Annotated in this window: 50 protein-coding genes, 1 tRNA gene and 1 other RNA gene (1 of these 52 running past the window's edge); 29 read left to right on the top strand and 23 right to left on the bottom strand. The window is 69.6% G+C overall.

The genetic code is table 11. From position 1 onward, the window contains the following. Window positions 1–230, top strand: partial view of a VOC family protein gene (locus J2Y42_RS08180; protein WP_309856748.1) — the 3' portion only. 190 nt of this gene lie to the left of the window's left edge; the window shows 230 of its 420 coding nt (coding positions 191–420); the start codon falls outside the window, past its left edge; its stop codon occupies window positions 228–230. On the opposite strand, the gene J2Y42_RS08185 is transcribed toward J2Y42_RS08180, so the two are convergent. Both J2Y42_RS08185 and J2Y42_RS08190 read right to left on the bottom strand, forming a co-directional pair. Further along, window positions 217–1,047 (bottom strand): hypothetical protein, encoded by an 831-nt coding sequence (locus J2Y42_RS08185; RefSeq protein ID WP_309856750.1) that lies wholly within the window; start codon window positions 1,045–1,047, stop codon window positions 217–219. The two genes, J2Y42_RS08180 and J2Y42_RS08185, sit on opposite strands and share 14 nt — an antisense overlap. A gap of 24 nt (window positions 1,048–1,071) precedes the next feature. Further along, window positions 1,072–1,353 carry a hypothetical protein gene (locus J2Y42_RS08190; protein ID WP_309856752.1) on the bottom strand — a complete coding sequence of 94 codons (282 nt, stop codon included), beginning with the start codon at window positions 1,351–1,353 and terminating at the stop codon, window positions 1,072–1,074. A 244-nt stretch (window positions 1,354–1,597) separates the two neighbouring features. Here J2Y42_RS08190 and J2Y42_RS08195 point away from each other — a divergent pair, with 244 nt between their 5' ends. Both J2Y42_RS08195 and J2Y42_RS08200 read left to right on the top strand, forming a co-directional pair. Beyond that, entirely contained in the window at window positions 1,598–2,710 is a 1,113-nt protein-coding gene (locus J2Y42_RS08195; RefSeq protein ID WP_309856754.1) for a glutamate--cysteine ligase, read from the top strand. A gap of 97 nt (window positions 2,711–2,807) precedes the next feature. Continuing rightward, window positions 2,808–3,077 (top strand): hypothetical protein, encoded by a 270-nt coding sequence (locus J2Y42_RS08200; protein ID WP_018189821.1) that lies wholly within the window; start codon window positions 2,808–2,810, stop codon window positions 3,075–3,077. Window positions 3,078–3,108: 31 nt separating this feature from the next. On the opposite strand, the gene J2Y42_RS08205 is transcribed toward J2Y42_RS08200, so the two are convergent. From J2Y42_RS08205 to J2Y42_RS08215, 3 genes are all read right to left on the bottom strand, one after another. Beyond that, window positions 3,109–3,315: a hypothetical protein gene (locus J2Y42_RS08205; RefSeq protein WP_018189822.1), complete on the bottom strand. Its 207-nt coding sequence runs from the start codon at window positions 3,313–3,315 to the stop codon at window positions 3,109–3,111. 81 nt (window positions 3,316–3,396) lie between these two features. Further along, a complete protein-coding gene (locus J2Y42_RS08210; protein WP_018189823.1) occupies window positions 3,397–3,558 on the bottom strand; it encodes a hypothetical protein in 162 nt (53 codons plus the stop codon). 94 nt (window positions 3,559–3,652) lie between these two features. Continuing rightward, window positions 3,653–5,239 carry a Na+/H+ antiporter gene (locus tag J2Y42_RS08215; protein WP_309856757.1) on the bottom strand — a complete coding sequence of 529 codons (1,587 nt, stop codon included), beginning with the start codon at window positions 5,237–5,239 and terminating at the stop codon, window positions 3,653–3,655. A gap of 155 nt (window positions 5,240–5,394) precedes the next feature. Between J2Y42_RS08215 and J2Y42_RS08220 the strand changes: the two genes are divergently transcribed. The 6 genes from J2Y42_RS08220 (at window position 5,395) to J2Y42_RS08245 (ending at window position 13,869) form a co-directional block, all read left to right on the top strand. Continuing rightward, a complete protein-coding gene (locus J2Y42_RS08220; protein WP_309856759.1) occupies window positions 5,395–6,660 on the top strand; it encodes a bifunctional glycosyltransferase family 2/GtrA family protein in 1,266 nt (421 codons plus the stop codon). Then, a complete protein-coding gene (locus J2Y42_RS08225) occupies window positions 6,657–8,765 on the top strand; it encodes a glycosyltransferase family 39 protein (protein ID WP_396427141.1) in 2,109 nt (702 codons plus the stop codon). The genes J2Y42_RS08220 and J2Y42_RS08225 overlap by 4 nt, the downstream gene beginning before the upstream one ends. Window positions 8,766–8,807: 42 nt before the next feature. Continuing rightward, window positions 8,808–10,175, top strand: a complete 1,368-nt coding sequence (locus J2Y42_RS08230) for an amino acid permease (RefSeq protein ID WP_309856763.1) — start codon at window positions 8,808–8,810, stop codon at window positions 10,173–10,175. A 52-nt stretch (window positions 10,176–10,227) separates the two neighbouring features. Then, on the top strand, window positions 10,228–11,247 hold the full coding sequence (locus tag J2Y42_RS08235; RefSeq protein WP_309856765.1) for a LacI family DNA-binding transcriptional regulator: 1,020 nt from the start codon (window positions 10,228–10,230) through the stop codon (window positions 11,245–11,247). 71 nt (window positions 11,248–11,318) lie between these two features. Then, a complete protein-coding gene (locus J2Y42_RS08240; RefSeq protein WP_309856768.1) occupies window positions 11,319–12,710 on the top strand; it encodes an MFS transporter in 1,392 nt (463 codons plus the stop codon). Between the two features lie 55 nt (window positions 12,711–12,765). Continuing rightward, complete coding sequence (locus J2Y42_RS08245) at window positions 12,766–13,869, top strand: glycerate kinase (protein WP_309856771.1); 1,104 nt, start codon at window positions 12,766–12,768, stop codon at window positions 13,867–13,869. A gap of 115 nt (window positions 13,870–13,984) precedes the next feature. Here the strand turns inward: J2Y42_RS08245 and J2Y42_RS08250 are convergent, their stop codons facing one another. Next, a complete protein-coding gene (locus J2Y42_RS08250) occupies window positions 13,985–14,668 on the bottom strand; it encodes an FCD domain-containing protein (RefSeq protein WP_309856774.1) in 684 nt (227 codons plus the stop codon). Window positions 14,669–14,812: 144 nt separating this feature from the next. Between J2Y42_RS08250 and J2Y42_RS08255 the strand changes: the two genes are divergently transcribed. After that, a complete protein-coding gene (locus J2Y42_RS08255) occupies window positions 14,813–16,243 on the top strand; it encodes a gluconate:H+ symporter (protein ID WP_309856776.1) in 1,431 nt (476 codons plus the stop codon). Then, window positions 16,240–16,749, top strand: a complete 510-nt coding sequence (locus tag J2Y42_RS08260; RefSeq protein WP_309856779.1) for a gluconokinase — start codon at window positions 16,240–16,242, stop codon at window positions 16,747–16,749. The genes J2Y42_RS08255 and J2Y42_RS08260 overlap by 4 nt, the downstream gene beginning before the upstream one ends. Window positions 16,750–16,865: 116 nt before the next feature. On the opposite strand, the gene xylB is transcribed toward J2Y42_RS08260, so the two are convergent. From xylB to J2Y42_RS08290, 6 genes are all read right to left on the bottom strand, one after another. Next, window positions 16,866–18,305: a xylulokinase gene (xylB, locus tag J2Y42_RS08265; RefSeq protein WP_309856782.1), complete on the bottom strand. Its 1,440-nt coding sequence runs from the start codon at window positions 18,303–18,305 to the stop codon at window positions 16,866–16,868. Window positions 18,306–18,434: 129 nt separating this feature from the next. Then, window positions 18,435–19,625, bottom strand: a complete 1,191-nt coding sequence (gene xylA / locus J2Y42_RS08270; RefSeq protein ID WP_018189877.1) for a xylose isomerase — start codon at window positions 19,623–19,625, stop codon at window positions 18,435–18,437. A 98-nt stretch (window positions 19,626–19,723) separates the two neighbouring features. Further along, window positions 19,724–22,048, bottom strand: a complete 2,325-nt coding sequence (locus J2Y42_RS08275) for a glycoside hydrolase family 3 N-terminal domain-containing protein (RefSeq protein ID WP_309856787.1) — start codon at window positions 22,046–22,048, stop codon at window positions 19,724–19,726. A gap of 30 nt (window positions 22,049–22,078) precedes the next feature. Beyond that, entirely contained in the window at window positions 22,079–22,975 is an 897-nt protein-coding gene (locus J2Y42_RS08280) for a carbohydrate ABC transporter permease (protein ID WP_018189879.1), read from the bottom strand. Beyond that, the gene (locus J2Y42_RS08285; RefSeq protein WP_309856790.1) at window positions 22,972–24,009 is read right to left on the bottom strand and encodes a sugar ABC transporter permease; all 1,038 of its coding nucleotides are present in this window, start codon (window positions 24,007–24,009) and stop codon (window positions 22,972–22,974) included. The genes J2Y42_RS08280 and J2Y42_RS08285 overlap by 4 nt, the downstream gene beginning before the upstream one ends. 11 nt (window positions 24,010–24,020) lie before the next feature. After that, entirely contained in the window at window positions 24,021–25,307 is a 1,287-nt protein-coding gene (locus J2Y42_RS08290) for an extracellular solute-binding protein (RefSeq protein ID WP_309856792.1), read from the bottom strand. Between the two features lie 110 nt (window positions 25,308–25,417). Here J2Y42_RS08290 and J2Y42_RS08295 point away from each other — a divergent pair, with 110 nt between their 5' ends. Further along, entirely contained in the window at window positions 25,418–26,416 is a 999-nt protein-coding gene (locus tag J2Y42_RS08295; protein ID WP_309856795.1) for a LacI family DNA-binding transcriptional regulator, read from the top strand. A gap of 192 nt (window positions 26,417–26,608) precedes the next feature. On the opposite strand, the gene J2Y42_RS08300 is transcribed toward J2Y42_RS08295, so the two are convergent. Beyond that, the gene (locus J2Y42_RS08300) at window positions 26,609–27,580 is read right to left on the bottom strand and encodes an acetylxylan esterase (protein ID WP_309856797.1); all 972 of its coding nucleotides are present in this window, start codon (window positions 27,578–27,580) and stop codon (window positions 26,609–26,611) included. Between the two features lie 120 nt (window positions 27,581–27,700). On the opposite strand from J2Y42_RS08300, the gene J2Y42_RS08305 reads away from it, so the two are divergent. From J2Y42_RS08305 to J2Y42_RS08365, 13 genes are all read left to right on the top strand, one after another. Further along, entirely contained in the window at window positions 27,701–28,705 is a 1,005-nt protein-coding gene (locus tag J2Y42_RS08305; RefSeq protein ID WP_309856799.1) for a LacI family DNA-binding transcriptional regulator, read from the top strand. Between the two features lie 89 nt (window positions 28,706–28,794). After that, window positions 28,795–29,982 (top strand): Gfo/Idh/MocA family oxidoreductase, encoded by a 1,188-nt coding sequence (locus J2Y42_RS08310; RefSeq protein ID WP_309856801.1) that lies wholly within the window; start codon window positions 28,795–28,797, stop codon window positions 29,980–29,982. Between the two features lie 89 nt (window positions 29,983–30,071). After that, window positions 30,072–30,764 carry a ThuA domain-containing protein gene (locus J2Y42_RS08315; protein WP_309856804.1) on the top strand — a complete coding sequence of 231 codons (693 nt, stop codon included), beginning with the start codon at window positions 30,072–30,074 and terminating at the stop codon, window positions 30,762–30,764. Continuing rightward, window positions 30,749–31,846, top strand: coding sequence for a Gfo/Idh/MocA family oxidoreductase (locus tag J2Y42_RS08320; RefSeq protein WP_309856806.1), 1,098 nt, complete (start codon window positions 30,749–30,751; stop codon window positions 31,844–31,846). The genes J2Y42_RS08315 and J2Y42_RS08320 overlap by 16 nt, the downstream gene beginning before the upstream one ends. A 52-nt stretch (window positions 31,847–31,898) precedes the next feature. After that, on the top strand, window positions 31,899–33,101 hold the full coding sequence (locus J2Y42_RS08325; protein WP_309856808.1) for an ROK family transcriptional regulator: 1,203 nt from the start codon (window positions 31,899–31,901) through the stop codon (window positions 33,099–33,101). A gap of 214 nt (window positions 33,102–33,315) precedes the next feature. Next, window positions 33,316–34,626, top strand: a complete 1,311-nt coding sequence (locus J2Y42_RS08330; protein ID WP_309856811.1) for an extracellular solute-binding protein — start codon at window positions 33,316–33,318, stop codon at window positions 34,624–34,626. 104 nt (window positions 34,627–34,730) lie between these two features. Beyond that, window positions 34,731–35,696 (top strand): carbohydrate ABC transporter permease, encoded by a 966-nt coding sequence (locus J2Y42_RS08335; protein ID WP_018189890.1) that lies wholly within the window; start codon window positions 34,731–34,733, stop codon window positions 35,694–35,696. Beyond that, a complete protein-coding gene (locus J2Y42_RS08340) occupies window positions 35,696–36,592 on the top strand; it encodes a carbohydrate ABC transporter permease (protein ID WP_309856814.1) in 897 nt (298 codons plus the stop codon). The genes J2Y42_RS08335 and J2Y42_RS08340 overlap by 1 nt, the downstream gene beginning before the upstream one ends. A gap of 16 nt (window positions 36,593–36,608) precedes the next feature. Further along, the gene (gene yicI, locus J2Y42_RS08345) at window positions 36,609–38,855 is read left to right on the top strand and encodes an alpha-xylosidase (RefSeq protein WP_309856818.1); all 2,247 of its coding nucleotides are present in this window, start codon (window positions 36,609–36,611) and stop codon (window positions 38,853–38,855) included. A 94-nt stretch (window positions 38,856–38,949) separates the two neighbouring features. After that, window positions 38,950–40,128 carry an ROK family transcriptional regulator gene (locus J2Y42_RS08350; protein ID WP_309856821.1) on the top strand — a complete coding sequence of 393 codons (1,179 nt, stop codon included), beginning with the start codon at window positions 38,950–38,952 and terminating at the stop codon, window positions 40,126–40,128. A 403-nt stretch (window positions 40,129–40,531) separates the two neighbouring features. Next, window positions 40,532–41,761, top strand: a complete 1,230-nt coding sequence (locus J2Y42_RS08355) for a multidrug effflux MFS transporter (RefSeq protein ID WP_309856824.1) — start codon at window positions 40,532–40,534, stop codon at window positions 41,759–41,761. A gap of 124 nt (window positions 41,762–41,885) precedes the next feature. Then, window positions 41,886–42,608 (top strand): phosphatase PAP2 family protein, encoded by a 723-nt coding sequence (locus J2Y42_RS08360; RefSeq protein ID WP_309856827.1) that lies wholly within the window; start codon window positions 41,886–41,888, stop codon window positions 42,606–42,608. Between the two features lie 5 nt (window positions 42,609–42,613). Further along, window positions 42,614–44,500, top strand: coding sequence for a helicase HerA-like domain-containing protein (locus tag J2Y42_RS08365; RefSeq protein ID WP_309856830.1), 1,887 nt, complete (start codon window positions 42,614–42,616; stop codon window positions 44,498–44,500). Window positions 44,501–44,526: 26 nt separating this feature from the next. Here the strand turns inward: J2Y42_RS08365 and J2Y42_RS08370 are convergent, their stop codons facing one another. The 5 genes from J2Y42_RS08370 to J2Y42_RS08390 form a co-directional block, all read right to left on the bottom strand. After that, complete coding sequence (locus J2Y42_RS08370; RefSeq protein WP_309856832.1) at window positions 44,527–45,351, bottom strand: aminoglycoside phosphotransferase family protein; 825 nt, start codon at window positions 45,349–45,351, stop codon at window positions 44,527–44,529. Further along, window positions 45,348–46,175: a helix-turn-helix domain-containing protein gene (locus tag J2Y42_RS08375; protein WP_309856835.1), complete on the bottom strand. Its 828-nt coding sequence runs from the start codon at window positions 46,173–46,175 to the stop codon at window positions 45,348–45,350. Before J2Y42_RS08375 ends, J2Y42_RS08370 begins: the two co-directional genes overlap by 4 nt. A gap of 64 nt (window positions 46,176–46,239) precedes the next feature. After that, a complete protein-coding gene (locus J2Y42_RS08380) occupies window positions 46,240–46,806 on the bottom strand; it encodes a hypothetical protein (RefSeq protein WP_309856839.1) in 567 nt (188 codons plus the stop codon). A 90-nt stretch (window positions 46,807–46,896) separates the two neighbouring features. Further along, window positions 46,897–47,346 carry a DUF1801 domain-containing protein gene (locus tag J2Y42_RS08385; RefSeq protein WP_309856841.1) on the bottom strand — a complete coding sequence of 150 codons (450 nt, stop codon included), beginning with the start codon at window positions 47,344–47,346 and terminating at the stop codon, window positions 46,897–46,899. 59 nt (window positions 47,347–47,405) lie between these two features. Then, window positions 47,406–47,750 carry a metalloregulator ArsR/SmtB family transcription factor gene (locus tag J2Y42_RS08390; protein WP_309856844.1) on the bottom strand — a complete coding sequence of 115 codons (345 nt, stop codon included), beginning with the start codon at window positions 47,748–47,750 and terminating at the stop codon, window positions 47,406–47,408. A gap of 66 nt (window positions 47,751–47,816) precedes the next feature. Between J2Y42_RS08390 and J2Y42_RS08395 the strand changes: the two genes are divergently transcribed. Continuing rightward, window positions 47,817–48,743 (top strand): NAD-dependent epimerase/dehydratase family protein, encoded by a 927-nt coding sequence (locus J2Y42_RS08395; protein WP_309856847.1) that lies wholly within the window; start codon window positions 47,817–47,819, stop codon window positions 48,741–48,743. Here J2Y42_RS08395 and J2Y42_RS08400 read toward each other — a convergent pair whose 3' ends face one another. Further along, window positions 48,744–49,124: a DUF2255 family protein gene (locus J2Y42_RS08400; RefSeq protein WP_309856850.1), complete on the bottom strand. Its 381-nt coding sequence runs from the start codon at window positions 49,122–49,124 to the stop codon at window positions 48,744–48,746. A 102-nt stretch (window positions 49,125–49,226) separates the two neighbouring features. On the opposite strand from J2Y42_RS08400, the gene J2Y42_RS08405 reads away from it, so the two are divergent. After that, on the top strand, window positions 49,227–50,447 hold the full coding sequence (locus J2Y42_RS08405; protein ID WP_309856853.1) for a multidrug effflux MFS transporter: 1,221 nt from the start codon (window positions 49,227–49,229) through the stop codon (window positions 50,445–50,447). 205 nt (window positions 50,448–50,652) lie between these two features. Here J2Y42_RS08405 and J2Y42_RS08410 read toward each other — a convergent pair whose 3' ends face one another. After that, window positions 50,653–51,105 (bottom strand): hypothetical protein, encoded by a 453-nt coding sequence (locus J2Y42_RS08410; RefSeq protein WP_309856856.1) that lies wholly within the window; start codon window positions 51,103–51,105, stop codon window positions 50,653–50,655. A 124-nt stretch (window positions 51,106–51,229) separates the two neighbouring features. Between J2Y42_RS08410 and J2Y42_RS08415 the strand changes: the two genes are divergently transcribed. Next, on the top strand, window positions 51,230–52,492 hold the full coding sequence (locus J2Y42_RS08415; protein WP_309856858.1) for a DUF445 domain-containing protein: 1,263 nt from the start codon (window positions 51,230–51,232) through the stop codon (window positions 52,490–52,492). A gap of 237 nt (window positions 52,493–52,729) precedes the next feature. Here the strand turns inward: J2Y42_RS08415 and drt3b are convergent, their stop codons facing one another. The 3 genes from drt3b to J2Y42_RS08430 all read right to left on the bottom strand — a co-directional run bounded on the left by drt3b (window position 52,730) and on the right by J2Y42_RS08430 (window position 56,758). Then, window positions 52,730–54,784, bottom strand: coding sequence for an antiviral reverse transcriptase Drt3b (gene drt3b, locus J2Y42_RS08420; protein WP_309856860.1), 2,055 nt, complete (start codon window positions 54,782–54,784; stop codon window positions 52,730–52,732). Next, window positions 54,777–56,102: an antiviral reverse transcriptase Drt3a gene (drt3a, locus tag J2Y42_RS08425; protein ID WP_309858074.1), complete on the bottom strand. Its 1,326-nt coding sequence runs from the start codon at window positions 56,100–56,102 to the stop codon at window positions 54,777–54,779. The genes drt3b and drt3a overlap by 8 nt, the downstream gene beginning before the upstream one ends. Before the next feature lie 568 nt (window positions 56,103–56,670). Next, window positions 56,671–56,758, bottom strand: a tRNA-Ser gene (locus tag J2Y42_RS08430). 103 nt (window positions 56,759–56,861) lie between these two features. Between J2Y42_RS08430 and ffs the strand changes: the two genes are divergently transcribed. Next, window positions 56,862–56,958: signal recognition particle sRNA small type (ffs, locus tag J2Y42_RS08435), an RNA gene on the top strand. The last annotated feature ends 52 nt before the right edge of the window (window positions 56,959–57,010 follow it).

Below are 57,010 nucleotides of genomic sequence, written 5' to 3' on the forward strand. Positions count from 1 at the left end.
ACGGGACGTTCAGCGGCATCACGCTCGCCTGCAACCAGCGGTCGGAGGAGGAGGTGGATCGCGTCTTCGCGCAGGCCGAGGCGGCCGGTGCCCGCATCCTGAAGCCTGCCGAACGTGTGTTCTGGGGCGGCTACTCGGGGTACTTCGCCGATCCGGACGGCCATGTCTGGGAAGTCGCATACAACCCGGGATGGACGTTGGCGGAGGACGGAACGCTCACGGTCGGCTGAGGGCGTCCCGCGCCACGGTCAGCCGGTCGGAGAGCGGCGCCAGCCGCGCCTTCGTGAGGTTCTCGCGGGCGATCCAGCGGGCGTCGCCATCGGTGGAGGCGGCGAGGCGTTCCAGGAGCGGGATTCCGGCATCCGGGTCCGCCGCCGCGACCACGCTGACCGCATAGCCGAGGGCCTTGCGGAGCACCCGGACGTCCGGGTCGCGCCGCGCGGAGGCCGGGACGGCGAGCAGCACGTCGACAGCGCGCGCGACGACGGAGGCAGCGTCCACGGCGTGGCGTGGGTCGCGCAGCAGCGGCGGCTCGGCGACCGCGGCGACGGCCGCTCGCGCGGGGAGCGGACCGACTGGCAGCCACGCGCGCGCTGCCGCGAGGCCCCGATCCCAGTCCGCGGCGAGCACGCGTTGCAGGCCCGTTGCGGCGAGTTCGCGCACGCGCCAGCGGGGATCGGCGGTCGCGGCGTCGAGGAGCGCCGTCGCATCCGGATCCGGGCCGGCGGCGAGAATCGCGCCGGTGCAGAGGGCGGCCACCGCCGCGAGGTACTCGCGGTGCGCTTCCGAGAGGTCGGGCCCCGCGCCGGGGTCGTCGCTCAGCCACCGGCGGAGCACGCGGAGGGCGTCCGCCCGGCGCTCGGCCGGCGTCGTGTGCGCCAGGTCCGCGACGCGGTGGGCGAGCTCGAGGTTGGCACGCGGTCCGGGCAGGCGGCTGTCCGCCGCGAGCCGCCCCTCCAATGCATCCGCGTCGCCGTCGAGCGCGCGCTGCCAGGAGGCGGCCGGTTCGGAGTCGGTCGACGCTGACGCGTCAGGGGTCCGGGCCATGCCCCGCAGTCTAGAGGGACGATGTCAGGCGGGGGCGGTCCCGTCGCCGGTCCCGTCGCACACCGGGTACACGCGGGTCTCGCGCTCGAAGAAGCGCGGCGGTGTCGTCGAGACACGGATGAGGCCGGCCCGGTGGAAGGACCGCAGGTCGGCGAAGAGGCCGGGCAGGCGCATCCGGTGCAGCTCGTCCACGCTGATGCCCGGTCGTTCGAGCAGGAGGGCCATCAGCCGGATTCGCGCGGCGGGATCGCTCCGCTCCGTCAGCAGCTCCGGATCGAAGGGGATCCGTTTCGCCGTGTCCCACATGGAGGCTCCTCGATCTCGCGTCATTGGGGATCGGCGATTCGTTGCGCCGCAGGCTCAGTTATAGGGCATGAGCGGCGTCATCGCAATCCGCTGACGCCACGATTCGCCGAATCTGGCCCATAAACCGCAAAAGGTGTGCAAACGAGCTGGTGGACGCCGCATCCCCACGACACAAACCGACGCACGGGACATTCACGGCGGATCGGGTATTGTCCGGCCGCCCGCACTCACCGATAGTGGTCTCGTGAGGACTTTCGGGGTGGAGGAGGAACTCCTCCTGGTCGACGCGCGCGGGATGGCCACGCCGGTGGCTCCGTCCGTCCTTGCGGACGCTCCGCCGGTCGTCGACGGGCCGTCGGTGAGCGCGGAGTTCCAGCAGGAGATGATCGAGACGCAGACGCGTCCGCAACTCCAGACCAGCGAACTGCTGCTCGACATCATCGGCGGCCGCGAACTCGCCGACGGGCTCGCCCAACGTCACGGCGCCCGCGCCATCGCCGTCGCCATGTCGCCGATGCGGCTCCGCCCGCACGTCACAGACGATCCGCGCTACGCGAAGATGATCGAGCGGTACGGGCTCACGGCCCGGGGCACCCTGGTCTGCGGCTTCCACGTGCACGTGGGAATCGACTCGCGCGAGGAGGGTGTGGCGGTGCTCGACCGCATCCGCACCTGGCTTCCGACCCTGCTCGCCCTGAGCGCGAACTCGCCGTTCTTCGGCGGAGCGGACACCGGGCACGCCAGCTATCGTTTCGCCGCATGGCACCAGTGGCAGAGCGCGGGACCGACCGACGTGTTCGGCTCGGTGGAGGCCTACGACCGGTTCGAGCGTTTCCTGGTCGACACCGGCGTCATCCTCGACACCGGGATGCTGTACCTCGACGCGCGCGTCTCGCACAAGCAGCCGACGGTCGAGGTCCGCGTCGCCGATGTCTGCCTCGACGCCCGTGACGCCGCCGTCATCGCGGCTCTCGTCCGCGCCCTGGTCGACACGGCGGCGGCGGACTGGCAGGCCGGGGTGCCCCCGGCAGCCGTCCCCTCGGCGGCACTGCGCCTCGCCGAGTGGCAGGCGGCGCTCACCGGCGTTCGCGGCTCTCTGCCGCATCCCGTCACCTGGCGCGAGGTGCCGGCGGTCGAAGCCATCGACGCCCTGCTGTCGCACACCTCGGCCGCGCTCGAGGCGAACGGCGATCTGGTGCTCGTACGACGCGGACTCGCGCGCATCCTCACCACTGGCGGAGGCGCCGGTCGTCAGCGAACGGCCTTCGAGCGGCGAGGGCGGATGCGGGATGTCGTCGCGCTCGCCGTCTCGGCGACCCACGAGCAGTCGGAGGACGACGACCAGGTCGTCGCCTGACCTTTCCGAGCCCCGCACCGCCCACGAAGGCGGCGCGGTCGTTCACGCGCTGTCACGCGCCCTTCCGCCCGTGGGGGATCGCGCCTATTCTGCGGTCATGACGGAGAAGGAGCTCGCCCACCAGCACGCCGTCTACACCTACGGCTCGCTGCCGCTGACGCTCATGTACAGCCCCACCGCGACCGCGGCGTGGGAGGTGTACTACGGCGGCGAGTACCTCGGCCTGATCGAGGAGGTCCACGACACCGGCGAGCTGTGGCCGGCGTTCGTCGCCCGCCTCCCCGGCGAGGAGGAGGACGGCGAGGGCATCCCCGCCCGCGACTGGCGGGTCGCCGTCGAGGTGCTGGCGGGGCAGGCGGGGCTCTAGCGCCCGGTGCCGTGCGCTCCGGTTCGCCGCGTCAGAACGCGAACTGCGACCACTCGTCGCGCGCGAGCGAGACTTGCTCACCACGCGAGTCGACGATCCAGGAGTCGGACGTGCATCCCAGGTATGTGCAGAGCAGGGTCTCGCTGGACCACCCGTCCGCCGAGCGCACCCACCGCACCAGATGCACATCCTGACCGGGCTTCGGAACGTTCCCGATCGGTGATTCGAATGTCGTCACGCTGCACCCCTCCCCTCGGGCGGCCTGTCTGACCACGACCCTAGCGGGGTACACGACCGGGGGACAAGAGGTGCGGGTGGATCAGTTGCCGCTGTCGTCCTCGAGCGGATCGAACTCGTCGTGCTCCGGCTCGACGAAGCCGTCGGCGTCGTACGGTCCTTCGCCGCCGCCTTCGGCGATGGCGTCCGTGTCGACCGGTTCGCCCGACGGCGTCTCCGGCCAATTCTCCTTGGCGTCGCTCATGGCGTCCCTCCCGGATCGCTGTCGCGTGGATGCTCTGAGCGCGATGGTAGACGGCTCTCGGGCTCCCGGGTAGGGCCGCAGGGACGGCCGTCGGTCACTCGCCGGGTTCGCGGCCGGTGAGCCGGACCTCCTCGACATCCAGCCGCCGCTGGATGTCGCGCAAGACGATGTCGTCGATCTCGCCCTCGTCCCGCAACCGGACCACCTCCTCCCGCTTGCAGTGGAGCAGGGCCAGCCGGAGCTCGGTGTCCTGCCGGCTCCTCTCGGCAGCTTCCTCGCCGTCGCGCGACTCGTCCTCCACCTCCAGCAGTTCGAGGTGCTCTTCGAATTCGCCCTGGATGCGTTCGCTGATCTCCGGGTCGACGCCGAGCCTCTGAGCGAGATGCGGGAGCTCGTCGAGGGCCGCGCGGGTCGCGCTCGTCTCGGCGAGCCGCAACTCGTGCCCGACCGACTCGTCGGAGGGGAGGCGGGCCCAGCGGACGACGGCCGGGAGCACGAGCCCCTGCCCGACGAGCGTCACGACGATCACGCCGGTGGTGACGAACACGATGAAGTCGCGGCCGGGGAAGGGGGAGCCGTTCTCGAGTGTCGTCGGCACCGCGAGGGCGGCGGCGAGGGAGACGGCGCCGCGGAAGCCGGAGAGCCCGCTCACGACGCGGGCGCGGTCGCTCATCCGGCGCTTCTTCTGCTGCGGGCGCCGATCGAGGAGCCGGATCAGGTACACCGTGCCGAACAGGTAGGCGAACCGGACGGCCACGATGACGGCGGTCACGGCGGCGATCGCGACCAGACCCATCCCGACGTCGACCACCGCCAGTTCCATGGTCGAGCGCGGCAACTCGATGCCGACGAGGACGAACAGGCTCGCGTTGAGCAGAAAGGTCGTGAAGGTCCAGAAGGCGTCCGACTGCCTCCGCCCCTCGGCCACGCCGATGCGCGGACCGGCCTGGCTGATGATCAGCCCTGCGACCACCACGGCGAGCACACCGGAGGCATGCACCAGCTCGGCCAGCAGGTATGCCACGAACGGGGTCAGCAGCATGGCGATGTTCTGGGTGATCGCATCCCGGAGCCGGCGGCGGGCGAGGATGGCGATCCAGGCGACCAGGGCGCCGATGACGGCTGCGCCGACGTACGCGATGAGGAGGGTCAGCGTGACGGCGCCGACGCTGACATCGGTGTCGCCGACGGTGAAGCCGACCGCGAGGGACCACAGCACGAGGGCTGTCCCGTCGTTGACGAGGCTCTCCGCGCGCAGGATCGTGACGTTGCGGCGGGGGAGGGAGCGCGTGAACGAGGTCATCGCCGTCGCGTCGGTCGGGGCGATCGCGGCGCCGAGCGTCCACGCCGCACCCCAGGGCAGGCCCATCGCGTGCGCGAGCACGGCGACCGCGGCGGCGGTGACGACGACGAGGCCCGTGCTCATGAGGATGATGCCGCGCAGGTTGGAGCGGATCTCCCGGAGCGAGGTGGTGAGGCTCTCCCAGTAGAGGATCGCGGGGAGGAACAGGAACAGCACCACCTCCGGCGCGAGCTCGATGTCGCGGAACAGGGGGATGAACCCGATCAGCACGCCGATGCCGACAAGGAGGAGCGGCTGGGCGATCCCCGTCTTCCGCGCGATCACCTTGGTCAGCAGGGTGGTGACGCCGATGACGACGACCAGTTCGAGTCCGAGCACTGGACCTCCTTCTGCCGCACATCCTCCCGCGGCGGGCGTCGCGCCGTAACCCTCGGCGGGCGGATGTGCAGGGCATAGCATCTCCGCAGAGAAGGCATTCACGGCTCATAGGACTGCGAAAGGTCACAGGAATGTAACGACGCGAGGGTGCTGGAATGACGCACGAATCCTCTCCTCACCCGGCGCCCCTCCTGGCGCTCGACGTCGTCGTGCCGGTCTACAACGAGCAGGCGACGCTCGACACGTCCATCCGTCGGCTGCATGCCTACCTGAGCGCTGACGTGCGCTACAGCTGGCGCATCACCATCGCGGACAACGCGAGCACGGACGCGACGCCGGCGCTCGCCGATGCGCTGGCGGCCGAGCTCCCGCACGTCGTCGCCGTGCATCTGCCGCTGAAGGGACGGGGTCGCGCCCTCAAAGCGGTGTGGGGAACGTCGCCCGCCGAGGTGCTCGTGTACCTCGACGAGGACCTCTCCACCGACCTCGCCGCGCTGCCGCCGCTCGTCGCGCCGCTGCTGTCCGGTCATTCGGATCTCGCGATCGGCACCCGGCTCGGGCGTTCCTCCCGGGTGGCGAGAGGCGGGAAGCGGGAGTTCATCTCGCGGAGCTACAACCTGCTGCTGAGGCGGGCCATGTCGGTCGGTTTCAGCGACGCCCAGTGCGGGTTCAAGGCGATCCGGCGGGATGTGGCCCAGCGGCTGCTGCCCCTCGTGGAGGACGACGGCTGGTTCTTCGACACCGAGCTGCTCATCCTCGCCGAGCGCGCCGGGCTGCGCATCCACGAGATCCCGGTCGACTGGGTCGACGACCCGGACAGCTCGGTCGACATCGTCCGGACGGCGACGGACGACCTGAAGGGGATGCTGCGGGTGGGCACGAACCTTGCCCGCGGTCGCATCCCGCTCGAGTCGGTGTACGCCGAGCTCGGCCGACGCCCGTTCGCGCCCCCGCATCCGCCCGGCTTCTTCGGGCAGGTGTTGCGCTTCGGGATCGTCGGGGTCCTGTCGACCGCGGCCTACGCCCTGCTGTACCTCGTGCTGCAGAGTGCGTTGTCTGCGCAGGTCGCCAATCTGGCTGCGCTGCTCCTCACCGCGATCGCGAACACCTGGGCCAACCGGCGTTTCACGTTCGGCGTCGACGGGCCCGGGATGGTGAAGCACCAGTTCCAAGGTCTCGTGGTGTTCGGCATCGCGTGGGCGCTCACCAGCGGTTCGCTCGCCGTGCTCCACGCCGCGGTCCCGCACTCCTCTGCGCAGCTCCAGCTCGTCGTGCTGACGGCGGCGAACCTCGTGGCCACGCTGCTGCGCTTCGTCCTGCTGCGGCTGTGGGTGTTCCGGCGGCCGCGGGTGGGTGCGGCCCCCGTGCCGTCCACTGCTTCCTCTCCCACGCTCTCCCTCACCTCCACCGAAAGCGAGTGAACGCCATGTCCACCACTGCCACCACCGGCACCACTACCACCACTGCCACGCCATCCGTCGTCCCGGGTTCCGGAGCATCGCCGTCGGGGGCCGCCCAGGGGCATTCCCCGGGGCGCGTCCGCGCTGCCCTCCGCCGGATCGTCCGCGGTCGGGAGGACGCCGCCCACTGGGAGCGGCCCGCACTGCTCGGCCTCCTTGCGGTGACCGCGCTGCTCTACCTCTGGGATCTCGCGGCGAGCGGTTACGCGAACTCCTTCTACTCCGCGGCCGTGCAGGCGGGGAGCGTGAACTGGGAGGCCTTCTTCTACGGGTCGAGTGATGCGGCCAACTCGATCACGGTCGACAAACCGCCCGCGAGCCTCTGGATCATGGCGCTGTCGGTCCGTCTGTTCGGGCTCAGCTCCTGGAGCATCCTCGTTCCGGAAGCACTGATGGGCGTCGCCACGGTCTGTCTCGTCTATGCGACCGTGCGCCGGCGGTTCAGTGCGCAGACCGCCCTCCTGGCGGGCGGCGTGCTGGCCATCACTCCGGTCGCCGCGCTCATGTTCCGGTTCAACAACCCGGACGCACTGCTGGTGCTCCTGCTGACGTTCTCGGCGTACCTCACGTTGCGCGGCATCGAGAGCGGACGGGTGCGCTGGGTGGTGTGGGCCGGCGTCGCGGTCGGGTTCGCGTTCCTGACGAAGCAGCTGCAGGCGTTCCTCATCCTCCCGGTCCTCGCCGGGGTCTATCTGGCCGCAGCGCCGCTGTCGTGGCGCAAGCGGTTCGGGCACCTCGTCGCCGCGCTCGGCGCCGTGGTCGTCTCCGCCGGCTGGTGGGTCGCCATCGTCGAGCTCGTACCCGCCTCGCTGCGGCCCTACATCGGCGGATCGCAGACCAACAGCTTCCTGGAGCTCACGTTCGGTTACAACGGCCTCGGGCGGCTCACGGGCGACGAGACGGGATCGGTGACCGGAGGCGGCGGGGGAGGGACCGGCGGCGGGATGTGGGGCCAGACCGGCATCCTCCGGCTGTTCGAGAACGAGGTCGGCGGTCAGATCGCCTGGCTCCTTCCCGCCGCGCTCGTGCTGTTCGCCGTGGCCCTCGTGCTCGGGCGCCGGATGGCCCGGACCGACGCGCGTCGGGCGACGCTGCTCGTCTTCGGCGGCTGGCTGCTCGTGACCGCCGTGGCGTTCAGCTTCATGGCGGGCATCTTCCACGCGTACTACACGGTCGCGCTCGCTCCGGCGCTCGCTGTGACGGTGGCGGTGGGCGCCTCCGCGCTCTGGCAGGCGCGCGAGCGGCTGTGGATCCGCATCGCCTCCGCGGTCATCGTCCTCGGGACGGGGATCTGGGCCTGGGTGCTCCTCGACCGCGCCACGGACTGGCTGCCGTGGCTCAAGGTCGCCGTGCTCGTCGCCTCGCTCGTCGCGGCCGTGCTGCTCGTGCTCCCGCCCCGGCGGGCGCTCGCGGCCGCGACCATCGCGGTGACCCTGGTGGCAGCCCTTCTCGCGCCGCTTGCGTACACGATCCAGACGGTGACGACCGCCCATACCGGCTCCATCGTCACCGCCGGACCGACCGTGGCCGGAGGGATGGGCGGCCCGGGCGGTGCCCGCGGCTTCGGGGGTGCCCCCGGTGCAGGGAACGGCGGTCCCGGCCGGTTCGGCGGCCAGGGGACTCCTCCGGGCGCGACCGGCACAGCGCCGGGCGGGACGGGAGCGACCGGCGGCACCGGAACCGCGCCCGGCGGCGGGGGAGGGATGGGCTCGCTCCTGGGCTCGGGGACCGTCGGCTCCCAGCTCGCGGCGCTCCTGAAGGCGGACGCGTCGTCCTACACCTGGGTCGCCGCGGCCGTCGGCTCCAACTCGGCCGCCGGGTACCAGCTGGCGACTCAGGAGGCGGTCATGCCGATCGGGGGCTTCAACGGCTCCGACCCGTCGCCCACGCTCGCGCAGTTCCAGAAGTACGTTGCCGAGGGACGCATCCACTACTTCATCGCGGGCGGCGTGGGCGGTCAGGCCAACGGTGGGAGCAACGCGTCCAGCCGGATCGCGGCCTGGGTCGCCGACACGTTCACCGCACAGACCGTTGACGGGGTGACGGTGTACGACCTCACGGAGTGACGCACCCACTCGCATGTCGGGGGTCCGCGCCATCATGAGCACATGACGGAACGCGGGCCCTCGGCGACGAACGGCAGCACGACGCACGCCGGCGGTCCGGAGCCCGAACTGCCCGATCCGCGGGTGCCCGCGCCGCCGCACGGGCGGCTGGGAGTGGCCGGCGGCACCGCGCTGTACATCGCGGCGGTGCTCGGCACCGGCATCCTGGTGCTTCCGGCGCTCGCCGCGGCAGCGGCCGGCCCTGGAGCGATCCTGGCGGTCGCGGCGCTCGCCCTGATCTCGGTGCCGCTGGCGAGCACCTTCGCCGCGCTCGCGCGACGGCACCCCGACGCCGGAGGCGTCGCCACCTTCGCGCGCCGGGCGTTCGGCCCGGACGCCGCCCGCGTGATCGGGTACTGGTTCTTCTTCGGCACGCCCATCGGCGCGCCGATCGCGGCGTTGATGACGGCCCGGTACGTGGTCGCGGTGATCGGCGGCGACGCGCTCACCACAACGCTGATCGCCATCGGACTGATGGTGATCCCGGTCATCGTGACGGCCTTCGGCGTGCGGTTCGCGGCCTCGGTGCAGCTCGTCCTGTCCGGCGCGCTCGTCGCCGTGCTGATCTTCGTGCTGGCGGCGGCCGCGCCGCACGCCCGAGCGGAGAACCTCGAGCCCCTGCTCCCGCACGGCTGGGCGGGCGTCGGCCTGGCGATGAGTCTCTACATCTGGGCCTTCGCCGGGTGGGAGGCCGTCGCGGGAATCGGCGGCGAGTTCCGGAACCCCCGGCGCGACATCCCGCGGGCGACCGCCCTCGCGCTGGTCATCGTCTCGGTCGCGTATCTCGCCATCCAGGCCGTCACGGTCGTGGTGCTCGGCGGGAAGGCGGCGACGAGCGATGTCCCGCTGCTCGACCTCGTCCGGGTCGCCACCGGCGACGGAGGGGGCGTGGTCGTCGCCGTGATCGCCGCCATCGTCGTGACCGGTGTCTTCAACGCCTACCTCGCGGCCTTCAGCAAGCTGGGCGCGGCCATGGGACGCGACGGCGACCTCCCCGCCTGGTTCGGGCGTGGCGTCGAGAACGGCGCGGTCGCGCGGCGCGGTCTCCTGCTGTCGGCGGTCGTCATGGCCCTGTACTCGGTCGTCGTGCTGGCGAGCGGCGACCTCCAGCCGTTCATCCTCATCCACACGAGCATCGCGGCCGCGGTCTACGGGCTGGGAGTGGCGTCGGCGTTGCGGCTGCTCCCAGCGCGCTCGCTCGGCTGGTGGATGGCGCTGATCTCGTGCGTGCTCGCGGCCGGGCTGCTCGTGCTCGCCGGATGGCATCTGGTCTTCCCCGCGGTCGCGGCCGTCGTCGCGCTGGCGGTCGGCGCCCTCTCGCGCTCGCGCCGCCGGCGTTCCGGGCGGTCCGCTGGAGCCGATCCCGCATAATAGGGGCAGCCGCGGCGCCGCCGTGTGCGTGGCGGCGCCGGGAGGGGGTGCGGTGACGGAGCATCAGCGGGCCTCGAGTATGCGCGATGTCGCCGCCCTCGCCGGTGTGTCGCATCAGACGGTCTCGCGCGTGATCAACGGGCATCCCAGTATCCGCGAGTCGACGCGGCAGAGAGTGCTGGCCGCCATGGACCAGCTCCACTACCGGCCCAACCGCGCCGCCCGAGCGCTGGTCACCGCCCGATCGCGCACGATCGGGATCCTCTCGACGTCCGCCGCGGCCCTCTACGGACCCGTGTCGAGCATCAATGCGATTCAGGATGCCGGACGCGCAGCCGGCTACTTCATCGCCGTCGCCCAGCTCGCCGACCTCAAGCCGGAGTCCATCGCCGCCGGCCTCGACCACCTGCTCGCGCAGTCGGTCGAAGGGCTCATCGTCATCGCGCCGCAGGAGGTCGTCCTCCAGCAGCTCGAGACGGCGCGCCTCGACGTCCCGTACGTCACCCTGCTGGGCGGTCCGGCGTCGGTCCAGCGCGAGCTCACCGTCGACCAGGTGGCCGGCGCCCGGGCCGCGACCCGCCATCTGATCGACCTCGGCCACCGGCGGATCGTGCACCTCTCGGGGCCGCTCGAATGGTTCGAGGCGCAGGCCCGCGTCCACGGCTACCGGTCGGAGCTCGCTGCCGCCGGCCTCACTCCGATGCCGTCGCCGGAAGGCGACTGGACCGCGGAATCCGGCTACCGCCTCGGCCGCGAGGTGCTCGGCGACCCGGAGGTGACGGCCGTGTTCACCTCCAACGACCAGATGGCGCTCGGCGTCTATCACGCGGCGCACGAGCTCGGTCGGCGGATCCCCGAAGACGTGAGCGTCGTCGGCTTCGACGACATCGCCGAGGCCGCCCATTACTGGCCGCCGCTCACGACCGTGCTGCAGGACTTCACCCAGCTCGGCCGGCGCAGTGTCGAGAGCCTGGTGACCGAGATCGAAGGGGGAACGGAGCCGACGCCGGTGACCCTGCAGCCCGACCTCGTGGTCCGCGCCTCCACCGCTCCTCCTGTCTCGGTCGGCTGACACCACCGGAGTGGCCGGTCGGCCGGGCCGGCCCAGAGCGGGAGTCGGTGGCTCGGCCTAGGCTGGAGCCCATGAGCTCGCGCGACCTGGATGCGGAGACCGCGGCCCCCGCAACCTCCGATGTCGCGCAGGCCGGCGGTGTGCTGAGCTCGCCGTTCCGCTGGACGAGCATCGGGATGTGCCTCCTGATCACGCTCGCGGCTTTCGAAGCCCTCGCCGTGACCACGATCATGCCGACCGTCAGCCGCGAGCTCGACGGCGCCTCGCTCTACGCGTTCGCCTTCGCGGGTCCTCTCGCCGTCGGCGTCGTCGGGATGGTGGCCGCGGGCGCGTGGACCGACCGCGGCAATCCGCGGTCCGCGCTGATCGCCTCCGTCGTCCTCTTCGCGGCGGGTCTCCTCACCGCCGGGCTGGCTCCGACGATGGGGGTGTTCGTCAGCGGCCGGCTCATCCACGGTCTGGGCGGCGGAGCGCTCACGGTCGTTCTCTACGTCATCGTGGCCCGGGTGTATCCGCCACGGCTGCATCCGCGGATCTTCGCGGGGTTCGCCGCCGCGTGGGTCATCCCGTCGCTGATCGGCCCGTTCATCGCGGGCGTGTTGAGCGAGACCGTCGGCTGGCGCTGGGTGTTCCTCGGCGTGGTCGCGCTGACCGCCCTGGCCATGCTGATGGTGGTGCCGGTGATGCGCGGCGTACGCCGTGCTCCCGATGAGCCGGGGCCCTTCCCGGTCGGACGCATCCTGTGGTCGCTGCTGCTCGCCGCGGCGGTGCTCGCCCTCACCCTCGCCGCCGAGGCGTCGGGCCCGGTGCAGTGGATCGTGCCGGTGCTCGCCGCCGCGGTCGCGGCCGTCGCGATCCGTCCGCTGGTGCCGCGCGGCACGCTCGTCGCACGCCGCGGTCTGCCGAGCGTCATCCTGATGCGCGCCATCGTCGCCGCGACCTTCTTCGCCTCCGAGGTCTACGTACCGCTCATCATGGTGACCGAGTACGGGCTCTCCGCCGCGATCGCGGGTCTCGCCCTGACCGCGGCCGGCCTCAGCTGGTCGGCGGCCTCGTGGGCCCAGGGACGCTTCCCCGGCATCGGCAACCGACTTGCCGCACGCCTCGGCGCCGCCGGGCTGACCGTCGCGCTCGCGTCGCTCATCGCTACGGCGGTGTGGCATCTGGATCCGTGGGTCGTGGTCGTCGGCTGGGCGTTCGCCGGGGCAGGCATGGGCTTCGTCTACCCGCGCCTCGGCGTCCTCACTCTGCACTATTCGACGCCCGCCGACCAGGGCTTCAACAGCTCGGCCTTGACGATCGCCGACTCCACCGGCTCGGCGGTCGCACTGGCCGCGACGGCGGTCGTCTTCGCTGCCCTCCGCGGCCTCGGCGGCGGCGTTCCGTTCGTCGGTGCATTCGCGGTGACGGCGGTGCTGTGCGGACTCGCGTGGGTCGTCGGTTCGCGACTCGTGCGTCGCTGACCGGTCACCGCGCTCTGTCGGGGCGCGGCCACCGCATCCATGCGAAGGTGGGGGCATGAGCGTCATCGTCGTCGCGCCGGACTCGTTCAAGGGCTCGGCGTCCGCCGCCGAGGTCGCCGCTGCTCTCGCGGAGGGCTGGGCCTCCGAGCGCCCGGGTGACCGCGTCGTGCTGGCGCCCATGGCGGACGGCGGCGAGGGGACCTTGGACGCGTTCGAGGCGACGGTGCCCGGCGCCGTGCGGCACCCCGTGCGTGTCGTGGGCCCCGACGACACGGAGGTCGACGCCTCGTGGCTGATGCTTCCGGGCGGCACAGCGGTCGTCGAGCTCGCCGAAACGAGTGGGCTGGGCAGGATGCCGCGGTTGGCGCCGTTCGCCGCGCACACGGTGGGCTTCGGGCAGGCGATCGCGGATGCCCTGCACGCCGGGGCACGCTCGCTGCTCCTGGCGATCGGGGGCAGCGCGTCGACGGACGGAGGGGCGGGAGCGCTCACCGCGCTCGGCGCGTGGTTCGTGAATGAGGCCGGCCGCGAGATCCCGCGCGGCAACCTCGGCCTGGCGTCGCTCGCGCGGGTCGATCTCTCGGGCCTCGCGGCGCTCCCGGCCGGTGGCGCGCGCATCCTCAACGATGTCACGAGTCCTTTGCTCGGTCCGCTCGGGGCCGCTGCCGTGTTCGGGCCGCAGAAGGGCGCCGACGAGCAGGATGTGCCGGTGCTGGAGGCGGGACTGCGTCGCCTCGCCGAGACGCTGCGGGCGGCCGGCGCTGCGACCGACCCGGATGAGCCCGGCGCCGGAGCGGCGGGCGGGACCGGCTTCGGCCTCCTGGTCTGGGGCGCGCGGATGGCGCCGGGCGCGGCCGCGGTCGGTGAGGCGCTGGGGCTGCCGTCCATGATCGCGGGGGCGGACGCGGTCATCACGGGGGAGGGGCGCTTCGACAACCAGTCGGCGTCGGGGAAGGTGCCGACGTACGTCGCCGGTCTGGCGCGCGACGCGGGTGCGCGCGTCCTGCTGGCCGCCGGCAGCATCCAGGCGCCGACAGCCGGCTTCGCCGACGCCGTCGCCCTGACCGACCTCGCAGGCTCGTCCGCCGCCGCGATCGCCGACCCCGCACGCTGGGCGCGCGCCGCCGGCGCCGCCCTGGCCCGCCGCTTCCGCCCCTGACCCTCGCCCTATCTCGCCCCTCCCGAAAAGCCCCGTCCCCAACCGCCACCTCCTGAGTTTTTCGGTCCCGGGTGCGGCGTGTCGGGCGAAAAACTCAGGAGCTGTTGGCTGGGCGTCAGCGGGTGAGGGCGGCGCTCGCCTCTTCCACGATCGCGCGCATCGCGGCCTCGGCGGCTGCGGCGTCGCCCCGGCGAACCGCCGCGGCGACCTCCTCGTGCAGCCGGATCGCCTCCGGGTTCGCCGTGTCGGGCATCAGCGCGTGCACGGTCCGCCCGTTCAGCGCCTCCGCGACGGCGTCGCTGAGCGCCGAGAACACCGGGTTGCCGGATGCCTCCAGCAGCACCCGGTGGAAGTCGCGATCGTGCGCCAGATACTCCTCGCGGTCCGCCGACCGCTGGGTCGCCGACATGCCCACGATCGCGGCGGTGAGCTCTCCGCACTGAGCCGGCGTCGCCCGGGCGCTCGCCAGCCGCGCGGCGACCGGTTCGACCGCCATCCGCAGCTCGCCGAGCTCCGCGAGCGCTGTCAGCCGGTCGGGACCTGCGAGACGCCAGCTCAGGATGCGCGGATCGAGCGCCTGCCAGGACGACGACGGCAGCACGACCGTCCCTCGACGCCGCCTGGCCTGCACGAGCCCGAGTGACTCGAGCACCCGGATGCACTCGCGCAGCACAGTCCGCGAGATGCCGAGCCCTTCGGGCGTGAGCACCGCTCCGACGGGGATCTCGCCCGCGACGATGCGGGCGCCGAGGGAGGCGATCGCCTGCTCGTGCTGGGAGGCCTGCGCTGCCTGAGTCACGCTTCATTATCTGCGTACGGAAGTGATCGGGTCAAAGCGACACGCATTGCCTATAAACCCGTCATTATTTGCCTCGATTAGACACAAATCAGGTTTATTCCTAGAGTGTTCGTGCCCTATCCGGATTCACGACCAAGGACGTTCATGACCCCCACCCTGCTCGCTCACCTGGCGGCTGCCGCTCGCACTGCGGCCCCCGCCCCCGCTCCGACTCCCAGCGGCCCCGAAGGCCAGCTCATCTTCGCCGCCCTGGCCGGCATCGCGGTCATCGTCGTGCTGATCACCTGGCTCAAGCTGCACCCGTTCCTCTCGCTCCTGCTCGGCTCCCTCGTCGCGGGCCTCGCCGCAGGACTGGCCGCGGATGCCGCGATCGCCAGCTTCATCACCGGCTTCGGAAACACGATGGGCAGCGTCGGCGTGCTCATCGGCCTCGGCGCGATGTACGGCAAGCTGCTCGCCGACTCCGGCGGCGCCGACCGCATCGTCGACACCCTGGTCTCGCGCACCAGCGCGCGTCTGCTGCCGTGGACGATGGGCGCCGTCGGCGCGATCATCGGTCTGCCGATGTTCTTCGAGGTCGGCCTCGTGCTCCTGATGCCGGTGATCATCCTGGTGACACGCCGGTCCGGCCTCCCGCTGATGCGCATCGCCCTGCCGACCATCGCGGGCCTCTCCGCCATGCACGGACTGGTGCCGCCGCACCCCGGACCCCTGGTCGCGATCAGCGCGCTCGGTGCCAACCTCGGCCTCACGCTGGCCTTCGGCGTGCTCGTCGCCATTCCGACGATCGCCGTCGCGGGGCCCCTGTTCAGCCGTCTGGCCGCGCGCTGGGTTCCGGTCGGCGTCCCCGACCTGTTCGTCCCGGAGGAGGGCGACGGCCCCGCGCGCCGCCGGCCGTCGTTCGGTGCCGCGCTGATCAGCATCCTGCTGCCCGTCATCCTCATGCTCGGCAAGGCCGTCGCCGACATCGCCGCCCCCGACGCGGCCCCGGTGTGGAAGGTCGTCCTCGACTTCCTCGGCACACCGGTCATCGCCCTGACGGTCGCCGTGCTCGCCGGACTGCTGCTGCTCGGTGTCGGCGGCGGGATGGACCGCAAGGCCATGCAGACCAGCCTCGGCGCCTCGCTGCCCCCGATCGCGGGCATCCTCCTCATCGTGGGCGCCGGCGGCGGGTTCAAGCAGGTCCTCGTCGACACCGGCATCGGTCAGGTGATCGCGGACTGGGCGACCGGTGCGAGCGGGATCCTCGTGCTCCTCCTCGCCTGGACCGTCGCGGCGCTGATCCGCATCGCCACGGGCTCCGCGACGGTCGCGACCGTGACAGCCGCGGGCATCCTGCTCCCGCTCACCGAGCACCTGTCGACCCCGATGGTGTCGCTGATGGTGCTGGCGATCGGCGCGGGATCGGTGTTCCTGTCCCACGTCAACGACGCCGGCTTCTGGCTGGTGAAGGAGTATCTGGGCCTGAGCATCCCGCAGACCCTGAAGAGCTGGACCGTGCTGGAGTGCCTGGTCTCGATCGTCGGGCTGGCGGGTGTCCTGATCCTGAGCCTGTTCGTCGGCGGCCTCGGGTGACGCCGGTGCGCGCGGTCGTCGTCATGGGCGTCGCCGGATGCGGCAAGTCGACGGTCGCGGCGCTCCTCGCCGAGCGTCTGGGATGGGAGCTGCTGGAGGGCGACGGACTGCATCCCGCGACGAACGTCGAGCGGATGAGCGCGGGGGTTCCGCTCACCGATGACGACCGCGCGCCCTGGCTCGCCGCGATCGCCGAGTGGATGCGGGAGCGGCTCGACGCCGGACGTCCGGTCGTCGTCGCCTGCTCCGCGCTCGCGCGGAGGTACCGCGAGGTGCTGCGTCGGGACGACGTGCTGTTCCTGCACCTGAGCGGCTCGCCGGAGCTCCTCGAGGCGCGCCTGGCGTCGCGCGAGCATCACTTCATGAAGTCGGGCATGCTGCAGAGTCAGCTGGCGACGCTCGAGCCGCCCGCAGCCGACGAACGCCACCTCACGCTCGACATCGCCGAGCCGCCGTCCGCTCTCGCCGCCCGAGCTGCTCTCGCCGCATCCGCCCTCACCTCCTGAGCCCCCTGAGCTCGGCTCCGACGCAAACAGCTCCTGAGTTTTTCGCCCTGCCGCCCGGCGTGGCGCCCGAAAAACTCAGGAGCTGTTGGCTTGGGGAGGGGCTCGACGGTGGAGGGTCAGGCGCGGGCGGCGGCGTACTGGGTGCGGATGACGGAGCGCGTGTCGACGGGGAGCGCGGCGGACGTCTCGACGGTCCAGGACGGACGCGTTCCGGTCAGCGCCCATGCGGCCTGCACCGCCCCGCCGTCCGCGACGTACTCGCCGGGCGCCGGCACCTCGACCGGAGCGTCGAACACCTGCGCGGCGACCTGCGCCACTGCCGGGTTCTGCGCCGCTCCGCCGATCAGCAGGATGCGGCGCTCGCGCACGCCGGCCGCCCGCACGGCGTCGAGGCCGTCGGCCAGCCCGCACAGCATCCCCTCGATGGCAGCACGCGCCAGGTTCGACGGGGTCGTCGAGGCGAGGGTGAGTCCGTGGATGCTGGCCTTCGCGTCGGGCAGGTTGGGGGTGCGCTCGCCCTCGAAGTACGGGACGAGCACCACGCCGCCGGATCCCGGCTCCGCCGAGAGCGCCAGGGCGGACAGTCCGTCGTGGTCGACCGACAGGAGATCGGCGATGGAGCCGAGCACGCGCGCGGCGTTGAGGGTGGCGATGAGCGGCAGGGACAGGCCGGAGGCGTCCGCGAAGCCCGCGACGGTGCCCGACGCATCCGCTATGGGCGCGTCGGTCACGGCGAAGACCGTTCCGGAGGTGCCGATCGAGACGACGACGTCGCCTTCCGCGGCGCCGAGTCCGAGGGCCGCACCGGCGTTGTCGCCCGCGCCCGGTCCGAGGAGCACACCGGACGGCGTGCGTCCGGCCGACTCCGACGGTCCGAGCACGCGCGGTAGCACGACGGCGTCGCTCCCCGCACCGGCCGACGAGCCCGCCTCGCGGCCCGGCCGACCGAGCGCCCGCTCGAACAGGTCGAGGTCGTACCCGCCAGAGGCCGCGCCCCAGTAGGCGGTGCCGCTGGCGTCGGAGCGGTCGGTGGTCAGCGCCTCGAGGTCTGGTCCGAGCTCGCTCTCGCCCTCCGGTCCGTAGCCGCGGAGGCGCCAGGTCAGCCAGTCGTGGGGGAGCGCGACCGCGGCGACGCGCGCGGCGTTCTCGGGTTCGGCATCCCGCAGCCAGCGCAGTTTGGTCGCGGTGAAGGAGGCGACGGGCACCACACCGACGCGGTTCGCGTACTCCTCGGCCCCGACCTCGTCGATCAGGTCGCGGGCGGCCTGCGCCGAGCGGGTGTCGTTCCAGAGCAGGGCGTCGCGGATGACCCGGCCCTGCGCATCCAGCACCACCATCCCGTGCTGCTGCCCGGCGACGGAGATCGCGTCGACGTCGTCGAGTCCGCCTGCGGACGCGATGGCCTCCTGCAGCGCGCTCCACCAGGCCGCGGGGTCGACCTCGGTGCCGTCGGGATGCGCGGCGCGGCCGGACCGCACCAGCGCACCGGTCTCGAGGTCGCGCACGACCACCTTGCAGCTCTGCGTCGAGGAGTCGACGCCGGCGACGAGAGTCACGGGTGTCCTTTCACGGGCGATCCCACCCGCCGTCGAGTCCGCGAACTCTGCACGTTTTCAGAGCGAGAACGTGCAAGAAGTGCGGACTCGACGGAGGGTGGGAGCGAGATGGGAGGGGGTGGATGCGGATCAGCGCGCGCCGAGCAGGTGCTCGAGGGCGAGCTGCTGCAGGCGGACGAACCCGAAGCCCTTCGCGCCGAAGTACGCGCTCGGGTCGAAGTCCTCGTACGCGCTGCGGTCGGCGAGCAGGTCGTCGTACGACTCGCCCTCGCCGAGGGTCGGGCGGGACAGCTCGATGACGCGGGACGCCTCCAGCTGCTCCTGCACCTCCGGGTCGGCGCGGAAGGCCTGCGCGCGCTCCTTGAGCAGGAGGTAGGTGCGCATGTTCGCCGCCGCCGAATCCCAGACGCCGGTGATGTCCTCGGTGCGGGACGGCTTGTAGTCGAAGTGGCGGGGGCCCTCGTAGGCCGGGCCGCCGTCGGGGCCGCCGTTCTCGAGCAGGTCGACGAGGGCGAACGCGTTCTGCAGGTCGCCGTGACCGAACACGAGGTCCTGGTCGTACTTGATGCCGCGCTGGCCGTTGAGGTCGATGTGGTACAGCTTGCCGTGGTACAGCGCCTGGGCGATGCCGGCGGCGAAGTTGAGGCCCGCCATCTGCTCGTGGCCGACCTCGGGGTTGAGGCCGACGAGCTCCGGGCGCTCCAGCGAGTTGATGAACGCGAGCGCGTGGCCGACGGTCGGCAGCAGGATGTCGCCGCGCGGCTCGTTCGGCTTCGGCTCGATGGCGAAGCGGATGTCGTAGCCCTTGTCCGTGACGTAGTCGCCGAGGAGGTTGACGGCCTCGCGGTAGCGCTCGAGCGCGGCGCGGATGTCCTTCGCTGCGTCGTACTCTGCGCCCTCGCGGCCGCCCCACATCACGAACGTCTTGGCGCCGAGCTCGGCGGCGAGGTCGATGTTGCGGAGAACCTTGCGGAGGGCGAAGCGGCGGACGGCGCGGTCGTTGGAGGTGAATCCGCCGTCCTTGAAGACCGGAGCGCTGAACAGGTTGGTGGTCACCATCGGCACGATGATGCCGGTGTCGGCGAGGGCCTGCTTGAGGCGGTCGATCTGCTTCTGGCGCTCCGCGTCGGTCGAGCCGAACGCGAACAGGTCGTCGTCGTGGAAGGTGAGGCCGTAGGCGCCCAGCTCGTCGAGCTTGTGCACCGCCTCGACCACGTCGAGCTGGGGGCGGGTGGGGCCGCCGAACGGGTCGGTGCCGTTGTAGCCGATGGTCCACAGTCCGAACGAGAACTTGTCGGCGCGGGTGGGGGTGAGGCTCATGATGTTCCTTCAGCGTCGTCGGTGATTTGTTGTTTCAATAAACTTATACAGCACTGGCGGGACGAGCGCGAGTCCGGGGAGTGAACTCGCGCCTCCGGTCAGCGGGCGTCGGTGAAGACGGCACCCACGGTAGCCGTCTCGACGTCCGCCGTCACCAGGCGGGCGTCCGCCGGGGTGACCTCGTGAACGGGACCGGTGATCGTCAGCGCCGCCGTGGTCTCGCGCAGGTCGCACGACGGTCCGACCCACAGGTCCACCGCGCCGGGCTCGACGATCCGGGTCAGCGTCCGGTTCGAGAAGGCGAGGCGGGTCGTCGGCACGGCGAACCGTACGACGGCCTCCTCGCCCGGCTGCAGCTCCACCCGGCGGTAGCCGAGCAGCTGGGCGACCGGACGGGTGACGCTCGCCTGCACATCCCGCGCGTACAGCTGCACCAGATCGGTTCCGGCACGCTCACCGGTGTTGCGGATGCGGACGCTCGCGGTGAACGTCCCTCCGGCGGCGACCTCCCCGTCGACCACCAGGTCGCTGCGCTCGAACGTCGTGTACGAGAGGCCGTGACCGAAGGGCAGCACCGGGGTGCTGTCCGCGCTCGTGATCTCGTTCGGACCGCCGAGCACGGGGTGCAGGTACGAATACGGCTGCGCGCCGGCCGAGCGGGGGAGCGAGACGGGAAGGTGCCCGGAGGGCGAGATCCGCCCCGAGAGCACCGCGGCCAGCGCACGGCCGCCCTCCTCGCCCGGGAAGAACGCCTGCAGCACCGCCGCTGGAGCGGTGACGCCCTCGACCGCCCACGCGATCGCGTACGGGCGGCCGGAGAGCACGACGAGCACGACCGGCGTGCCGGTCGCGACGACCCGCTCCACCAGCTCACGCTGGATGCCGGGCAGCTCGAGGCTCTCGACGTCGTTGCCCTCGCCGACGGTCCCGCGGCCGAACAGGCCCGCGCGATCGCCGACGACGACCACGGCGACGTCCGCTGCGCTCGCCGCGGCCACCGCTACGGGGATGCCGGAGCGGTCGTCGCCCTCCACGTCGCAGCCGCGCTCGTAGGTGACCGAGGCGGACGGGAACTCCTCGCGCACCGCCTCCAGCACAGAGGGCAGCTCGAAGCCGAGCGGCACCTCCGGGTGGTGCGCGAGCACGTGGTTCGCGAACGAGTAGCAGCCCATCAGGGCTTCCGGGGCGTCGGAGTTCGGGCCGAGCACCGCGATGCTCGCCGGAGCCGACGCGAGCGGCAGCGTGCCGTCGTTGGTCAGCAGCACGAGGGACTCCTCGGCGACCCGCAGCGCGACATCCCGGTGGGCGGGCGTGTCGAGGTCGATGGATGCGGGAGGCGCGTCGAAGGTCTCGTCCAGCAGGCCGAGCTCCTCCTTCTGCGCGAGCACACGGAGGACGGCGCGGTCGACCAGGGCCTCGTCGACCTCGCCCGACCGGATGCGGGAGGCCAGCGGCTCGAGGAACGCGTCGCCCGTCGGCAGCTCGACGTCGATGCCGGCCGCGAGCGCGATCGCCGCGGCCTCGCCCAGGTCGGAGGCGACGCCGTGCATGGTGTGGAGGAAGGCGACCGAGAAGTAGTCGGAGACCACCGTCCCGTCGAAGCCCCACTCGTCGCGCAGCACGCCCGTCAGGTACTCGGCGCTCGCCGCGACGGGGACGCCGTCGATCTCGGCGTACGAGTTCATGACCGACCGGACGCCGCCGTCCCGCAGCGCCATCTCGAACGGAGGCAGCAGGGTGTCGCGCACCTCGCGGGGTCCGGCGTGAACCGGGGCGTGGTTGCGGCCCGCCTGCGACGCGGAGTAGCCGACGAAGTGCTTCAGGGTCGCGTGGACGCCGGCGCCCTGCAGCCCGCGCACGTAGGCGGTGCCGAGCGTGCCGACGACGTACGGGTCTTCCGCGATGCACTCGTCGACGCGTCCCCAGCGCGGGTCGCGGATGACATCCAGCACAGGAGCGAGCCCCTGGTGGATGCCCAGCTCGCGCATCGACATGCCGATCAGGCCGGCCATCTCCTCCACCAGCTCCGGGTCGAAGGACGCGCCCCACGCGAGCGGCGTCGGGAATGTGGCCGCCTTCCAGGCGGCGAGCCCGGTGAGGCATTCCTCGTGCACCAGCGCGGGGATGCCCAGCCGGGTCTCCTCCTTCAGCCGGCGCTGCTCCGCCCACAGCCATGCGGCGCGCTCGACCGGCTCGACCGGTCGCGTGCCGTAGACGCGGGTGAGCTGCCCGAGGCCGTGCGCGGTGGCGTCCGCGTACGCGCCCGGGTTGCCCATCTCGCCGGCCATCGGCGCCACCAGCTCGTCGCCCTTGTCGACCCAGAAGCCCACGAGCTGTGCGAGCTTCTCCTCCAGCGTCATGGAGGCGAGGAGGGCGCTCACGCGCTCGGAGGGCGCGGTGGAGCGCGGGAGGGATTCGGTCATGTCGATCTCACACTTCTTGACGTGCGGGCGTCAGCCCTTGACGGCGCCGGTCAGGCCGCCGACGATGCGGCGCTCGAACAGGCTGAAGAAGATCAGCGCCGGGATCATGGACAGGGACGTGAACGCGAGCACCTTAGCGGTGTCGACGGAGTACTGCGACGAGAACGCCTGCACCCCGAGCGGCAGCGTGAACGTCGCCTCGTTGTTCAGGAGGAAGAGCGGCAGCAGGTAGCTGTTCCAGCTGGCGATGAAGGCCAGGATGCCGACGGTGATGACGCCGGGGAGCGACAGCCGCAGCACCATCCGCCAGAAGAAACCCAGACGGCTGCAGCCGTCGATGAAGGCCGCCTCCTGGATCTCGTCGGGGATGGCCCGGAGGAACGGCACCAGGATGATGATCGTCGTCGGCAGGGCGAAGGCGATCTGCGGGAGGATCACGCCTCCGAGCGAATTCATCAGACCCAGGTTGCGGACCACGATGTACAGCGGGGTGATCGCCACGGTGATCGGGAACATCAGGCCGGCGGCGAACAGCGCGTAGAGGGCGCCGCGGCCGCGGAACTGGTAGCGGGCGAGCACGTAGCTGGCCATCAGTCCGAGGATGATCACGCCGACCGTCGTCACGACGGCGACGATGGTCGAGTTGAGCACCTCCTGCCAGAACACCCCGCCGGTGAGCACGCCGATGTAGTTCGCGGCGTTCCACGGGTTGGGGAATCCGGCCGGGTCGACCGTGATCTGGGAGTTCGTGCGGAACCCGCCGATCACGATGTACGCGATCGGCGCCAGCATCAGTGCGATGACGACGAGGGCGACGAAGTAGACGGTGGGGGAGCCCCAGGGGAGCCCCTTGGCCTTCTTGCGGTCGGGCGCATCCAGGACGCCCGGCGCGTCCGGCGCGTCGGGGATGACGGTGAAGGCGCTCATCGCTTCTTCCTTCCGGTGCGCCTGTCACCCGTGAGCGCGCCCTCGGTGTCGCGCCGCAGCACGAACCGCTGGTAGAACAGGGCGACGATCAGGGAGATCAGGAAGATGACGACGGCGACGGCGTTTCCGTAGCCGAAGTTGCCGGCGTTGCGGCCGTTGGCGACCATGTAGGTCGCCATGGTCGAGGTGCCGGCGGTCGAGGCGACGTACTGGCCCCAGATGATGTAGACGAGGTCGAACAGCTGGAGCGCTCCGATGATGGAGAGGAACGCCCAGATGCGCAGCGTCGGGCCGAGGAGCGGCAGGGAGATCCGTCGCTGGATCTGCCAGTACGACGCGCCGTCCAGGGCGGCGGCTTCGTACAGCTCCTCCGGGATGCCCTGGAGACCGGCGAGGAAGAGGATGACGGCGAAGCCGACGTACTTCCAGGTCAGGATGGCCAGCAGCGTCCAGATGGCCAGGCTCGGGTTCGACAGCCAGTCCTGGGTGAGGAACCCGAGCCCGAGGTTCTCCAGGAGCCCGTTGAGGGCGCCCTTCGTGGAGAGCATCAGGCTCCACCCGGTGCCGACGACGACCTCGGCGATCACGTACGGCACGAAGATCAGGACGCGGATCAGCGACTGCCCGCGCATCTTGCGGTTGAGCAGGAGCGCCAGCAGGATGGCCGCCGGCCCCTGGAGCACCAGGGAGCCGATCACGATGATCCCGTTGTGCAGCAGGGCCTGTTGGAACGCGGAGTCCTGGAGGATCGTGATGTAGTTCTGCAGGCCGATGAAGTCGGTGGCCGGGCCGTATCCCTGCCAGCGGAAGAAGCCGTAGTAGGCGGCGATCGCGACCGGGAAGATCACGAAGGCCAGGAAGATGATGGCTGCGGGACCGGCCAGCAGCGCGATCTCCAGGCGCATGGCCCAGCCGGTGCGCTTGCGGCGGCGCGGCTGCGACGGGGGCGACGCGACTGCGCCGCCCCCGCCGTGCTGCGCGAGACCCGCGTTCGGCACGAGGCCGGGGGACGTGTTCTCGCGGATGTGTGTCACGAGGAGAGTCCTCAGCCCTTCTTGGCGGCGTCGTTGGCCGCCTGGATGAGCTGCTTCGGGTCGCTCTTGCCGGCCAGCATGTCGACGACCGCCACGTTGAGGGCGTTGCCGACGTTCTGTCCGAGAACGGTGTCGAGCCACTGCGAGACGTACGGGGCTGCGTTGTAGGCGGCCAGCACATCCTTCAGGTACGGCTCGGTGACGACCTTCTGCGCCTCGGCGTTGACCGGCGGGGCGTTGAAGGCCTTGTAGTAGGCCTCCTGCTGCTCCGTCGACGCGACGAAGTTGAGGAAGTCGGCGCACTCCTTCGGAGCCTTCACCGAGCACGAGTAGCCGTCGACGCCGCCCATGATCGAGCCGGGCTCGCCCTTACCGCCCGGAACCTCCGGGAACGGGTAGAAGCCGAGGTCGGGGAGGGGCTTCTGGTCGGGGGTCAGGGACGCGATCACTCCCGGGTCCCACGCGCCCATGAGCTCCATGGCCGCCTTGTGGTTGGCGACGAGGCCCGCCGAGCTTCCGGCGCCCTGCTGTGCGGTCGTCGTGAGGAAGCCCTCGTTGAACGGCTTGGTCTTGGCGAAGTCGTTGAGGTCTTCAGCGGCCTTCAGCCAGCAGGGGTCGTTGAACGACTTCGAGTCGGCCGACTTCTCCATCGTCGACCCTGCGCACTCGCGCAGCGCGAACCAGTAGAACCAGTGCGCGGCCGGCCAGGCGTCCTTGGCGCCGAGGGCGATCGGGGAGACCCCGGTGCCCTTCAGTGCGGTGACGTCGGCGTTGAGGTCGTCGATGGTCTTGGGCGCGTCGGTGATGCCTGCCGCCTTGAACAGGTCCTGGCTGTAGAAGAGACCGCCCGGGAGCACGGCGATGGGCATGGCCCACACCTTGTCCTGGTAGGTCTCGGCCTTGAACGAGCCTTCGGAGATGTTCTTCTTGGTCTCGGACGACACCTTGTCGGTGATGTCCATCAGCTGACCCGCGTTGACCATCGCCGCCATCTTCCCGCCGCCTCGCTGCAGGAAGATGTCCGGTGCGTCGCCGCTGTTGAGCGCGGTCTGCAGTTTGCCGTCGAGGTCCTCGTTCTGGATCGACTGGACCTTGATGGTGACCTTCGGGTTCGCCTTCTCGAATGCTGCGACGGCGTTCTTCCAGAACTCCTGGCCGGGGCCGGTGGTGGAGTTCTGCCAGAGGGTCATGTTGACCTTGCCGTCGCCGGAGCTGTCGGAGCCGCCGCTGCACCCGGTGAGTGCGAGTGCGCCGGCCATCACGACGGCGGCCCCGGTGAGGAGCTTGGTGCCTTTCATGTGATTCCAACCTGTTCTCTTCGTTGAGGTGGGGACGACGGAAGTGTCGCAAGCGGTGGGGGCGGTGTCAAACGTTTTCGAAAACCTTTTCTACGCTATGCTCGGTCGCCATGGGACGACGTCCGACGATCAGCGATGTGGCTGCTGCTGCCGGTGTCTCGGTCGCCACCGTGTCGAAGGCCGTCAACGGCCGGTACGGTGTCGCCGTCGAAACGGTGGAGCGCGTGCTGCAGGTGGTGCAGGAGCTCGGCTACGAGTCGAGCCTCGTCGCGAGCAGCATGCGCTCCCGCCGCACCGGCGTCATCGGAGTGCTCGTCGCCGACTTCGAGCCGTTCTCCGCCGAGATCCTGAAGGGCGTCGGCGCGGCGCTCCACGACTCCCGCTACGACCTGCTCGCCTACAGCGGATCACGCCAGCCGTCGAGCGAGGGATGGGAGCGGCGCTCGCTGAGCCGGCTCAGCGGCACGCTCATCGACGGTGTGATCATGGTCACTCCGACGGTCGTGAACGCGAACGCCGACGTCCCGATGGTGGCCATCGACCCGCACGCCGGCCGCGCCGATCTGCCCACCGTCGAGTCGGACAGCTTCGGCGGCGCGCGCAACGCGACCGCCTTCCTGATCGGGCTGGGCCACCGCCGGATCGCCTTCGTCGCCGGTCGTCCGGACCTGCGCTCGTCGAGCCTGCGCGACGCGGGATACCGCCGCGCGCTGGGCGAGGCGGGCATCCCGTTCGATCCGTCGCTGGTGGCAGTCGGCCGCTACGAGCACGACACCGTGCGCGAAGTGGCGCTGCCGCTGCTGCGGCGGGCCGACCGCCCCACGGCGGTGTTCGCGGCGAACGACATCTCGGCGATCGCGGTCATCGAGGTCGCCGCCGAGCTCGGCCTCGACGTGCCGCGCGACCTCTCGGTGGTCGGCTTCGACGACATCCCCGAAGCGTCGCAGTTCAGCCCGCCCTTGACGACCGTTCGGCAGCCGATGCAGGGCCTGGGCGCGACGGCCGCCGACCTCCTGATCCGGCTGATGAGCGGGGAGACGCCGGAGCGCATCCACGTCCGCCTCCCCACCCGCCTGGTCCGCCGCGCGACTACCGCTCCGCCCGCCTGAACTCCGCCCAGGCGGACACCGCATTCGTGCCGAATGTGCGTTTTCCGGCCCCGAAACCGCACATTCGGCACGAATCAGCGCGTTCCCACGAGCTGGTCTGGCCGAGATTTGGCGCAAATCGCGGTTTACGCGGCGTGATAACCGCGATTTGGCGCAAATCTTGGGATGGGAGAGGGCAGGGGGCACCGCGCGTCAGCGGAGGCGCGGGGCCAGCCAGGCGGCCTGCGTGCGCCAGTGGGCGCCGCCGCCGCCCTCGTGGTCGTTGAACGGGTACACCTCGATCGCGCGGTCGGACGCCGCGAGGTGGTTGTACGCGGCGAAGGTGGTCGACGGCGGCACCACCGTGTCCATCAACGCGACCGAGAACAGCGAGGGCGCATGGATGCGGCGAGCGAAGTTGACCCCGTCGAAGTACGACAGCGTGCGGAACACGTCCGCGACCTCGTCGCGATGCACCGACAGGTAGGTGGCGAGTTCCAGGAAGGGTCCACCGGCCGCAACCTCCGCGCCGCGCCGGAACGCGCACAGGAAGGCGACGTCCGGCATCACCGCACGGACACCGCCCGCGAGCGCACCCGCCGCGAGGGCGATGCCGCCGCCCTGGCTGCCGCCCGTCACAGCGATGCGGTCGGGGTCGACGAACGGCAGCGACCGCGTCGCGTCGACGGCGCGCACGGCGTCCGTGAACACGCGGCGGTAGTAGTACGTCTCCGGCGAGTGGATGCCCCGGGTCATCACGCCCGGAGTGGCCGGACCCGAGCCGTGCGGGTCGGGCGTGTCTCCGCCGCTGCCCCATCCGCTGCCCTGGCCGCGGGTGTCGACGAACACGTGCACGTACCCGGCCAGCGCCCACGCCACGTTCTCGCCCGGCAGCCCACGGCCGCCGCCATACCCCTGGTACTGCACGACCGCGGGGAGCGGCCCGTCGTCGTGCAGCGGGCGCGACACCCAGGCGCGCACCGGCTCCCCTCCGAACCCGGGGAAGACAAGGTCGTCGATGCGCAGCTGGGTCACCGGCGAGTCGGCCGGGGTCAGCTCCGGCACGCCGCCGGCGGCCCGCGCCTCGGCGATCGTGCGCTCCCAGAAGGCGTCGAAGTCGGCGGGCTCCTGGACCTCCGGGCGGAAGGCGAGCAGTTCGGAGTGGGTCAGGTCGGTGAGCGGCATCGGTCTCGCTTTCTGAACGGTTTTCGCACGCACGGCAGCAGGCTGGGCGTCATTGTGACACAGCCCGGGCCCGAGCGTCGCAGCGGCCGGACGAGTCGCCGCGTGTGCGACAGTGGCTGCATGCCCGCTCCGACACGCCCCACCCTGGAGGCCATCGCACGCGAGGCGTCCGTGTCGCTGTCGACCGTGTCGAAGGTGCTCAACGGCCGCCCCGGTGTGTCCGCCGACACCCGCCGACGCGTCGAGGAGCTGCTGCACGACTCCGGGTACGCCCGCCGCGGTGTGGATGCGGAACGCGGCGAGACCGTCGAGCTCGTCATCGAGAACCTGGGCAGCGAGTGGTCCGTCGAGGTCATCCGCGGCGTCGAGCGCGTCACCCGCGAGAACGGCTTGGCGATGACGCTGTCGACCATCGGCGACTACCACGCCGTCGGAGACGAGCTGATCACCGGGGTGCTCCGCCGCAAGCCGATCGCGATCGTGCTGCAGTTCTCCAATCTGACGGCCGACCACCGGCGCCAGCTGCGCACCCGCAACATCCCGTTCGTCGTCGTGGATCCGGCGGGCGATCCTCCGGCCGACGTTCCCGCGATCGGAGCCACGAACTGGGCGGGAGGCGTCGCGGCGACCCGCCACCTCCTCGCGCTCGGCCACCGGCGCATCGCCGCCATCGCCGGGCCGGCCGACCTGATGTGCTCGCGCGCTCGAATCGCCGGGTACCAGTCCGCGATGCAGGAGGCGGGTCTCCCGGTGCCGTCGGAGATCGGCGGCGGAGGGTTCTCGCGCGCGGAGGGCGAGCGGGAAGGGCGCAGGCTGCTCGCGTCGCCGGACCGCCCGACCGCGATCGTCTGCGGCAACGACATGCAGGCGCTCGGCGTGTACGACGCCGCCTTCGCGCTCGGCCTCGATGTGCCCCGGGATGTGTCGGTGGTCGGCTTCGACGACGCGCCGTCCGCGGCGTGGGCACGACCGCCGCTGACGACCATCCGGCAGCCGCTGCAGGAGATGGCGGAGGAGGCGACGCGCCTCGCGCTCCGGCTCCGGGCCGGCGCGGTGGAGAACACCCGGCTGGAGCTCGCGACCGCCCTGATCGAGCGCGGGTCGACGGCAGCGCCCGCCGCCTGACGAAAGTTTTCCAACCCCGCGGAGAAACTTGCCCCGCTCGTCGAGCGCGAACTACCGTCGCACGGGTACCGCCAGACGAAGGGCCGACGATGACCGACGACAAGCCGCAGCTCCGGGTCGCCATGATCGGGTACGGGTTCATGGGCGCAGCGCACTCGCAGGGCTGGCGCACCGCACCCCGATTCTTCGACCTCCCCGCCGAGCCGGTGATGTCTGTGATCGTCGGACGCGACGCGGCGCGGGTCGAGGATGCGCGCCGCCGGTTCGGCTGGCAGCGCGCCGAGACCGACTGGCGCGCTGTGATCGACGACCCCGAGATCGACGTCGTCGACATCTGCACACCCGGCGACAGCCACGCGGAGATCGCGATCGCCGCACTCGATGCCGGCAAGCACGTGCTCTGCGAGAAGCCGCTCGCCAACACCGTCGCGGAGGCGGAGGCGATGACCGCCGCCGCCGAGCGCGCCGCCGCCCGCGGCATCCGCTCGATGGTCGGCTTCAGCTACCGCCGGGTGCCGGCCATCGGCTTCGCCCGCTCGCTGATCCAGGAGGGGCGCCTCGGCGCCATCCGCCAGGTGCGCGCGCTCTACCTGCAGGACTGGCTGCGCGACGAGGACGGCCCCATGACGTGGCGGCTCGACAAGGCGCTCGCCGGCTCCGGTTCGCTCGGCGACATCGGAGCGCACGCGGTCGACCTCATCGAGCACCTGACCGGCTCGCACCTCGGCGCCGTCTCCGGCACGCTCGCCACGTTCGTCGAGGAGCGCCCGCTGCTCGCCGAGGGCGTCGGACTCTCGGGCACCGCCTCCACCGAGCGCGGGACGGTCACGGTCGATGATGCCGCCTGGTTCACCGCCCGGCTCGAGGGTGGGGAGGCCGACGGCGCCATCGGGGCCTTCGAGGCGACCCGGTACGCGACCGGCCGCAAGAACGCACTCCGCATCGAGCTCAGCGGCTCGCGCGGCGCCATCGCGTTCGACCTCGAGGAGATGAACGAGCTGCAGTTCTACGACGCCACGGCCTCGGCCGGGGAGCAGGGCTTCACGCGGATCATCGTCACGGAGCCCGAGCATCCCTACATGGCCAACTGGTGGCCGACCGGTCACGCCATCGGCTACGAGCACGCATTCAGCCACGAGGTCGTCGACCTGGTGACCGCCATCGCGTCCGGCACCGACCCCGAGCCGTCGTTCGCCGACGGCCTCCACATCCAGCGCGTCCTCGACGCTGTCGAGCGCAGCGCCGCCGACGGCAGCGCCTGGACCCCGATCCCCTGAACCACGCCCGCAGCTCCTGAGTTTTTCGGCCGAATGGCGTGCGAAAAGCAGAGAAACTCAGGAGCCGGCGGCGACCACCGGAAGGAAGCATGAGCAAGCAGGCACTGATCGTCCGCGGAGGATGGGATGGGCACATGCCCGTCGAGACCACGGAGCTGTTCCTCCCCTTCCTGCGCGAGAACGGCTTCGACACCCGGGTCGAGGAGGGCACGGCCGTCTACGCGGACGACGCCTTCATGGACACCGTCGACCTCGTCGTGCAGGTCAACACCATGAACACGATCGAGGAGCCTGAGTTCCGCGGCCTCCAGCGGGCCGTGCTCAATGGGACGGGGATGGCCGGCTGGCACGGCGGGATCGCCGACTCGTACCGCAACAACGCCGACTACCTGCACATGATCGGCGGACAGTTCGCCCATCACGCGGGCAAGGATCCGGCCGAGCGCGTCGGCGACCAGTCGGACAACTACATCCCGTACACCGTGCACATCACCGACTACGGACGGACGCATCCCATCACCCAGGGGATCGACGACTTCGACCTGGTCACCGAGCAGTACTGGGTGCTCAGCGACGAGTACAACGACGTCCTCGCGACGACCACCCAGAGCGTCCGCCCGTGGGATGCGTGGAATCGCCCGGTCACCGCTCCGGCCATCTGGACCCGGCAGTGGGGCAAGGGCCGCATCTTCGTCTCCGCGCCGGGCCACCGCCTGGAGATCGTCGAGAGCCAGCCCGTCCGCACCATCATCGAGAGGGGGATGCTGTGGGCGTCCCGTTGAACGTCGGCGTCATCGGCGTCGGCAACATCAGCAGGCAATACTTCGAGCACTTCCCGCAGCTGCCGAACCTGCGTCTGACCGCCGTCGCCGACCTGGATGTGGAACGCGCCTCCGCGGTCGCCGCCGAGCAGGGCGTGCTCGGGCTCTCGGTCGACGAGCTGCTCGCACATCCCGACGTGGACGCGGTGCTCAACCTGACCATCCCGCAGGCGCACGCCGAGGTCGCCCTCCGCGCGCTCGCCGCGGGCAAGCACGTCTACGGCGAGAAGCCGCTGGCCCTCTCGACCGCGGAGGCGGCGCCGGTCCTCGAGCGCGCGGCAGCGCAGGGCCTGCGGGTCGGCAGCGCTCCGGACACCGTGCTGGGTACCGGCATCCAGACCGCCCTCGCGCTGCTCGACGACGGGCGGATCGGCGACCCGGTCGCCGCCGCCGTCGCCTGGAGCGCACCGGGTCACGAGCTCTGGCATCCCGCTCCGGCGTTCTACTACCAGCCGGGCGGCGGCCCGCTGTTCGACATGGGTCCGTACTACCTGACCAGCCTGGTCAGCTTCTTCGGTCCGGTCGTGCGGGTGTCCGGCGCCACCGGCCGGTCGACGCGCGAGCGCGCGGTCGCGACCGGCCCGCTCGCCGGCTCGACCATCCCGGTGGAGGTGGACACGCACGTCACCGCCCTCCTCGAGCACACGTCCGGCGTGATCTCGACCGTGACCGTCTCGTTCGAGGTGTGGGCGACGCGCACGCCGAAGTTCGAGGTCTACGGGACAGCGGGGACGATCGCCGTGCCCGACCCCAACATGTTCTCCGACCCGGTGGAGGTGGCAACGGCCGACGACCGCGAGTTCCAAGAGGTGCCGGTCGCCGCAGGCTACGCGGATGCCGGTCGCGGCTACGGCCTCGCCGACATGGCGCGAGCGATCGAGACGGACCGCCCGCACCGCGCCTCCGGCGAGCTCGCCTTCCACGTGCTCGAGATCATGGAGTCGGTGATCCGGGCCGGCGCGACCCACACGGTCGTGGAGCTCTCGTCGACCGTCGAGCGTCCGGCCCCTGTGCCGTTGGGCGCGCGTCCGGAGAGCTGGTGAGCGACCGAACCCGGTGACGGAGCGGGTGCACGCCGCGCGTTATGGTCATTCCATGTCCGCATCCGAGCTGAGCACCGTGCGCCCGTCGTCGGGCGGTGCCACGGACGCCCTGCGCCGCAGCAACCTGGCGACCGTGCTCGGCTTCGTGCACCGCGACGGAGCTCTGTCGCGCAGCGACCTGACCCGACTGACCGGGCTGAACCGCTCGACTGTCGGCGACCTGGTGGCGGAACTCGCGGCCCTCGACCTCGTCGAGGTCGACGAGACGCCGGGAGGCGGTCGCGCGGGTCGTCCGAGTCCGGTCGTGCGCGTCTCGGGCAGCGTCGCCGCCGTCGCGGTGAACCCCGAAGTGGATGCGGTGATCGTCGGCCTCGTCGGTCTCGGCGGCCGTGTGCTCAAGCGGGTCCGCATCGAGACCGCGTCGGCCCGGTCGGCTGCGGAGACCGTCACCCTGGCCTCTGCCGGCATCGCCGGGATGCTGGCGGGGGAGTCGGGCATCCGCATCGCCGGGATCGGCGTCGCGGTGCCCGGCCAGGTGCGGCTGTCGGATGGCATGGTCCGGGAGGCGACGCACTTCGGCTGGGTGGACGAACCGCTGGCCGGGATGCTCTCCGCCGCGACCGGGTACCGGGTCTGGGCGGCCAACGCCGCCGTCCTGGGGCTGCGGGCCGAGAGCGCGTTCGGCGCCGGGCGCGGCGTCGACGACCTCGTGTACATGATCGGCGGAGCGTCAGGGATCGGCGGCGGCGCGATCGGCGGCGGCCGTCTGCTGACGGGTGCCGCCGGGTACGCGGGGGAGTTCGGGCACACGTTCGTCCGGTCGGACGGCCGGCACTGCTCCTGCGGATCGCGCGGATGCCTGGAGGCCGAGGTCACCCAGGCGGAGCTGCTGGCGTCGGTGGGCCTCGCGTCGGCGGAGGCCGCATCCCTCGCCGACCGGCTGGTCGCCACGGAGGATCCGGCGGCGCTCGCCGTGATCGAGCACGACTACGCACTGCTGTCGATCGCGGCGCGCAATGCCGTCAACGTGTTCAACCCCTCGCTGCTCGTGCTCGGCGGTTTCCTCGCGGCGCTCTATCGTGGCGCCCGCGCCCACGGCGCACCCGACCTCCTCGACGATGTCGTGCACTCGGCGAGAGAGGGCGTCACCGTGGTCGAGGCGGAGCTCGGAACCGACCAGCTGCTCATCGGCGCGGCCGAGCTGGTGCTCGCCGACCTGATCGCGGATCCCGCCCGAGGGCTCGCCGCCGCCTGAGCCCGCGGGCGCCGCCGGGCGAGAATGCGCCTGACGCGGCTCGTATGTTGTTGCCGAAAACTAACTGTTCTACCCCGCAAAAATGCGGTTCTACATCCAAATCCGAACTTGCTTTCGCTCTTCGCGTCGCTTATGTTGTGTTCACCAACAAAATGCATCGGAGTGGCTGCGAGGCCTGCAGACGCGCGTCCACTCCACTACAAGGAGGTAACAGATGCGCAAGAGGCACCTCGCAATCGGCGCCGTTCTGGCCGCCGGTGCCCTGCTGCTCGCCGGATGCTCCGGCACGTCCGGTTCGTCGTCCGACAGCACCGATGGGAAGGGCAAGACCCTCACCCTCTGGCACTTCGAGAGCGAAGACTCGGCGATGGGCAAGGCCTGGAACGAGGCCATCAAGGAGTTCGAGTCGGAGACCGGCGCCAAGGTCAAGTTCGAGGCGAAGGCCTTCGAGCAGATCCGCTCCACCGCGTCCCAGGTCCTGAACTCGGACCAGGCCCCCGACATCCTCGAGTACAACAAGGGCAACGCCACCGCCGGCCTCCTCGCCAGCCAGGGCCTGCTCAGCAACCTCGACGACGCCGTCAAGAAGTACGGCTGGGACAAGAAGCTCGCGCCGAGCCTGCAGACCACGTCGCGCTACGACGACAAGGGCATCATGGGTTCCGGCTCGTGGTACGGCATCCCGAACTACGGCGAGTACGTCGAGGTCTACTACAACAAGGACATGTTCGCGAAGTACGGCATCGAGGTGCCGAAGACGCAGGACGAGTTCGTCGCCGCGCTGCAGAAGTTCAAGGACAACGGGGTGACCCCGCTCGCCGAGTCGGCGGCCGAGTACCCGCTCGGCCAGCTCTGGTACCAGCTCGCGCTGACCAAGGCCGACCGCTCCTTCGTCGACGACTACCAGCTCTACAAGGGCAAGCTGAACTGGCAGGGCAGCGAGCTCCTCTCCGCCACCAAGACGGTCGACGACTGGGTGCAGAAGGGCTACATCTCCAAGGACGCCTCGGGCCTGAAGGCCGAGGACGCCGGCACTGCGTTCATCTCGGGCAAGTACCCGATCTTCTTCTCGGGCAGTTGGTGGTACGGCCGCTTCCAGACGGAGATCAAGGACTACCAGTGGGGCACGTTCCTGTTCCCGGGTGCGAAGCTCTCGCCCGGCTCGGCCGGCAACATGTGGGTCGTCCCCGAGAAGGCCAAGAACAAGGGCCTCGCCGAGAAGTTCATCGACATCACCATGCAGCCCAAGATCCAGGCGATCCTCGGCAACAACGGCGGCATCCCGGTGGCGGCGAAGCTGAGCGACATCACCGACGAGAAGTCGAAGGAGCTCATCGCGAACTTCAACACTCTCACCGGTGAGGACGGCATCGCGTACTACCCCGACTGGCCCACGCCGACCTTCTACGACCAGCTGAACGCCGGTCTGCAGGAGCTCATCAACGGCACGAAGGACCCGTCCGCGGTCAACAAGGAGCTCGGCTCCGAGTACCAGGACGGCGTCGACCAGATCGTCAACCAGTAAAACTCCCAAGCCATCCGCTCCTGAGTTTTTCCGCCCCCAACCGGCGTGTTGAGGCGAAAAACTCCGGAGCGGATGGCCACGAGGGAACGCAAAGGAGAGAACGCATGGTCGACGTGAGCGTGCGCGCGCCGGAAGGGCGCAAGCGGAAGGCGCAGAGCGAAGCGCTGGTGCCCGGCCGAGGGCACGGCCGATTCTGGCTGTACCTGCTGCCGGGATTCGTCCTGCTGACGGTGATCGTCCTCGTCCCGCTGGTGTGGAACGTCTACCTCAGCTTCACGAGCTACCGCGGCATCCGCCCGCCGAAGTTCATCGGGCTGAACAACTGGGTCCGGCTGATGGGCGACGACAAGTTCTGGACCTCGTTCGGCAACTCGATCGCGATGATCATCGCGATGGTCGTCATCCCGACCCTTGTCGGCCTCATCCTCGCCGCCATGCTGTTCGACCTGGTCGGCAAGAAGTTCGGCGGCAAGCTCGCCAGCTTCCTGCGGGCCACCTACTACCTCCCGCAGATCCTGCCCGTCGTGATCGCTGCGATCGTGATCGGCTGGATCCTGCGGCCCGACAACGGCGCACTCAACACCATGCTGCAGGCCGTCGGTCTGGGTCAGTTCGCCCACAACTGGCTGGGCAGCCCGGACACCGCCCTCGCATCCATCATGGCCGTGATGGTCTGGGTGCAGATCGGCTACCCGGTCGTCATCTTCATGGCGGCGCTCCAGCGGGTCGACCCCGAGCTGTACGAGGCGGCCGAGCTCGATGGAGCCAACTGGTTCCAGCGGTTCCGCTCGATCACCGTGTCCATCATCCGGCCGGAGATCTTCGTCGTCACCCTCACCTGCACCATCGCGGCCCTCAAGGTCTTCGGCCCGGTCTACACACTGACCCGCGGTGGGCCCGGCACGGCGACCATGGTGCCCAGCTACTACTCCTACAGCGAGTTCTTCCAGAGCCAGCAGGTGGGATACGGCGCCACCATCGCGACCGCGCTGACGGTGGTCATCATCGCCGTCTCCGTCCTCTTCATGATCGCCCAGAACCGCGCGGAGCGCAGGGAGAACCAGATCTGATGTCGACCACCATCGAGCGCCCCCGCACGGATGCGGCGACGGCGCGGCCCCGCCGGCTGAAGCGGCAGAAGCCGCGCAAGACCGTGACCGACTGGGTCATCCTCGTCGTCGCGATCCTCATCGGGATCGGCATCGCCTTCCCGTTCCTGCTGATCCTCATCAACTCGTTCAAGAGCCCGGCCGACTACAACTCGGGCGGTCCGCTGCAGCTGCCGACGTCGTTCTACACGGACGGCATCGTAAACTTCTGGAACCGCGTCAACTTCCCCGAGAAGCTGTGGAACTCCATCTTCATCTCCGGGATGGTCGCCCTGCTGTCGGTCGTGCTGTCGGTCCTCAACGCCTACGCGCTCGGCATCGGCCGGGTGAAGGCGCGCACCTGGATCATCGTGCTGTTCCTGCTGGCCAACATGCTGCCGCAGGAGGCCCTGCTCTACCCCCTGTACTTCATGTTCAAGCAGGTCGGCCTGTACGACAATCCGTGGGCGGTCATCATCATCTTCACGGTGATCCAGAGCGCGTTCGGCACCTACCTGCTGTCGAGCGTGTACGGCACCTTCCCGAAGGAGGTGCTGGAGGCCGCGTCGCTCGACGGCGCAGGGCGCTGGCGCATCCTGTGGCGCGTCGTCGTCCCGATCTCGCGCCCGACCCTGAGCGTCCTGCTCATCTTCTTCTTCATCTGGACGTGGAACGAGTTCCTGATCCCGCTGACCTTCCTGGTGTCGAACGACAACCAGACGGTCCCTGTCGCGATCAGCGCCCTGCAGGGCGACCGGCTGATGGATGTGACGACCACGTCCGCCTCCGCACTGCTCGGCCTCATCCCCACCCTCGTCTTCTTCCTCATCTTCCAGCGCACCCTGACCCGCGGCATCACCGCCGGCGCGGTCAAGTAACCGGAGCAGTCACCGCATGAAGTTCACCGATGGTTTCTGGATGCTGCGCGACGGCGTCACGCCCGTCTACGCCCAGGAGGCGTACGACGTGGTCGCCGGCGACGGCAGCATCACGATCACCGCGCCCGCCAAGGTCATCGAGCGCCGGGGCGACACCCTCAACCGCCCGACGCTGACCGTCACGCTCACCTCGCCGCTGCCCGGCGTGGTCGGCGTCCGCGTCGACCACTGGCAGGGCACACGGCCGGAGCGGGGCTTCGATCTCAACGTCGAGGAGGGGCACGCGCACGTGTCCGTCGACGACGAAGCGGGCGTGCTCACCACCGGCGGTCTGACGGCGATGGTGAAGCGCGGTGCGCCGTGGTCGCTGACCTTCTCGGCGGGCGACCGCGTGCTCACCTCGAGCGGGCACAAGTCGCTCGGCTACATGACCGTGGCCGGCGAGGGGACGTTCGTCCACGAGCAGCTGGCGCTCGGCGTCGGCGAGTTGGTCTACGGCCTGGGGGAGCGCTTCGGACCGCTGGTGAAGAACGGCCAGGTGGTCGACATCTGGAACGCCGACGGCGGCACCTCCAGCGAGCAGGCGTACAAGAACATCCCGTTCTATCTCACCAACCGCGGCTACGGCGTGCTCGTCAACCACCCGGGCCACGTCTCGTACGAGATCGGGTCGGAGTCGGTGGAGCGCGTCCAGTTCTCGGTGCCGGGCGAGAGCCTCGAGTACTACCTCGTGTACGGCCCGACTCCGAAGGATATCCTGGAGCGGTATACCGCGCTGACGGGTCGGCCGGCGTCGGTTCCTGCGTGGTCGTACGGCCTCTGGCTGTCCACCAGCTTCACGACCGACTACGACGAGGCGACCGTCACCTCCTTCATCGACGGCATGGCCGAGCGCGACCTGCCCCTGTCGGTGTTCCACTTCGACTGCTTCTGGATGCGCGAGTTCAACTGGTGCGACTTCGAGTGGGATCCGCGCACGTTCCCGGACCCCGAGGGGATGCTCGCGCGCCTGCACGACAAAGACCTCCGGGTCTGCGTATGGCTCAATCCCTACATCGGGCAGCGCTCCCCGCTGTTCGCGGAGGCCGCCGAGGCGGGCTTCCTGGTGAAGCGCCCGAACGGCGACGTCTGGCAGTGGGACCTCTGGCAGGCCGGCATGGGCCTGGTGGACTTCACCAACCCGGACGCGACCCGCTGGTACCAGGACAAGCTGCGAGGGTTGGTCGCCCAGGGCGTCGACTGCTTCAAGACCGACTTCGGGGAGCGCATCCCTCTTGAGGTCGACTACTTCGACGGCTCATCGCCCGAGCGCATGCACAACCTCTACACGCAGCTCTACAACGAGGCCGTGTTCGAGGTGCTGCAGGAGGCGAAGGGTGTCGGCGAGGCGGTGCTGTTCGCGCGGTCGGCGACGGCCGGCGGGCAGCAGTTGCCGGTCCACTGGGGCGGGGACAACACCTCCAGCTACGAGTCCATGGCCGAGACCCTGCGCGGCGGCCTCTCGCTGGCGCTGAGCGGCTTCGGCTTCTGGAGCCACGACATCGGCGGCTTCGAGGGCACCCCCGACCCGGGCGTGTTCAAGCGCTGGACCGCGTTCGGACTGCTGTCGAGCCACTCCCGTCTGCACGGCAGCGACTCGTACCGGGTGCCGTGGGCGTTCGACGAGGAGGCCGTCGAGGTCACCCGCCTGTTCACGAAGTTGAAGCTGCGGCTGATGCCGTACCTGTTCGCCGCGGGCCAGGAGGCGCACGCCGCCGGGACGCCGGTCATGCGGCCGATGCAGCTGGAGTTCCCGGGCGACCCGGCCGTCGACTACCTCGACCGCCAGTACATGCTCGGAGCCGACCTCCTGGTCGCGCCCGTGTTCGCGCCGTCCGAGGTCGAGTTCTACCTGCCCGACGGCACCTGGACCGAGTACTTCTCGGGCCGCACGGTGGAGGGCGGACGCTGGCTGCGCGAGACCCACGGCTTCGACAGCATCCCGCTGTTCGTGCGTGAAGGGGCCGTCCTGCCGCTCGGCGCCCGCGACGACCGCCCGGACTACGACTACCGCACCGACCTCACGCTCGCCGTGTACCCCGGGCCGGACGGAGAGCGCACGATGGCCGTCACGACGCCCGATGGCGAGGTCGCCGAGTACACGGTGACCCGCCGCGGTGAGGCGCTGACCGCGACCGGACCGAGTGGGCATCCTTTCACGCTGCGGGATGCGGTCACCGGCCGCACCGCGGCCTCGGAGTCGGGGACGGCGACCCTCGGCTGAGCCGGCGCATCCGGCCCGGCGGACCGGTGACGTGGGCGCGCGCCTGGCGCCCGCGTCACCGGAGCCCGGCCCCGACGGTACAGTTACGCGGAGAATGAACGGCAAGGCGACGGGGACGAACCTCGACACGGTGCGGCGGCACAATCTCGCGACCGTGCTCGGGCTCGTCCACCGCGAGGGCCCGCTGGCCCGCTCGGCGCTCACGCAGGCGACCGGGCTGAATCGGTCGACCGTCGGTGCCCTTGTCGCCGAGCTGGCAGAGCTGGGCCTCGTGCAGGAGCGCGAGCCCGAACTCAGCAACCGGGTCGGGCGGCCGTCTCCCGTCGTCGCGCCCGACGGCCGCGTCGTCGCGCTGGCCATCAACCCCGAGATCGACGCGGTGACCGTGGGCGTGGTCGGTCTGGACGCGACTGTGCACCGGCGCGTGCGGTACCCAACCGGGCACATCCCCTCGGCCGCGGAGGCGGTGGCCATCGCCGCAGCGGTCGTCGACGGACTTCGTGCCGACCTCGCGAAGGCCTCGCGCGTCGTCGGGATCGGCGTGGCCGTACCCGGGCTCGTGCGGGAGGAGGACGGTGTGGTGCGGCTCGCTCCCCACCTCGAATGGACCGAAGAGCCGTTCGCCGCCGAACTCGCCACCGCGACCGGGTACCCCGTGCTCGCCGCCAACGACGCGAGCCTCGGCGCCGACGCCGAGCGGCTCTTCGGCGCAGGACGCGGCGCGAGCGACCTGGTGTACCTCAACGGCGGCGCGTCGGGCATCGGCGCCGGAGTGATCGTCAGCGGCGCGCCCCTCACCGGGATCAGCGGCTACGCGGGCGAGCTCGGGCATACGCTCGTCAACTCCGCGGGCGTGCGCTGCCACTGCGGCGCCATCGGCTGCCTCGAGACCGAGGTGAGCCAGGGTGCGCTGCTGCGCGTGCTCGGGATGGATGCGGCCGACCCCGAGGAGCTCGACCGTGCGCTTGCGGCGGCGATCGCGGCGGGCGATCCGGCCGTGACGGCGGAGGTCGATCGCCAGGTCGGCTTCCTCGCGACGGCGCTGCGCAACGCCACCAACGTCTTCGACCCGCAGCTGATCGTGCTGGGCGGGTTCCTCGGTGCGCTCCACGCGCTCGACCCCGAGCGGCTGCCGCGCCTCGTGGGAGAGCAGGCGCTCGCCGCCAGCGCCGAGCGGCTCTCCATCGTGCGAGCGGGGCTCGGCGCGGACATCCTCATGATCGGCGCGGCCGAGCTCGCGTTCCGTCCGCTGCTGGCCGCCCCCGCATCCTGACCGCATCTCGTCCGCCTCCCTCCGCTACGCCTCCCTCCGCTACGCCTCCCTCCGCCCCTTCCCGCCCTTCCTCCGCAAGATTTGGCGCAAATCTACGTTTTGGCGCCTCCATAACCGAGATTTGGCGCAAATCTGCGCTTCCAACCCCCGGGCAAGGCGGACATTCGTGCCGAATGTGCGCTTTGGCGGCGCCATAACGCACATTCGGCACGAATCTGCGCGAACGGAAAGTCAATGCGCACGTTCACATTAGAGGCCTGCACGGTATAGGATTCCTTGTAGTCGATCAATCGAATCGATTCGAACCACCACTCCCGACAGCACCGCTTCCGCGCGGTGCTGTTCTCATTGCGTCCGACGGCGGGCGCGGCCTCATCCACCTCGACCTGCCAAGGACCCTTTCGTGACCACCGTCGTGCATCCCGGAGACTCGCTCTCCGGCCGCCAGCGCCTCGCCTACATCCTGATCCTCGGCGCGCTCACCGCACTGGGCCCGTTCACGATCGACACCTACCTGCCCGCGCTGCCGACGCTGCAGAACGACTTCAATGTCTCCACCGCGGCCATTCAGCTGACCCTCACGGCCACGACGATCGGCTTCGGCGTCGGCCAGCTGCTGGTGGGCCCGTGGTCGGACAAGATCGGCCGGCGCACGCCGCTCATGGTCGCAACCGGTGTGCACATCATCGCGTGTCTGGCCGCGGCGATCGCCCCGAACGTCGAACTGCTCGGCGTCGCGCGTGCCCTGCAGGGCATCGGCGCAGCGGCGGGCGGCGTCGTCGCGATGGCCATGGTCCGCGACCTCTTCGGCGGACGTCCGCTGGTCCGGATGCTGAGCCGCCTCGCACTCGTCAACGGCCTCGCGCCGGTGCTGGCGCCCGTGCTCGGCTCCTGGCTCCTGCTCGTCATGCCGTGGCGCGGGATCTTCGTCGTGCTCGCCTGCTACGGCCTGTTCGTGATCATCTGCGTCGCCCTCTGGATCGTGGAGACACTGCCCAAGGCGCGGCGCCAGGACGCCGGGCATTCGACGGTGGGCCAGCGGTACAAGGCCGTGCTGAGCGACCGCGTGTTCGTCGGCATCGCGATCGTCGGAGCCGCCAACTTCACCGGCCTGTTCTCCTACCTCTCGTCGAGCTCGTTCATCTTCCAGGAGATCTACCAGTTCAACGCGCAGGAGTACGGTCTGCTGTTCGCGATCAACTCCATCGGCATCATCATCGGCGTCCAGTCGTCCGCGCGCCTCACCAAGTACGTGGGACCGCAGTGGATCCTGGCGTGCTCCACCGTGGTCATGTTCGTGGCGTCCGTGACCATCGTGGTGCTCGACCAGTCGCACGTCGGACTGTGGGGCACCGTCATCCCCCTGTGGTTCTTCATCGCCGCCTGCGGTTTCGGCTTCCCGTGCGTCCAGGTGCTCGCGCTCAACGGCCACGGCCACGAGGCCGGGACGGCCGCGAGCCTGCTCGGTGCGGCCAACTTCGGCATCGCCGGGATCGTGTCGCCGGTCGTCGGCATCCTCGGCGTCGGCAGCGCGGCACCGATGGGCGCCGTGATGGCCGTCTGCGCGCTGGTCTCGATCGCCTCGCTCTGGATCGTCGTCCGTCCGCGCAGCGTCCCTCAACTGGCCCACTAACCTCTACCCCCCACCGCCCCCACCGTCGAGTACGCAAAAACTGCACGCGCGCGCGGCGATAGGTGTGCAGTTTTCGTGTATTCGACGGTGGGGCGGACATGCCGGCGCGGGTACGTTTGGGCGCATGACAGAACCGCATCCCGTTCCGCCGCCCGAGGACGCCGAAGGACACGACGTCGTCAAAGCGGCCCGGGTGACGCGGAGGTGGCCCGTCGTCGCCGGGTCGGTCGCGGTGGTCGTCGTGGTCGGACTCGGACTGATCATCGCGCTCCGCCCCCGGGAGCCGTTCGCGATCGACGCCGAGTGGATGGGCGAGATCGTCGAGCACCGCTCCCCGCTCTGGCTCGGACCGGCGCTGTTCTTCAACTACGTCGGCGGCAGCATCCTCGGATCGGTGGTCATCCCCGTCCTGATCTTCCTGCTGCTGCTCGCGTTCCGAAGGCCGTGGGGCGCCGCGTTCTTCGCCATCGCGAGCGTGCTGTCGGTCGTCTGCGTCCAGCTGATCAAGCACACCGTGGGGAGGGCACGGCCGACGGAGATCCTCGTGAACGCCGACACCGGTTCATTCCCATCCGGGCATACGGCGAATGCGGCGACGATGGTGGTCGTGCTCGGCATCCTGTTCCCGAGGGTGTGGGTGTGGATCCTCGGGGTGGTGTGGGCGGTCCTCATGGCGGTCAGTCGTACCTATCTCGGCGCGCACTGGATCAGCGACACGATCGGCGGTCTGCTGCTCGGCGCCGGGGTCGCCGTGATCGTCTGGACGCCGCTCGCGCACCGCCTCGCGAGAGAGGCCGCGGAGCCGCATCCCTTCTGGCTCGCACACCGCCACGCGCCAGTAGAGTGAGCCGCATGAGCGACGCGGACGCGCTGGCGAAGGCGCAGGCGGAAGCACTGGCGGCGGCCGAGGAGGCCGAGCGGCTGCAGGCGGAGGCGGCCGAGGCCGTGCGGAGGGCGCAGGAGGCGTCGGCCGCGGCGGAGGCCCAGGCCGCATCGCTGCGGGAGGCGGCGGCCGCGTCGACCGCACCGGCAGCGCCGACCTCGAGACCCGGATCCGCGGCACCCACGACCGCCCGGCCGCCGACCTCCGGCCCCCTGGATGCCGCAGCCGTCGAGACGATCCGTGCCGGATACGCGTTCGAGGGCGACGCGCTGGAGTTCGGCGCCCTCGTCAACGGCGACCCGCTGCCGGATGTGCCGATCCGCATCCCGATCGCCATGACCAACCGTCACGGCCTCGTCGCCGGAGCGACCGGCACCGGCAAGACCAAGACGCTCCAGGTGCTCGCCGAGCAGCTCTCGGCGGCGGGCGTCCCCGTGTTCGCGGCCGACATCAAGGGCGATCTCTCTGGCATCGCGGCACCGGGCGAGGCGAACGACAAGCTGCTCGAACGCACCCGCGGCATCGGCCAGGACTGGGCACCGCACGCGGCGACGACCGAGTTCTTCTCACTCGGCGGCGTCGGCCGCGGGGTGCCGATCCGGGCGACGGTCGCCGGGTTCGGACCGCTGCTGCTCTCGAAGGTGCTCGGCCTCAATGCGACGCAGGAGTCGAGCCTCGGGCTGGTCTTCCACTACGCCGAGCAGGCGGGGCTGCCGCTCCTCGACCTCGCCGACCTGCGCGCCGTGCTGACCTATCTGGCGAGCGACGACGGCAAGGAGGAGTTGACGGGGCTGGGCGGGCTCTCCGGCGCGACCGTGGGCGTCATCCTGCGCGAGCTGATCGCCTTCGCCGACCAGGGCGCCGACGCCTTCTTCGGCGAGCCGGAGATCGACACGGCTGAGTTCCTCCGCACGGCACCTGACGGCACGGGCGTCGTGAGCCTGCTGGAGGTGCCCGGCGTGCAGGACAAACCGGCCGTCTTCTCCACGTTCCTCATGTGGCTGCTCGCCGACCTGTTCAACGACCTCCCCGAGGTCGGCGATCTCGACAAGCCGAAGCTGGTGTTCTTCTTCGACGAGGCGCACCTGCTGTTCCGCGACGCCTCGAAGGACTTCCTCGCGGCGATCACCCAGACGGTCCGCCTCATCCGCTCGAAGGGCGTCGGCATCTTCTTCGTCACCCAGACGCCGAAGGATGTCCCGTCCGATGTGCTCGCGCAGCTGGGCTCGCGGGTCCAGCATCAGCTGCGCGCGTTCACGCCGGACGACGCGAAGGCGCTGAAGGCCACGGTGTCGACGTATCCGACCTCCGGCTACGACCTCGCCCAGGTGCTGCAATCGCTCGGCACCGGTGAGGCCGTCATCACGGTCATGAACGAGAAGGGCGCACCGACGCCGGTCGCCTGGACGCGCCTCCGTGCACCGCAGGGCTCCATGTCTCCGGCTTCCGAGCAGCAGGTGGATGCGACGATCGCCGGCTCCCCGCTGCAGGCGAAGTACGGCACCCCGCTCGACCGCGACTCCGCCCGCGAGATGCTCGGCCGGAAGTTGGACGCCGCCGCGGCGGCCGCCGCTAAGGCGGACGCCGAGGAGGCCGCGGCCAAGGCGGCCGCCGAGGCGCAGAAGGCGGCCGAAGCGCAGGCCAAGGCCGACGCCAAGGCCAGGGAGGCCGCCGAGCGCGCCGCGCAGAAGGAGTACGACCGCATCCTGCGCCAGACCTCGCCGCGCAGGACGACGCGGCGCACCTCGTCCGGCTCGTCAAAGACCGTTTTGGAGCAGGTGCTCGGCTCGAAGGCGACCCGCGACATCCTGGGCAGCGTGGTCGAGGGCATCTTCGGCACCCGCCGCCGTCGCTGAGCTGCGGCCGGATCGCTGCGCCCGGGTCAGAGCCCGAGGAGCGTCCGTGCTCGCTGCGCCACACCGGCTGCCGAGGCGTGCGCGGCGCCGTCCTGCTCCGCCCAGACCGTGGACAACGCGCCCCAGGCCAGCGCCCAGCGCAGCACCCTGTCCTCGCTCTGGCCGGTCTCCGCGGCGATCACCGCGACCGCGCGCTCCAGGCGACCCGGCGCGAGCGCCGTCGCGGGGTCGGGGTTGCAGAGGATGTTGGCCACGTCGAAACCGGGGTCGCCGTGCAGGGGCTTCGGATCGATCGCGAGCCACCCGCGCGGCCCGAAGTCGAGCACGTTGCCGTGGTGCAGGTCGCCGTGCAGCACGACGTCCCCGTCGGGATGCCGCAACAGCTCCTCGGCGACCCGCGCGGCGACGTCGAACAGCCCGCCGCCGGCCGCATCCCCTCGCCGCAGGAGGTCGCGGAACCAGCGGTGGAGGTCGAAGAGTCCGTCCGGCCGCTGCCCGGATCCCGCTGCGTGCAGTCGACGGCCGGCCCGGCAGAGGATGCGCGTCGCCTCGTCGTCGCCCGCGGCACCCGAGCGCGCGAGCTGTGCGAGGCCGCGGGTGCCCGTCGCGCGCTCGAGCAGTACCGCATCCCCATCGATGTCGATGACGGCCGCGGCACCGTCGCCGCGCCACCAGGCGATCACCGCTCCGCCCGCGCGTTCCTCACCGACGGTCGCGACCTTGAGGAACAGCGGCTCCCCGGTACGGCGGACCGCCTGCAGAACACTCGACGGCGTCGCGAACGCCGCCCCGTCCGGGTCGAGTCGCCAACGTTCGCGCCACGGCGACAGCACGGCGTCGAGGTCGGTCACTCCTGCCCCTCGGCTGCCGCGTAGGCGCCGGGTGTCGCGCCGATGACCGACGTGAAATCCCGGCTGAAGTGTGCCTGGTCGGCATAGCCCAGCTCGGCGGCGAGATCCGCGAGGGAGGGAGGGGCGCTCGAGCGCAGCGCGGCCGCCGCCTCCTGCAACCGGTAGCGCTGGATGAGCCATTTCGGCCCGAAGCCGATGTGGCCCGCGACCAGGCGCTGCAGGTGCCGGACGCCGAGCCCGAAGCGGTCGGCGAGCTGTTCGACGCGCAGCAGGGTACGGTCGCCCTCGACCGCTGCGACGATGCGGTCCACAAGGCGGGCGCCCTCGTCGGGCTCCGGGATGCCGTACAGCCACGCCTCGAAGGCCGCGATCGCGCCCGCGTCGTCGTCGCCGGCCATGCGCTCGCGGACGGCGGCGACCATCCCCGCTGCGCCCTGCCCGATCGGCAGCCGGCCGAGCGGGGCGACGGGCGGCAGACCGCGCAGGGATGCGCCGGTCCATCCGCGCGAGACGCCGGGATGAAGGAGCACGCCAAGTGCCCATCCCGAGCCCTCCAAGGTGCGGGAGCTCATCCCGCGGTGCGCCCGGTACAGCGCGGCGGACCGCTCCTCGACGACGAGGTTCGCCGTCGGGTACTCGAGCACGTCCTGTCGGATGCTCGTCCCGTCCGGAAGCTGCCAGCGGGGGAGCCAGTAGTGCCGCACGAACGCGGCTGCGCGTCCCTGGGCGGCATGCCGCGCGATGGATACGGGCGCGGCCGGGGCGACACGGCTCGGTGTGAGCAGGCCCTTGCTGCGCGGTTCGACCTCGGTGCGCGGCGTCACCCTGTCATCCTGGCACGCCGGCTCGGCGTATGACGTGGGCTCCGGCGGGCAGCGCTCGGGCGGCTCAGCGACCGACGGGGATGCGTTCGAACCAGTACAGGAGGCGTGGCCACGCCCGACGCAGCTGTCCGTGCGTCATGGGCTCCTCCGGTCGGGTGACCGGCACATCCAGCTCTTCCGCGATGCGCTCCATGTCATCCGCCGACCAGAACTGGCCACGCATGCGGATGAGCAGCCGACCTTCGGGTGACGCCACGAAGAGCTGGGGGAGGACGTCGAGGGTGCTGCGCTCGTAGACCTGAACCAGGATCACCGCCCCCGCCTCGCCATGGCCGACGTGCACCGTCCGCCCGAAGAATCCGCGCTCGCGCACGCCGTCCGGCCCGTAGCTGATCGTCGTGTTGAGGAACGAGGCCACTCCGACGACCGTCGCCGCGATCACGACGAGGTGCGCAATGAGGACGAACACCCAGGCGCCGGAAGGGATGGTCAGCCAGTAGAGGACCGCGAAAACCGGTGTGGTGAGTGCCAGCACCGCGACGATGCCACGTGTGAACAGGTGCCGGTGCGGGCGGAGGACGGTCTCACGGGTTACTGCCACATCCGTCCCCACCTCGGCTGGTTCACTCACCAGACGAGCCTCGCCCAATCCGCACACGTCCGGTAGCGGCATTTTGGGGGACACCCATTCGTGGGGCGGGCGGCACCGCCGCCGGCGGGATCAGCCGGCTGCCCTGCCCACCAGTTCGCGGATGCGCTGCTCCTCCTCCGGTCCGAGGTCGAGGATGGCGAACGCCGTCGCCCACATGGGCCCGTCGTCCAGCTTCGCCGGGTCGTTGAAGCCGAGCGTGGAGTAGCGCGTCTTGAACTTCGACGCCGGCTGGAAGAAGCAGAACGTCTTGCCGCCGATGGCGTAGGCCGGCTGCCCGTACCAGAGCTTCGGCCAGACGTCCGGCACCGTCTCGGTGACGATCGCGTGGATGCGCTCCGCAAGTGATCGGTCGTGCTCGGGGAGCTCGGCGATCTTGGCGAGCAGGTCGCGGGTGTCGTCCTCGCGTGTCGTCTTGCCCTTGCGCGCGGTCTTCACCTCTTTCGACCGCTCCTTCATGGCGGCGCGCTCCTCGTCGGTGAAGGCGGGAGCCGTGGATGAGTTCTCGGTTGTCTTCGTCATAGTCCGACCGTAGAGCGGAGAGGGCGCGCCGCGCTTCTCCGAAACTGCTCAGCTGACCGCTATGCGGTCGCCGCGGACTTCTTCCCGTCGGTCCGTGCGGTGCCCCGCTTGCGGACCTCGCGCAGCACGATCTGCTCCGGGCAGACGGTCGACAGGAAGTCGCCGACCGAGAGGGCCAGCCGTTCGCCGGCCAGCGAGTAGAGGATGCGGTTCGCATCCCGTCGTTCGGTGACCAGACCCGCCTGGCGCAGCACGCTGAGGTGCCGGGAGATGGTCGGCCCTGTCGCGTTGAAGCGGGCGGCGATCTCGCCGGCCGCGAGCTCCCCGTCTTTCAGGTCTTGCAGGATCTGCCGCCGGGTCGGGTGGGCCAGCGCGGCGAAGATGTCGCTCGCTGAGTCTGTCATGTTTGCACTATAGCACCATTGCTATATACAGTTTAGCTACATTGCTAATAAGCGAAGGAGTAAGGGATGCGGACAGCCATCACCGGCGGCACCGGGTTCATCGGCCGCCACCTCACCGAGCGTCTTGGCGATGAGGCCGTCGTGGTCTCGCGCCGCACCGGGGTCCAGATCGACGACGTGGATGCGCTCGCCGAGGCCTTCGCGGGCTGCGCCACGGTCGCGCACTGCGCCGGGATCAACCGCGAGATCGGCGACGGGACCTTCCAGCGCATCCACATCGACGGCACCCGCGCGGTGATTGAGGCGGCGCGGCGGGCGGGGGTGCAGCGCATCGTGATGGTCAGTTTCCTGCGGGCACGGCCCGACTGCGGCTCCGGCTATCACGAGTCGAAGTGGGCGGCCGAGGAGCTGATCCGGACCTCGGGCATCGAGCACACCATCCTGAAGCTCAGCATGGTCTACGGTCCCGGCGATCACATGGTGGATCACGTGACCCGCGCGGTGCGGACCCTCCCGGCCTTCGCGACGGTGGGGTTCCGCGAGCGGACCGTGCGCCCTGTGCCCGTCGATGATGCCGTCGACGTGCTGGTGGCGGCGCTGGAGGGCCGGATCGCGAAGCCGACCGTGGCCGTGATGGGTGCGGAGGAGTTCACCCTGGGTGAGGCGGTGCGCCGGATCGCGCGGGTGGCCGGCCGCCGTCCCATCTTCTTCCCGGCGCCGGTCTGGTCGATCCGTGCCCTGGCGCAGCTGACCGAGTGGACGATGGTGGTCCCGCTGGTCGCGAAGGCGCAGGCGCGCATGCTCGCCGAGGGCGTCGCCGAGTCGGCACCGTACGCCCCCGAGCTGCCGCCCGAGCTGCGGCCATCACGTCCGTTCAGTGACGACAGCATCCGCGCCGCGATGCCCGATGGCCGTTTCTCGCTCCAAGACCTGCGGATCGTGCGCGCGCTCGGCCGACGGTGGGCGCCCGCTCGCGCACTGAGCCGGCCCTGATCAGCGCGGGTCGACCCGGACAGTGGCCGCCCGGGTCTTGGCGGTCACCATCGGCGGGTAGTAGGGACTCGAACCGTACTTCGCCTCGTACGCGCTGTCGATCCGATCGTTCAGCGCCTCGTCGTCGATCGGCGTGAAGGTGACGTCCTTCTGCATGCCGCCCGCGGTGATGCGCCCCGCGCGTTGCGCCAGCGCCGACTGATACCAGCGCGAACCCGTCCCGTTGTAGGCGCGCACGTAGACGCCGTCATCGACGACCACCGACCAGATCCAGGTGAGAGTGCCGAGCGTGACGCCGTCGGACCGGAAGGGCGCGATGTGGAAGTCGTCGGTCGTCGCGATGGCGTGCAGCTCGTCGGGTGTCCAGGTTCGCTCATCCATGCTCTCGAATCTAGGTCGCTGCGACCGGGCGTGGGATGCCCTGCCAGTACACCTCTCGTCAGGGACTCCCTCGACGGCGACGATCACGGTGTGCTTGAGTGCGTGACAGCCTCCCTCACTTCCCCCTCCGTCTCCCGCGTGCGCGTCGGCCGCCCGCTGGCGACCCTGCTCCTGGTGCTCACGGTGTTCGGGCCCATCTCGATGGACCTCTACCTTCCTGCGCTGCCCGCACTGACGAGCGAGCTCGGCGCAGCCACCTCACTGGCGCAGCTGACCGTGACCGCGTGCCTGATCGGCCTGGCCGCGGGGCAGCTGATTGCCGGTCCGCTCTCGGACCGATTCGGACGGCGCGGACCGGCGCTGATCGGGGTGGCGGCGTACATCGTCGTCTCGGCGCTGTGCGCGGTGAGTCCGACCATCGAGATCCTCGTCGCCGCCCGGTTGGTGCAGGGTCTCGCGGGCGGGGTCGGCATCGTGATCGCCCAGGCCGCCGGCCGGGACGTCTACGAGGGCGGCCGTCTGATCCGCTTCTACGGACGGCTGACCGTCATCGGCGGGTTCGCCGCGATCGTCGGCCCGCTCCTCGGTGGGGCTCTGACCGCAGTTCTCGACTGGCGCGGCCTGTTCGTGGTCCTCGCCGTCATCGGTGCGGTCATCCTCCTGTGGGTGGCGGTCGGCTTCCCGGAGACCCTCGGTCGGGATGCGCGCACAGCGGCCGGCTTCGCGGTGATCGGCCGCGACATCCGGCTGCTGCTCTCCGACCGCCGGTTCGTCGGTGCGGTGGTCGCGCAGGGCTTCGTCTACGCCGCGCTCTTCGCGTACCTGAGCGGCGCGACCTACGTGCTGCAGGACGTCTACGGTCTCTCCCCGCAGGGCTACGCCCTCGCCTTCGGTCTCAACTCGGCCGGTTTCATGGTGTTCGGTTACCTGGCCGGACGGCTCAGCGAGCGCTGGAGCGTCACTGGCACGCTGATCGTCGGCCTCGTGGTCGCGGGTGTCGGCGCGGCGGGTCTCCTGTTCGCCGGCCTCACGGCCGTGCCGCTGGCGGTCGTGATCGTGTCGCTCTTCCTGCTCGCGGCGGGCACGGCGATCACGAGCCCGCCCTCGACGACGCTGGCGCTCGCGGATTATCCGCAGATCGCGGGAACGGCGTCTTCCCTGCTCGGCGCCGCGCGGTTCGCGTTCGGGGGAGTGGCTGCCCCGATCGTCGGGGTCGCCGGGTCGTTGAGCATCCTCCCGCTCGGCGTGGTCACCACCGTCTCGATCGCCCTGGCCGCTGTCGTGGCTACGGTCTTCCTGGCCCGCCGGTCGGCGAGGCCCTGACCGCGGCCCTCCGTCGGAGATCCGTCGCCCATCCGCGGACATCCCGCGGCTCACGCCCCGAATCTCCATCCCCGCCGCGGCCCGTCGGAGATTTCGGCCACTTTCTCCTACGCAACCGGACGGTCATTATGATCGCGACATGAGCGATTCTCGCCCGGCGGTGGTCGCGTGCGCCTGGGCCTTCGCGGTGCTGGCCGCCGCCGCCCTAGGCGGGTGGCACCTCCTCAACTCCGACGGTGACGGTGCCCGGAGTTCGTGGTTGCTGTTGCTGGTCGCGTTCGTCTTCATCGCGTGGGCGGTCTTCCTGTTCGTCGCCCTGAGCCGCGATCCTTCCCGACGGTCCGTGCGGCGTCGCCCGGGGAAAGTCGTGACGACGCACACGCTTTCGTTCACCGTCGGCCAGGACGAGAAGCATGTCGTCGACTTCGCGTTCGACCAGATGTGGGGCTGGCTGACGATCGCCGTCGACCGTGCGGTGATCATCAAGAAGGTCATCACCTTCAGCCTCCATCTCCGCCGGACCTTCGAATTCACGGTCGGGAATGTGGAGCGCCACGCCATCCGGATCGAGAAGTCGCGCCCGCTCTTCGCATCCTTTGCTCGCCCAGCCGACCCGGGCGTTCTGCGACGGCGTACTGGTGGCCGAGGACGACGGCATGTCCTAGGAAGACGGCGGTGGTCCGCTCGGAGGTGTCGTCTGGCGGAGCGTGAGTACGGTGGAGTTCGTCCACACCCCACATGCCCGGGAGGTTCGAGATGCAGATCCAGGACGCCGAGCTCGCGTGACCGCCACGCTCCCGACCGACGCCGAACGCCGACTCGCCCTGCGGCGGATGAAGGCGCTCGCGACGAGCCTGCTCGCGGTGGCCGCCGTCGTGTTCGCCGTCGCCTTCGCACTGCAGGACCGCTATCCGTGGCTCGGGTTCGTGCGCGCCGCCGCCGAGGGGGCGATGGTGGGCGCGCTCGCGGACTGGTTCGCCGTGACCGCTCTGTTCCGGCATCCGCTCGGGCTGCGCATCCCGCACACGGCGATCATCCCGACCCGCAAGGACGAGATCGGGGCGACCCTCGGCGATTTCGTCGAGACCAACTTCCTCTCCGACGAGGTCGTCGCCGGCAAGCTGCGGAGCATCGACCTCGCCGGCGCGGTCGCCGACTGGCTCTCCGAGCCGCAGAACTCGCGCCGCGTGGTGGCGGAGTCCTTCCGCGGCATGACCGGACTGGCCGCGCTGCTCGACGACGACCGGATGCGGGAGGCGATCGAGGGCGTCGTGCGCACGCACGTCGTCGCGCCGGAGTGGGGTCCGCCGCTCGGACGGCTCGGGGAGCGTGTACTCAGTTCGGGCGGCCACCATGAGGCGGTCGACCTGCTGCTGGACCGGCTGGATGAGTGGCTCGCGGCGAATCCGGAAGCGTTCGGACCGGTGGTGTCGCGGCGTCTCCCGTCGTGGCTGCCGTCGTTCGTGGATCGCGTCATCGACGAGCGTCTCCACGCGGAGGCGCGCCGGTTCGTCCGTGAGATGCGCGACGACCCCGACCACCGCCTCCGCCGCTCGCTCGACGACTACCTCGCCCAGCTGACCGACCGGCTGCAGCACGACGAGGCGACCATCGAACGCCTGGAGGCGGCGAAGGGCCGCGCGTTCGACGATCCGCGGATCCGCGAGCTCGCCGCATCCACCTGGTCAGCCGCACGCACGGCCGCCCTGGATGCGCTCTCGGAAGAGGACAGCGACCTGCGCCGCCGCGCGGAGGCCTTCGTCGCCGACGTGGCCCGGCGCGTCCTGGCCGACGACGATATGCGGGCATCTCTCAACACCCGGCTGACCGACGCCGCCCTGCACTTGGTGACCAACTACCGCAGCGACATCTCGCACGTCATCACCGAGACGGTGCAATCGTGGGATGCGGCCGAGACCACCGACAAGATCGAGACCCAGGTCGGCCGCGACCTGCAGTTCATCCGCATCAACGGCACGGTCGTGGGCGCGCTCGCGGGCCTCGCGATCTACAGTGTGGCGACGGGGATCTCGGCGCTGCTCTAGCGTCGTTGCTGACGCTTCGGAGTGAGGTCTGCCAGAGTCGTAGGGGCAATCATCGCGAGGTGACACGCTGAGCGAGCGGTCATCGGCGAATCCGTTGGCTCGCCTGATCCCGACGGAGGGATTCGTCGGTGGCGGGGAATGGCAGTCCATTCACCGCCACCAGACCGGCGTTTTGCCAGGCGTCCCGCTCGGCGCTGGTGTGTGCTGTCATAAGTGACAGATGCCTGGGCGCGATCGTCAATATACCTCGTAGAGGCGCTTTTCCTGCAACGCGGCGTAAAGATCAAAGGACTCCCAATTGACATTCCAATGCCGACGAGGACTGCTGATGGCGGTCACCTCTTGGGGGCGTGTTATACCCAAGTCGCGCAGTAGATGTACTTTCGTGGCCCGATCGACGAATGGACATGACAGCACGTTCAGCGTTACGAGCGCTCTTTCCCCATCTCGGAGGGAACGGCTCGCGATAGTTTTCAGCCAGTCGATGCAGGCCCTACGGAGTGCGCGGTAGCCGCCGTAACTCCTGATATGGAGCAAGAGGCTGAAGAGCAGTACGGCGTCCAGGTTCTTGGGAGCGTGGAGACGCCCATCTTCGAGGCACGCAAACCTGAAGATTTCGGCGAGTTCGTCCTCGTGCAGCCTGTATTGCTCGCCTAGATCCGAAAGGCAGTCGACCAAGGTTGCCGTTACGGCGGAAGGTGATTCGCTTCTTCCGGCTCGGGCTAAATGCATGGCCAACTCTTCACGAATTCGCATTTCGAGACGCTGTCGTTCATGAATGGGGACGTGCGGCGATCGCGAATACCGGAGGGCCGAACTCACGATTCGAGCGATCTTCACAGCGGGACTCATCCGAGGCGCCCCCGAGAAGGCGAAGAACGCGAAGTCAAGAATCGAAATCAGTGCGCCGGTCGTTGCGTGGGTATGAGCTTGGATCTCGCCCCCAAGCGAATCCACGTAAGGTGCGATGGCATCGAGTGAGCTTTGCATCAGCTTTTCCATCGCCCGCTCTGTTCGCGCGAGCGCGTAATTCGCCAGATCGAAGTGGCTTACGCCGGTGTCGAGCAGGATCGCCTTGTATCCCGTGACGAGCCGCTCGCTTCGGACGTAAGGTCGCGGGAGCCTGTCGCCGTCCGGCTCGTCGGCATTCTCGCCCCTGTCGATTGAGCGCTTCAGCAACCTCGTGACCTTGTCCTTCGCGACAGTTAGCGGCGAGAGCCACGGCGTGTGTTCACCCTCCTCTTTCGCTGCATTAAGATGCAACTTGTACTTCCGCAGGCTCTTAGAAATCTGTTCCAGCACGTCCAAGCGGTTCTGGGCGTTGGCGAGAAAGATGAAGTAATCGTCCACATATCTAAGGATCTGATAGTCGTGTCCCTGACGTAGACCTTCATCTTCGAGCGCTGCGTGGATATCGCGATCGACAGCCTGAAGGATAACTTCAGCGAAGATCCGGGATACCTCCGAGCCGATTGTGATTCCGCTGGTTTCGTTATGGTTCAGCCGTTGCATGAGCGTATCGAAATCGTCGCCGAAGGTGTTCTTGAGATTCTTCTTTCCCAAGTTATCCTTTACGACGTTGTGCCCATGCGCCGCCCAAGCGACGCTGTGGGTGTAGATGCTGTCGAAGCACTTCGCAATGTCCGCTTTGACCAGGAATCCGTAGCGGCGTTCACACGAGCGGTACTCGCTTGAGTCATAGAATTTATACACGTTGGAGTACCGCCGATACGCGAAATATGAGCGTATCCATTCATACTCGTATCGTTCGTCTTCGACGCCGTCGGGTTTCTTCCGCGAGGCTTCGAATAACCAATCTCGAACGACACTGTATCGGGCGACGCGCGATGGATGTCGAAGTGAGAACGGGCTACGTCCCGTGTGGAACAGCATCATGTCTGAGTTGCTGCGATAGAAGTCGACAACTTCGATCTGGGCGGCTGGGTGCGGGACGGTGAGCGTGCGAAAGTCGTTTGCGCGGTGCCGGACATTGAATTGGAACGGGATTGTGGGTATTCGTGCCGGTCCGTCGAACTGCAATTCTGAATCTTCCCCTGCCCCCGCGTTCGTTGGAAAAGTCACTTTCCGGCCTAAGAGGATAGAAACGATTCCCGGTGTCGCGTCATCGAGACGGCGAGCGAGGATGCGATCACCTTCGATGCGCAGGCGTGAATCGTTGATGAACGTATAAAGCCCTCGATTGTTGAAGCTTGGCGGCAGCTCGTACGGTAGAACGTCACTTAGGAGGACTCTCGCATCCCGCTTGCGAATACTCCGCTTCCGCTTATGCATGCCATGCCCCTCTAAGTTGCTCGAGCTGTCTGGGGCGAAACCGGTGGATCCGTCTTGTCTCGAAGCCTTCGCGGAATGACAAGGCATCGATCTTCGACTTGAGCCCCGACGGCATGATCTGCTGTGCAGTTATCGCCTTCAGGTGGTCGTCAAGATGCGACAGCTGTTTCAAATCCGTCAGGTGTGGATTGGAGAAGTAGATTCCAACCATCGCGTTCCGCTTATTGTTCAAGAGCCGGGTGTTACCTGTCAGGAAACGGATCCGGTCCAGAAGAAGCCGCTGGCGACCGCCATTTTGCGGACCCCTCTTTTGCCAGACATCGAATGAATTGGAGACTCGATCCTTTATGGTTTGGAGCCGGTTCGGGGTTAGTTGCACGCTTACCCCGGTGGAACCATAGGCGATCCGATAGCCCAACAAGTCGAATGCTGGAAGAACCTGGTTTCTAAGCCTAAAGACCGCGGACTTCGACGCATTGACGCCCAGGCCGAGTTCGGCGAGACCGGTTGAGATTTCTGCAATTAGCTCTGCATCTGTTGAGGTATCTCGATTCTCCAGACCGCGGACGCAGACTATGTCGTCCACGTATCGTGCAAAGTACTGAATGTTCGGCAAAGACAGAAATCTGGTATCAAGACGGCTCACGAAGAACTCGGCGAGTTTCGCGCTTAGACCAATTCCTGTGGGGAGGCCGACGGGCGCCCCAACCAACGCCTGATATTCATCTAGCAGCAGCCCGATAAGGGCGCGATTAACCGGCGTTATGTCGGTACGAGCCAAGACCTGGATTAGCCGCCTGTGCTCGATGCTTTCGTAGAAGCGCTCAACATCGACTTTGACGACCGCCTTAGGGAGGCGGTTGTCTATGGCACGAACTAGTGCGCCGACCACATCCTGCCGCGAGGGCTGACGGTGATTGTGCTGAGATCCGACCACCCGCTGCAGGTGTTTGTCGGCAAAAAAGACGTGCGGTGAAGCGTCCAGGGCGTATGTCTGTCTACCGTTCACCATGGAACTCTGGTGGAGACCCCACGAGAAGCGATCCCGCTGAATGTCGGCAACGATGCGCTGACTTGTAGCGGAGAGCGCAGCCTCGAGCACAATCTCAACATGCTGACGGGCGGCGCTGAGTGCCGATTCGAGTGACGCTCGTGTATCGCGATCCGTGGCGGATGCCAAGAGGTAGTCGTTGCGTAGGGCCCGAAGCGCCTCGACAGCTTCCTTGACCTTGGGGAATGTACGTGTGAGGTCCTTTCCCTTACGAGTCTGTAGGTCCCAGACACGCCTCATATTCGTCGGCGAAAAGCTCTGGTCCATATTCCCCCAGGTCGGTCGACTCACAGCGAAATAACGATAGCGCCCGACCAACCGTCGCGCTGTCCCCTTTCCATGTGACGTATGCGCTTCGAAAAAGAAAGAAGACCTGAAGCAACTCAAGCGAGTGACCGCGCTGACGAAGGCTGACTTGAGCTCAGCTTACGAATCCGCCGACTTGTGAGCACGCTGACTAGAACCGCCGCAGGCAAGCCCGAGATGTCTCGATCTAGGCGGCGGACTGCATCGGTGATGCGCAGCCGCGTGGCACGCCTAGGTCGGGGGCTTTGAACGGTTCGCGCCTCTTGATTCGCGCAGCACGGCTATGCAACCCGGAGGTCACCATCACGGCGCACGAGTTTCTGCATCGTCGAGGGATGCTAGTGGTCACCGATCCTGCCGCGACCGTCCCCGACAAAGACGTCGGTCGATGACGTGCTTGGCGAGTGTCGACCCTTCACTTGGGGGGGGGGGGGGGCGTCACAAGGATGTGTCCAGCGCGCACAGAGGGGACAGTCGGCTTCGTTAGAAAGCTCGACTTCCCTCGTTAGCGCGTAGATGGCACTTGCGATGGCGGAGAATGGGGGATTCGAACCCCCGAGGGCTTGCACCCAACACGCTTTCCAAGCGTGCGCCATAGGCCACTAGGCGAATTCTCCTGGTCGTCGCCTTCCGCTGTCGCGGCCGGCGGCTCCCAGTATCTTACCCGAACGCCGGAGGGCTTCGTGCACGCGGCCTTCATCCGCAGCCGCTACAATCGTTGTTGGCTCCCCACGTGGCGCCATCCAGGCCAACTCCCCCAGGGCGGAAACGCAGCAAGGGTAACCGGGCTCTGGCGGGTGCGTGGGGAGTCTTTTCATGTCCAGCCGTGTGTCACCGCCGCCGCGTATATTGTGGCCAGCAGTCCCGGA

The sequence above is a fragment of the Leifsonia sp. 1010 genome (genome assembly GCF_031455295.1).
GTDB lineage: Bacteria > Actinomycetota > Actinomycetes > Actinomycetales > Microbacteriaceae > Leifsonia.

What these genes read in the sequence shown, in the direction of transcription:
- J2Y42_RS08185 (WP_309856750.1), bottom strand. Translation starts at nt 1,047, where the DNA reads ATGGCCCGGACCCCTGACGCGTCAGCGTCGACCGACTCCGAACCGGCC.
- J2Y42_RS08190 (WP_309856752.1), bottom strand. Translation starts at nt 1,353, where the DNA reads ATGTGGGACACGGCGAAACGGATCCCCTTCGATCCGGAGCTGCTGACG.
- J2Y42_RS08200 (WP_018189821.1), top strand. Translation starts at nt 2,808, where the DNA reads ATGACGGAGAAGGAGCTCGCCCACCAGCACGCCGTCTACACCTACGGC.
- J2Y42_RS08210 (WP_018189823.1), bottom strand. Translation starts at nt 3,558, where the DNA reads ATGAGCGACGCCAAGGAGAATTGGCCGGAGACGCCGTCGGGCGAACCG.
- J2Y42_RS08220 (WP_309856759.1), top strand. Translation starts at nt 5,395, where the DNA reads ATGACGCACGAATCCTCTCCTCACCCGGCGCCCCTCCTGGCGCTCGAC.
- J2Y42_RS08230 (WP_309856763.1), top strand. Translation starts at nt 8,808, where the DNA reads ATGACGGAACGCGGGCCCTCGGCGACGAACGGCAGCACGACGCACGCC.
- J2Y42_RS08240 (WP_309856768.1), top strand. Translation starts at nt 11,319, where the DNA reads ATGAGCTCGCGCGACCTGGATGCGGAGACCGCGGCCCCCGCAACCTCC.
- J2Y42_RS08245 (WP_309856771.1), top strand. Translation starts at nt 12,766, where the DNA reads ATGAGCGTCATCGTCGTCGCGCCGGACTCGTTCAAGGGCTCGGCGTCC.
- J2Y42_RS08255 (WP_309856776.1), top strand. Translation starts at nt 14,813, where the DNA reads ATGACCCCCACCCTGCTCGCTCACCTGGCGGCTGCCGCTCGCACTGCG.
- xylA (WP_018189877.1), bottom strand. Translation starts at nt 19,625, where the DNA reads ATGAGCCTCACCCCCACCCGCGCCGACAAGTTCTCGTTCGGACTGTGG.
- J2Y42_RS08275 (WP_309856787.1), bottom strand. Translation starts at nt 22,048, where the DNA reads ATGACCGAATCCCTCCCGCGCTCCACCGCGCCCTCCGAGCGCGTGAGC.
- J2Y42_RS08280 (WP_018189879.1), bottom strand. Translation starts at nt 22,975, where the DNA reads ATGAGCGCCTTCACCGTCATCCCCGACGCGCCGGACGCGCCGGGCGTC.
- J2Y42_RS08290 (WP_309856792.1), bottom strand. Translation starts at nt 25,307, where the DNA reads ATGAAAGGCACCAAGCTCCTCACCGGGGCCGCCGTCGTGATGGCCGGC.
- J2Y42_RS08295 (WP_309856795.1), top strand. Translation starts at nt 25,418, where the DNA reads ATGGGACGACGTCCGACGATCAGCGATGTGGCTGCTGCTGCCGGTGTC.
- J2Y42_RS08300 (WP_309856797.1), bottom strand. Translation starts at nt 27,580, where the DNA reads ATGCCGCTCACCGACCTGACCCACTCCGAACTGCTCGCCTTCCGCCCG.
- J2Y42_RS08305 (WP_309856799.1), top strand. Translation starts at nt 27,701, where the DNA reads ATGCCCGCTCCGACACGCCCCACCCTGGAGGCCATCGCACGCGAGGCG.
- J2Y42_RS08310 (WP_309856801.1), top strand. Translation starts at nt 28,795, where the DNA reads ATGACCGACGACAAGCCGCAGCTCCGGGTCGCCATGATCGGGTACGGG.
- J2Y42_RS08315 (WP_309856804.1), top strand. Translation starts at nt 30,072, where the DNA reads ATGAGCAAGCAGGCACTGATCGTCCGCGGAGGATGGGATGGGCACATG.
- J2Y42_RS08325 (WP_309856808.1), top strand. Translation starts at nt 31,899, where the DNA reads ATGTCCGCATCCGAGCTGAGCACCGTGCGCCCGTCGTCGGGCGGTGCC.
- J2Y42_RS08330 (WP_309856811.1), top strand. Translation starts at nt 33,316, where the DNA reads ATGCGCAAGAGGCACCTCGCAATCGGCGCCGTTCTGGCCGCCGGTGCC.
- J2Y42_RS08335 (WP_018189890.1), top strand. Translation starts at nt 34,731, where the DNA reads ATGGTCGACGTGAGCGTGCGCGCGCCGGAAGGGCGCAAGCGGAAGGCG.
- J2Y42_RS08340 (WP_309856814.1), top strand. Translation starts at nt 35,696, where the DNA reads ATGTCGACCACCATCGAGCGCCCCCGCACGGATGCGGCGACGGCGCGG.
- yicI (WP_309856818.1), top strand. Translation starts at nt 36,609, where the DNA reads ATGAAGTTCACCGATGGTTTCTGGATGCTGCGCGACGGCGTCACGCCC.
- J2Y42_RS08350 (WP_309856821.1), top strand. Translation starts at nt 38,950, where the DNA reads ATGAACGGCAAGGCGACGGGGACGAACCTCGACACGGTGCGGCGGCAC.
- J2Y42_RS08360 (WP_309856827.1), top strand. Translation starts at nt 41,886, where the DNA reads ATGACAGAACCGCATCCCGTTCCGCCGCCCGAGGACGCCGAAGGACAC.
- J2Y42_RS08365 (WP_309856830.1), top strand. Translation starts at nt 42,614, where the DNA reads ATGAGCGACGCGGACGCGCTGGCGAAGGCGCAGGCGGAAGCACTGGCG.
- J2Y42_RS08385 (WP_309856841.1), bottom strand. Translation starts at nt 47,346, where the DNA reads ATGACGAAGACAACCGAGAACTCATCCACGGCTCCCGCCTTCACCGAC.
- J2Y42_RS08390 (WP_309856844.1), bottom strand. Translation starts at nt 47,750, where the DNA reads ATGACAGACTCAGCGAGCGACATCTTCGCCGCGCTGGCCCACCCGACC.
- J2Y42_RS08395 (WP_309856847.1), top strand. Translation starts at nt 47,817, where the DNA reads ATGCGGACAGCCATCACCGGCGGCACCGGGTTCATCGGCCGCCACCTC.
- J2Y42_RS08400 (WP_309856850.1), bottom strand. Translation starts at nt 49,124, where the DNA reads ATGGATGAGCGAACCTGGACACCCGACGAGCTGCACGCCATCGCGACG.
- J2Y42_RS08410 (WP_309856856.1), bottom strand. Translation starts at nt 51,105, where the DNA reads ATGCCGTCGTCCTCGGCCACCAGTACGCCGTCGCAGAACGCCCGGGTC.
- drt3b (WP_309856860.1), bottom strand. Translation starts at nt 54,784, where the DNA reads ATGCATAAGCGGAAGCGGAGTATTCGCAAGCGGGATGCGAGAGTCCTC.
- drt3a (WP_309858074.1), bottom strand. Translation starts at nt 56,102, where the DNA reads ATGGACCAGAGCTTTTCGCCGACGAATATGAGGCGTGTCTGGGACCTA.